We start from the raw sequence: 46,152 nt of genomic DNA, 5'->3' as shown, positions 1-46,152 counted from the left end.
ATGGTGCATCCGGGAGGATTCGAACCTCCGACCGCTCGGTTCGTAGCCGAGTACTCTATCCAGCTGAGCTACGGATGCAAATGGCGGTGAGGCGGGGATTCGAACCCCGGATGCAGCTTTTGACCGCATACTCCCTTAGCAGGGGAGCGCCTTCAGCCTCTCGGCCACCTCACCAACACGCCTCTTGCGAGTGCTTCGAAGAACTTGTTTCTGCTCATCGTCGCTGCGTGGCGCACATATTACTTTCTGGGACTTATAAGTCAAACAATTTTTCCAGCGCTTTTATCGTTTGCACATTTCACGCGCAATTAGTCTGCAAAAACGGCAAAAAGAGTGTTTTATCAACAGATAAATTGGCAATTTCTTGAGGCAATGAACAAACGGAAAAATCGCAGGGAAAGGCAATACGCGGATGAGAATCGAAAAAATGAGGAAGACGAAGAAGAAAAGAGAAGAAAAGGGATAATTCAATCAGGTTGCGCCTCACCAGAAAGGTGAGACGCGAAAACCTTAGTAACTGGACTGCTGGGATTTTTCAGCCTGGATACGCTGGTAGATCTCTTCACGATGGACAGAAACTTCTTTCGGGGCGTTTACGCCAATGCGCACCTGGTTGCCCTTCACCCCTAAAACTGTCACGGTGACCTCATCGCCTATCATGAGGGTCTCACCAACTCGACGAGTCAGAATCAGCATTCTTTGCTCCTTGAAAGATTAAAAGAGTCGGGTCTCTCTGTATCCCGGCATTATCCATCATATAACGCCAAAAAGTAAGCGATGACAAACACCTAAGTGTAAGCAGTCACGGCATCACATTCTGTTAAACCTAAGTTTAGCCGATATACACAACTTCAACCTGACTTTATCGTTGTCGATAGCGTTGATACAAACGCTGCGGATTGAAGTCCGCAGCGTCGACTTACGCTTATAATTATTACAGTTTTGCGCTGACCCAGCCTTTCACACTGGCTAACGCTGCTGGCAGAGCCGCAGCATCCGTACCACCGGCTTGCGCCATGTCCGGACGACCACCACCCTTACCGCCTACCTGCTGAGCGACCATTCCAACCAGTTCCCCTGCTTTCACGCGATCTGTCACATCCTTAGACACACCCGCAATCAGAGAAACCTTACCTTCCACTACCGTTGCCAGAACGATAACGGTAGACCCCAGTTGATTTTTCAGATCATCAACCATGGTACGCAACATTTTCGGCTCAACGTCCGCGAGTTCGCTGACCAGCAGCTTCACGCCATTGATATCAACCGCTTTGCTGGAGAGATTTGCACTCTCCTGCGCCGCAGCCTGTTCCTTCAATTGCTGCAATTCTTTTTCGAGTTGACGCGTACGCTCCAGCACGGAACGAACTTTGTCACCAATATTCTGGCTATCGCCTTTCAGCAGCTGCGCAATATCGCTTAAGCGATCGCTCTCAGCATGCACGGTTTGGATAGCGCCTTCACCGGTCACAGCTTCAATACGACGAACGCCCGCCGCAGTGCCTGACTCAGACACAATACGGAACAGACCAATATCCCCCGTACGGCTGGCATGAGTACCACCACACAGTTCGGTAGAGAAATCACCCATGCTCAGAACACGCACGTGGTCGTCATATTTCTCGCCAAACAGCGCCATTGCGCCTTTGGCTTTCGCCGCTTCGAGATCCATGATGTTCGTTTCAATCGGCAGATTGCGACGAATTTGCGCATTAACCAGATCTTCAACGGCACGGATTTCAGCAGGCTTCATAGCTTCAGTATGAGAGAAGTCGAAGCGCAGCACTTTATCGTTAACCAATGAGCCTTTCTGTGCCACATGCGTGCCCAGTACCTGGCGCAGCGCCGCGTGCATCAGGTGCGTTGCGGAGTGGTTCAAGCGAATGCGCGCACGACGAGCTTCATCAACATCAGCCTGTACTGCATCGCCAATTTTCAGAGAACCCGCAGACAGCTTACCAATGTGACCAATGGCCTGGCCATATTTCTGCGCGTCGCTCACGGCAAACGCGAAGCCTGCGCCTTTCAGTTCACCCTTGTCGCCAACCTGACCACCAGATTCCGCATAGAACGGAGTCTGATCCAGTACGACAACTGCGTCCTGACCTGCGTTAATTGCGTCTACCGCTTTACCATCAACAAACAGCGCGGTCACTTTGCCGTTAAGTTCCAGGTGTTCGTAGCCTTTAAATTCAGAGGCGCCATCAACACGAATCATCGCATTGTAGTCTGCGCCAAAGCCGCTGGCTTCACGTGCGCGACGGCGCTGTTCTTCCATTGCAGCTTCAAAGCCCGCTTCGTCAACCTTAATGTTGCGCTCGCGGCAAACGTCCGCCGTCAGGTCAACCGGGAAACCGTAGGTGTCATACAGACGGAATGCGGTTTCGCCATCCAGTGTATCACCGGACAGTTTTGCCAGTTCTTCATCCAGCAGCGCCAGACCACGCTCCAGTGTACGCGCAAACTGCTCTTCTTCGGTTTTCAGAACCTGCTCAACCATAGCTTGCTGACGCTTCAGTTCTTCACCTGCGGAGCCCATGACGTCCACCAGCGGACCAACCAGCTTGTAGAAGAAGGTATCCTTCGCGCCCAGCATGTTGCCATGACGTACCGCGCGACGAATGATACGACGCAGCACATAACCACGGTTTTCATTCGACGGGACAACGCCATCGGCAATCAGGAATGCACAGGAGCGGATATGGTCAGCGATAACGCGCAGCGACTTGTTACTCAGATCGGTCGCGCCGGTGACTTTCGCCACGGACTCAATCAGTGAACGGAACAGGTCGATTTCATAGTTGGAATTAACGTGTTGCAGCACGGCCGCAATACGCTCAAGGCCCATACCGGTATCCACGGACGGCTTCGGCAGCGGTTCCATGGTACCGTCAGCCTGACGGTTGAACTGCATGAAGACGATGTTCCAGATCTCAATGTAGCGATCGCCATCTTCTTCTGCGCTTCCCGGAGGGCCACCCCAAATATGGTCGCCGTGGTCGTAGAAAATTTCGGTGCACGGACCGCAAGGGCCGGTATCACCCATCTGCCAGAAGTTGTCGGAAGCATAAGCCGCGCCTTTGTTATCACCGATACGGATGATACGTTCGCGCGGAATGCCGACTTCTTTTTCCCAGATTTCATAGGCTTCATCGTCAGTTTCATAGACGGTGACCCACAGACGCTCTTTTGGCAGGGCAAACCAGTTTTCACCGGTCAGCAGTTCCCATGCGTATTGAATAGCATCATGTTTGAAATAATCGCCGAAGCTGAAGTTGCCCAGCATTTCGAAGAAAGTATGGTGACGTGCAGTGTAACCGACGTTTTCCAGGTCGTTGTGCTTACCGCCCGCACGCACGCAACGCTGCGAGGTGGTTGCGCGGGAATAATTACGCTTGTCGAGGCCAAGGAACACATCCTTGAACTGGTTCATCCCGGCGTTGGTAAACAACAAAGTAGGGTCATTGTTCGGTACCAGGGAGCTGCTGGCAACTACCTGATGTCCTTTACTATGGAAAAAATCGAGAAACGCCTGACGGATCTCAGCGGTGCTCTTGCTCATAATTATCCTGAAGAAATCAAGCTAACGAAATGTCATTACCAGCATCGGCACGTAAACTGCGCCTCTGGCAATCGAAAAGTGGGAATAAGATAAGTTTTCTTTACTGGGAAGTAAAATCCCGTATGCGCTCAATCGTCAAAATTTCGCCATATTGCCTGAATATCTTCCATCAGATAGCCACGGTAGAGCAAAAAGCGCTGGACCTTTACCTTATCTGAAAAATCTACAGGTAAAGGTTCTCCGTATTTACGAATGGCCTGCGCGCGCGCAAGTGCTGCCCAGTCAATTTCGCACTCGCGCATGGCTCGTTCAACGGCTTCACGCGAAATCCCTTTTTGGTTTAATTCCTGACGCACACGCGCGGGTCCATAACCTTTACGGCTACGGCTGGAGATAAACTGCTGAACAAAGCGGTCATCATCCAGATAACGACTTTCAATACACCAGGCGATGACCTTGTCGTAATCCTCCGGCGTTGCATCAATGTCTTCCGGTCCATTTTTTCCCATCACCGGAGCGGCCAGCTTACGCCGCAGTTCCTGCTCGCTGTGATCGCGCATCGCCAGTATACGTACAGCGCGGTCAAGAAGTCGGGAATAAGCGGAGCGGCGGGAAGTTGCTTCTGTCATAGTGAGCCTTCAGAAATGGAAAAGGGCTGCATCGTATGCAGCCCTTCTATGTGCGATAACGTCAGATTATCAGAAATCTTCGTTCGTTTCTTTTACATCTTCACCGCTGTCATCAACAGAGAAGTCTGGTTTTGAATCCGGGTTATTGAGCAGTAACTCGCGTACTTTCTTCTCAATTTCCTTCGCCGTTGCCGGGTTTTCCTTCAGCCAGTTAGTGGCATTCGCTTTACCCTGACCAATTTTCTCACCGTTGTAGCTGTACCATGCACCGGCTTTTTCAATCAGCTTCTCTTTCACGCCCAAATCAACCAGTTCGCCGTAGAAGTTGATACCTTCACCGTAAAGAATCTGGAATTCAGCCTGTTTGAACGGCGCGGCAATTTTGTTTTTCACGACCTTAACACGGGTTTCGCTACCAACCACGTTGTCGCCTTCTTTCACCGCGCCAATACGACGGATATCCAGGCGAACAGAAGCATAGAATTTCAGGGCGTTACCACCGGTGGTGGTTTCCGGGTTACCGAACATAACGCCAATCTTCATACGGATCTGGTTGATGAAAATCAGTAGCGTGTTGGACTGCTTCAGGTTACCGGCCAGCTTACGCATGGCCTGGCTCATCATACGTGCCGCAAGGCCCATGTGAGAGTCACCAATCTCGCCTTCGATTTCTGCCTTCGGCGTCAATGCGGCAACGGAGTCGACAACGATAACGTCAACCGCACCGGAGCGCGCCAGCGCATCACAGATTTCCAGCGCTTGTTCACCGGTATCCGGCTGAGAGCACAGCAGATTGTCGATATCAACGCCAAGCTTGCGCGCATAGACGGGATCCAGTGCGTGTTCCGCATCGATGAACGCACAGGTTTTACCTTCGCGCTGTGCGGCAGCAATAACCTGCAGGGTCAGCGTCGTTTTACCGGAAGATTCAGGCCCGTAGATTTCAACGATACGGCCCATTGGCAAACCGCCCGCGCCCAATGCGATATCCAGAGAAAGCGAACCAGTGGAGATGGTTTCCACATCCATGGAACGGTCTTCACCCAGGCGCATGATGGAGCCTTTACCGAATTGCTTTTCGATCTGACCCAGCGCTGCCGCCAACGCTTTCTGTTTGTTTTCGTCGATAGCCATTAATTACTCCTGTCATGCCGCTTTCGGGTTAAACCGCGAAACGTGATAGATAATGTTCTGTTGGGGCAATTATACTGTATGCTCATACAGTATCAAGTGTTTTGTAGAAATTGTTGCCACAGGGTTTGTAACGCGTAGGCGGTCGCCTGTCGACGTACCGCATCGCGATCGCCGCTGAAGCATTCCCGGCGAGTAATCCCCTCGCCGCTCGCGCTGGCAAAAGCGAACCATACCGTCCCCACGGGCTTTTCTTCACTGCCGCCATCTGGCCCCGCAATACCGCTAATCGAAACAGCGAAATGCGCGCGGGCCGCTTTTAGCGCGCCAATCGCCATCTCCACCACCACAGGTTCGCTCACCGCCCCATGCTGGACCAGCGTCTCTTCGCGCACGCCAATCATCTGCGCTTTGGCTTCATTGCTGTAGGTCACAAACCCGCGCTCAAACCAGGCGGAGCTGCCGGCAATATCCGTAATTGCTTTGGCTACCCAGCCGCCAGTGCAGGATTCCGCCGTCGTCACGGTTGCCCCGCGCGCTTTCAACGCCAGGCCAACCTGCTCGCTTAACTGCATCAGTTCACTGTCGGTCATTTCAGCCTCTGTCAGTTAAAAAAATATGCCGGACAAGATAGCACTTTCATAACCAAGATGGGGATGAGGAGACAATTTTACGAGGGGCATTCAGAAAATAGATAAACCGCATTCAAAAGAGTACCGGATAACGCACCAGGATAGCGTATTCGGTCTACAAGGAATTGCCCCTGTAGACCGATAACAAATGATTACTGCACGCGCGCCAGCGCGACCGCCTGACCCAATTGCCACACGGCCATTGCATAGTGGGTACTGTGGTTATAGCGGGTGATGGTGTAGAAGTTTGGCAGTCCATACCAATACTGATAACCGGTACCGATATCCAGTCGCAGCAGGCTGGCCTGCTGATGATTACCCAGAGACTGCTGCGGCGTCAGGCCTGCGGCGGCAAGCGGAGAAATGCTGTACTGGGTTTTAAAGCCGTTCGCCAGCCCAGGCGCCTGGCCATTCGCCGGAACCGCGACCGTATCGCCTTTCACCCAGCCGTGGCCTTTGAAATAGTTCGCCACGCTACCGATAGCATCAACCGGATCCCACAGGTTAATGTGACCATCGCCATTGAAATCAACGGCATATTGTTTATAGGAAGATGGCATAAATTGGCCGTAGCCCATCGCCCCTGCGAAAGAACCTTTCAAATCGAGCGGATCGTCGCTTTCATCTCGCGCCATCAGCAGAAAGGTTTCCAGTTCACCAGAGAAATATTCCGCACGACGAGGATAGTTAAACGACAACGTCGCCAGCGCATCCAGAATCCGCGTTTTACCCATCACACGGCCCCAGCGAGTCTCTACGCCAATAATGCCAACGATAATTTCCGGCGGTACGCCGTAGACCTGCCATGCACGGTTCAGCGCATCTTCATATTGGTTCCAGAAGGCCACACCGTTTTGTACGTTATCCGGAGTGATGAACTGTTTACGATACCGCAGCCATGCACCGTTAGGTCCGGCTGGCGGTTGAGTCGTCGGCGCCTGGCGGTCCATCAAACGCAATACCGAGTCCAGACGCTTGGCCTGCGACAGGATCTCCTGCAACTGCTGGCGGTCAAAGCCGTGCTTGTTCACCATTTTCTCGATGAACTGCTGCGCGTTCGGATTATTGGCAAAATCGCCGCCCGTTTGCATGACATTGTGCTGTGGCTCAAGCAGGAAGCCGCCGGATGGCGTACCCGTAGTCGTTTGAGTCTCTGAAGGTTTAGGTTTGCTGCTACAAGCAGCAAGCAATACGAAAAGGGGAAGTAACGCTACATAACGACGCTTGAACATGAGACATCCATTAAACAAATTCAGCCTGGGAGAAGTATGGTAAAGCATCCTCCGCCACACAAGGAAGCAGTAGTCGCTCTCCTTCACAGAATTTCCCCCCTCTTGCACTCCTGACCGGCACATTTGCGCGTTCTCACGCACAATCTTTCAAATTAAAATATTTATCTTTCATTTTGCGATCAAAATAACACTTTTAAATCTTTCGATCTGATTAAAATTAGTAACCGTTTGGCAAGATAACTAAAACCCCTACAGGAGAGAATAATGATCGACACCATCACACTCGGTGCTGAGTGGTTTATCGGACTGTTCCAGAAAGGCGGAGAGGTGTTTACCGGCATGGTGACCGGTATTCTGCCTCTGCTGATCAGTCTGCTGGTCATCATGAATGCGCTGATTAACTTTATCGGTCAGCAACGTATTGAACGTTTTGCCCAGCGCTGCGCCGGAAACCCGCTGTCCCGCTATCTACTGCTGCCGTGCATCGGCACATTTGTGTTTTGTAATCCTATGACGCTGAGCCTGGGCCGCTTTATGCCGGAAAAGTTCAAGCCCAGCTACTACGCAGCCGCCTCTTACAGCTGCCATTCAATGAACGGCTTATTTCCCCACATCAACCCCGGTGAGCTGTTCGTCTATCTGGGGATCGCCAGCGGACTGACCACGCTGGGTCTTCCGCTCGGCCCGCTGGCAGTGAGCTATTTGCTGGTCGGCCTGGTGACCAACTTCTTCCGCGGCTGGGTGACCGATTTCACCACCACCATCTTTGAGAAAAAAATGGGCATTCAACTTGAGCAGAAAGTACATCTGGCGGGAGCAGCATCATGACGCGTATTCGTATTGAAAAAGGCACCGGCGGCTGGGGCGGCCCGCTTGAACTGGATGCCGAGCCAGGCAAGAAAATTGTCTATATCACCGCCGGGACTCGCCCCGTAATAGTCGACAGGATAGCCAGCCTGACAGGTTGGCAGGCCGTTGATGGCTTCAAAGAAGGCGAGCCGCCAGAGAACGAAATTGGCGTGGCGATCATCGACTGCGGCGGCACGCTGCGCTGCGGGATCTATCCAAAACGCCGTATACCAACAGTGAATATTCACGCGACGGGTAAATCCGGTCCGCTGGCCCAATATATTATCGAAGATATCTATGTCTCTGGCGTGAAAGAAGAAAACATTACCGTTATCGGTGAAGCATCCGCTGCGCCAACGCCTGCAAACAGCACGATGGGTCGCGAGTACGACACCAGCAAGAAAATTACCGAACAAAGCGACGGTCTGTTGGCAAAAGTCGGCATGGGAATGGGTTCAGCCGTTGCGGTTCTGTTTCAGGCCGGGCGAGACACTATCGATACCGTCCTGAAAACCATTCTGCCGTTTATGGCGTTCGTCTCGGCGCTGATCGGCATCATTATGGCGTCTGGCCTGGGGGACTGGATTGCCCATGGACTCGCACCGCTGGCCAGCCATCCGCTGGGGCTGGTAACCCTGGCGCTGATCTGCTCTTTCCCGCTGCTGTCCCCTTTCCTCGGCCCTGGTGCGGTCATCGCCCAGGTTATCGGCGTCCTGATCGGCGTACAGATTGGTTTGGGGAACATTCCTCCGCATCTGGCGCTACCTGCGCTGTTCGCCATTAACGCTCAGGCGGCATGCGACTTTATTCCAGTCGGATTGTCGCTAGCCGAAGCGCGCCAGGACACGGTCCGCGTCGGTGTGCCATCCGTACTGGTGAGTCGTTTTCTGACCGGCGCACCGACCGTTCTCATCGCCTGGTTTGTTTCCGGCTTTATTTACCAATAAGAGGCACTCAAAAATGACCGTGATTTATGAAACCACCATCACCCGCATCGGCCAGAGCGCCCCGGATGCACTCTGCGACCAGATGCTAATTACCTTTCGTGAAGGCGCGCCTGCGGATATCGAAGAATTTTGCTTCATCCATTGCCATGGGGAGCTGAACGGCTCTTTGCAGGCTGGGATCCAATTTGAGCTAAGCCAGCATCGCTACCCGGTCACAGCCGTTGGCAGCGTGGCGGAACAAAACTTACGTGAACTGGGGCATATCACTCTGCGTTTTGACGGACTGAGTGAAGCGGAATTTCCCGGCACCGTACACGTTGCGGGCCCCGTACCGGACGGTATCGCACCGGGCTGTATTTTGAAGTTTATTGCTTAAGATTGAAGGAGATAAAGATGAATCAGGTTGCCGTTGTCATTGGTGGAGGCCAGACCCTGGGGGCATTCCTTTGCCGTGGGCTTGCGACAGAAGGGTACCGCGTCGCGGTGGTGGATATCCAAAGCGATAAAGCCGCCAACGTCGCGCAGGAAATTAACGCCGAGTTTGGCGAAGGCACCGCCTACGGTTTTGGCGCTGATGCCACCAGCGAACAAAGTGTGCTGGCGCTGTCGCGCGGAGTGGATGAAATATTTGGCCGCGTCGATCTGCTGGTTTACAGCGCGGGTATCGCAAAAGCCGCGTTTATCAGCGACTTTCAGCTTGGGGATTTCGATCGCTCGTTGCAGGTGAATCTGGTCGGCTACTTTCTCTGCGCACGGGAATTTTCACGCCTGATGATCCGCGATGGCGTCCAGGGACGCATTATCCAGATCAACTCCAAATCAGGGAAAGTGGGCAGTAAACACAACTCAGGCTATAGCGCGGCAAAATTTGGCGGCGTAGGTTTAACCCAGTCGCTGGCGCTGGATCTGGCAGAGTACGGGATCACCGTGCATTCACTGATGCTCGGCAATCTGCTGAAATCACCGATGTTTCAGTCATTATTACCGCAATATGCGACCAAGCTTGGCCTTAAGCCAGACGAAGTCGAGCAGTACTACATTGATAAGGTTCCGCTTAAGCGCGGCTGCGATTATCAGGACGTGCTGAACATGCTGCTGTTTTACGCCAGCCCGAAAGCCTCTTACTGCACCGGTCAGTCCATTAACGTGACCGGTGGTCAGGTGATGTTCTAAGAAACATGATTGCCCGGTGGCGCTGCGCTTACCGGGCCTACACACATCTGGTCGGATAAGGCACAGCCGCCATCCGGCAAAATCAAAGGAGCACATTATGGTTTCCGCACTGATTACCGTCGCCGCTATCGCCTGGTGCCTGCAACTGGCGCTCGGTGGCTGGCAAATATCCCGCTTTAACCGGGCGTTTGATCAACTCTGCCAGCGGGGTCGGGTTGGCGTAGGTCGTTCCGGTGGACGGTTTAAACCCCGCGTGGTGGTCGCCATCGCGCTGGATGAACAACAGCGGGTTACCGATTCGTTATTTATGAAAGGTCTTACTGTATTTGCCAGGCCCGGTAAAATTGCCACGATAATGGGCAAACATCTTGATGATTTACAGCCTGATGTGATCTTTCCCCATGATCCGTTAGCGCAGAATGCACTATCATTGGCGCTTAAACTGAAACATGGGTAATTTCGTTGTGAATGCTAATAGCTTGCGAAATTATCATTTTGCAACCTATTAAGTCAGGGTAATCACGCCTATGAAACCTCGTCAGCGACAGGCAGCCATACTGGAGCACCTGCAAAAGCAGGGGAAATGCTCGGTTGAAGAACTGGCCCACTACTTTGACACAACCGGCACGACCATTCGCAAAGACCTGGTCATTCTGGAGAATGCCGGAACCGTCATTCGTACCTATGGCGGCGTGGTATTAAATAAAGATGAATCCGACCCGCCAATCGATCACAAAACGCTAATCAATACGCATAAAAAAGAGCAGATTGCTGAAGCCGCCGTCCGTTTTATTCACGATGGCGACTCGATTATTCTGGATGCGGGCAGCACCGTATTGCAGATGGTGCCGATGCTCACCCGCTTTAGCAACATCACCGTCATGACCAACAGTCTGCACATTGTTAACGCCCTTTCAGAGCTGGACAACGAGCAAACTATCCTGATGCCCGGCGGGACCTTTCGCAAAAAATCTGCGTCATTTCACGGTCAGCTGGCAGAAAACGCCTTTGAGCAGTTCAGCTTTGATAAACTCTTCATGGGCACCGACGGCATTGACCTCAATGCCGGCGTGACCACCTTTAATGAGGTGTTTAGCGTCAGTAAAGCGATGTGCAATGCCGCTCGCGAAGTGATTCTGATGGCTGACTCGTCAAAATTTGGGCGCAAAAGCCCCAATGTTGTGTGCAGTCTGGAAAGCGTCGACAAGCTGATTACCGATGCGGGTATCGACCCTGCGTTTCGTCAGGCGCTGGAAGCAAAAGGGATTGAAGTGATCATAACCGGAGAAACCAATGAGTGATGCACTACTGAACGCGGGCCGTCAGACGTTAATGCTGGAGCTACAGGAAGCCAGCCGACTGCCTGAACGACTGGGCGATGATTTTGTCCGCGCCGCCAATACTATCATCCACTGCGAAGGCAAAGTGATTGTCTCCGGGATTGGCAAATCAGGCCATATTGGCAAAAAAATAGCCGCGACCCTCGCCAGTACCGGCACGCCCGCCTTTTTTGTGCATCCGGCTGAAGCGCTGCACGGCGACTTAGGGATGATTGAAAGCCGTGATGTCATGCTGTTTATTTCCTACTCCGGCGGCGCAAAAGAACTGGATCTCATCATTCCGCGCCTGGAAGATAAGTCCATCGCTCTGCTGGCTATGACCGGAAAACCGACCTCACCGCTGGGTCTGGCAGCCAAAGCCGTGCTGGATATTTCTGTTGAGCGCGAAGCCTGTCCGATGCGCCTGGCACCGACTTCCAGTACCGTGAACACTCTGATGATGGGCGACGCATTGGCAATCGCCGTGATGCAGGCGCGCGGCTTTAACGAAGAAGATTTTGCCCGCTCACATCCGGCGGGTGCGCTGGGCGCTCGTCTGCTAAATAAAGTGCATCATCTGATGCGCCGTGACGATGCCATTCCGCAGGTGACGCTCACCACCAGCGTCATGGACGCGATGCTGGAACTAAGCCGTACGGGTCTTGGCCTGGTGGCAGTCTGCGACGACGAGTCGCTGGTGAAAGGCGTCTTTACCGACGGCGACCTGCGCCGCTGGCTGGTTGGCGGCGGAGCGCTCACCACTCAGGTTAGCGAAGCAATGACCCATAATGGCATTACGCTGCAGGCGCAGAGCCGCGCCATTGACGCCAAAGAGATCCTGATGAAGCGCAAAATCACTGCCGCACCGGTGGTAGATGAAAACGGTAAACTCACCGGTGCTATCAACCTGCAGGATTTCTATCAGGCAGGTATTATCTAATCCTTCAGCCCCAGACGTTTCGCCAGCCGGTGCAGGTTGGCGACGTCTGTTTCCAGCGCCCGCGCACTTGCCGCCCAACTGTGATTATTTTGCGCCAACGCCCGGCGGATCATCTCCCGCTGGAATGACTCCGTTGCCTCACGCAGGTTGCGATGCAGCGGGATCTCCGCAACAACCTCCGCCTGCAGAGCCGGGGTTTCATCCTGCAGGGCAAAATGCTGCGCCTCAAGCACCACTTCATCCCCTGCCCTGGTGGCCCTTGCCAGAACAACCGCCCGGTGAATGGCATGTTCCAGCTCACGCACGTTCCCGGGCCAGCCGTAATTCAATAGATGACTACGCGCGCCGGGACTTAACACCACGCGGGAAAGTCCCAGCCGCAGCCGACATTGTTCGCAAAAATAACCGGCCAGCAGTACCACATCTTCGCCGCGTTCACGAAGGGGCGGTACGAAAAGAGGAAAGACGCTCAGACGGTGGAACAAATCCGCACGGAAATTCCCGGCCAGCACCTCTTCCCGTAAATCACGGTTCGTTGCCGCCAGCACCCGAACATCCACGCGCAGGCTGCGATCGTCACCCACACGCTGAATATCGCCGTACTGCAACACACGTAGCAGCTTAGCCTGTAACGCCAGCGAGAGTTCGCCAATCTCATCGAGAAACAGCGTCCCATTGTCAGCCATTTCAAACTTACCGCTACGATTGCTGATAGCCCCGGTAAAGGCGCCTTTTACGTGACCAAACAGCTCACTTTCCGCTACGGTTTCCGGCAACGCCGCGCAGTTCAGATACACCAGCGGATTCACCGCGCGCGGCGAACCTTCATGGATAGCCTTAGCTACCAGCTCCTTCCCGGTCCCCGTTTCGCCGCTAATCAGTACGTTGAGATCGGATCCCGCCACAATCTCAATCTCTTTTTTCAACTGCAGCATATTGGGCGACAGGCCAATCATTTGGGTTTCAGTCACCTGCTCGAAGGCCGTCGACGGGCCCGGCAACATATTCTGGCTTTCCAGTTGTTCAATCAGCAGCGCATTGCTCAGCGCGCCCGCCGCCAGCGCGGCAATCAGCCTAAGCTCTTCATCGCTGAAAACATCGAATTGATCGGGCTCCATGCCATCCAGCGTTAACGCGCCAATCAGATTTTGACCGGCGAACAGCGGTAAGCCAATGCAGGCGTGTACCTTCAGGCTCTCCTGGCCCGGAATCAGCCCATCGTAAGGGTCTGGCAAATCGCTGTCGGCAGGGAAACGAACCACGTCCCCGGCGCGGGCAATCGCCTCCAGACGAGGATGCCCTTCCAGGGTAAAGCGCCTGCCGAGAACATCCTGCGCCAGCCCATCGATCGCCAGCGGAATAAACTGTCGCGACTCATAGCGCAGCAATGCCGACGCGTCGCACTCCAACACCTGACGCAAGGTGGTTATCAGGCGTTGAAAACGGTCCTGATGTCCAATACCGCTTTGTAATTCAATGGCGATACCCGCCAGCACGTCTACGGAAAAACTCATGACGACCTCATTGTCATTTTGACAATTCATATTGTCATATTGACAATAAAATGAATAGTCATTTTGACTACCACCTTATAGGCATTAAAAAACAAACCCTTTAAAATCAACAAATAAAAAGTTGGCACGCAACCTGCAATAAGCAAAACATCTTTTTTAGAAAAACGCTGAATTAATTACTGAGGTTGCTATGTCTATTCTGGTTAAAAATAACATTCATTGGGTTGGCCAACGTGACTGGGAAGTTCGTGATTTCCACGGGACTGAATATAAAACGCTGCGCGGTAGCAGCTACAACAGCTATCTCATCCGTGAAGAAAAAAATGTCCTGATCGATACAGTAGACCACAAGTTTAGCCGTGAATTCGTGCAGAACCTGCGCAGTGAAATTGACCTGGCAGATATCGACTACATCATCATTAACCACGCGGAAGAGGACCATGCCGGTGCGCTGACTGAGCTGATGTCCTGCATCCCTGACACGCCAATTTACTGCACAGCCAACGCTATTGACTCTATCAACGGGCACCACCACCACCCGGAGTGGAACTTCAACGTGGTGAAAACCGGCGACTCGCTGGACATTGGCAACGGTAAGCAACTGATCTTCGTTGAAACACCGATGCTGCACTGGCCTGACAGCATGATGACCTACATGACCGGCGATGCGGTGCTGTTCAGTAACGACGCCTTCGGCCAGCACTACTGTGATGAACGTCTGTTTAACGACGAAGTTGACCAGACCGAACTGTTCGAACAGTGCCAGCGTTACTACGCCAACATCCTGACGCCGTTCAGCCGTCTGGTTACACCGAAAATCACTGAGATTCTCGGCTTCAACCTGCCGGTGGATATGATTGCCACTTCCCACGGCGTGGTATGGCGCGACAACCCGACACAAATCGTTGAAATGTATCTGAAATGGGCGGCTGACTATCAGGAAGACCGTATCACCATTTTCTACGACACCATGTCCAACAACACCCGCATGATGGCGGACGCCATTGCCCAGGGCATCAACGAAGTTGACCCGAACGTGGCGGTGAAAATCTTTAACGTCGCCCGTAGCGACAAAAACGAAGTCCTGACTAACGTCTTCCGCTCTAAAGGCGTGCTGGTTGGTACTTCAACGATGAACAACGTAATGATGCCAAAAATCGCCGGTCTGGTAGAAGAGATGACCGGCCTGCGTTTTCGTAACAAACGCGCCAGCGCCTTTGGTTCACACGGCTGGAGCGGCGGTGCGGTAGACCGTTTGTCCACACGCTTGCAGGATGCCGGTTTCGAGATGTCGCTGAGTCTGAAAGCGAAATGGCGTCCGGATCTGGACGCGCTGGAACTGTGTCGCCAGCATGGCCGTGAAATCGCACGTCAGTGGGCGCTTGCTCCGCTGCCGGAAACAATCGTCAAAACGGCAACCAAAGAGGAAGAGTGCCCCTGTGCCGCTGCGGCTGATCTTGGTCCAAGCATGCAGTGCAGCGTATGCCAGTGGATTTACGCCCCGGCAAAAGGTGAACCGCTGCAGGATGTCGCGCCGGGAACACCGTGGAGCGACGTGCCGGATAACTTCCTGTGCCCGGAATGTTCATTAGGTAAAGACGTCTTTGACGTACTGGCAACGGAGGCAAAATGAGCCGCGGAATTGTCATTATTGGTTCAGGCTTCGCCGCCCGCCAGTTAGTCAAAAATATCCGTAAGCAGGATGCAGATGTCCCGCTGACCCTGATTGCTGCAGACAGTATGGATGAGTACAACAAGCCCGATCTCAGCCATGTTATCAGTCAGTCGCAACGTGCAGACGACCTCACCCGCCAGTCGGCGGGGGAGTTTGCCGAACAGTTTAATTTGCGCCTCTTCCCGCACACCTGGGTAACCGACATCGATGCCGATGCTCACGTAGTGAAAAGCCAGGAGCAACAGTGGCCATACGACAAACTGGTGCTGGCGACGGGAGCATCTGCCTTCGTACCGCCGATTACCGGACGTGAGTTAATGCTCACACTGAACAGCCAACAAGAGTATCGCGCCTGTGAAACACAACTGCGTGACGCCCAACGGGTGCTGATTGTCGGCGGCGGCTTGATTGGCAGCGAACTGGCGATGGATTTTTGTCGTGCTGGTAAAGCGGTGACGCTTATCGACAACGCCGCCAGCATTCTGGCTTCGCTGATGCCGCCAGAAGTAAGCAGTCGCTTACAGCATCGTTTGACCGATATGGGCGTACACCTGCTGCTGAAATCGCAGCTTCAGGGGCTGGAGAAAACGGAGTCGGGGATTCGCGCCACGCTCGATCGTAGCCGCAGCGTAGAAGTCGATGCGGTGATCGCCGCTACGGGTCTGCGCCCTGAAACCGCGCTGGCGCGTCGCGCCGGATTGAACATCAATCGCGGCGTCTGCGTCGACAGCTACCTGCAAACCAGCCACCCGGACATTTATGCTCTCGGCGACTGTGCGGAAATTAACGGTCAGGTACTCCCGTTCCTGCAACCGATTCAGCTGAGCGCCATGTATCTGGCGAAAAACCTGCTCGGCGGCAATGCACCATTGAAGTTGCCTGCCATGCTGGTAAAAGTCAAAACGCCGGAATTACCCTTGCATCTGGCTGGGGAAACCCAGCGCCGCGATCTGAACTGGCATATTGCCGCCGAAGTGCAAGGGATGGTGGCCAGAGGGATGAACGATGCAGGCCAGCTATGTGCCTTTGTCGTCAGCGAAGACCGCATGAAAGAGGCCTTTGCGCTGCTGAAAACGCTGCCCGTGTAAGTACAGGATACCGTTGCTTGATTTATTAACCTCACGCACATGGATGTGCGTTGCCACTTGTCGGTATGCCCCGACCTGTTGTTCTTGCCCCGCCAGTCCCGGGGCTTTTTTTTATTTTTGCGCCAACGCCCGCGCCGCCGCAATCACGCCCTGCCCCAACGACAATCCGCCGTCGCCCGCCGGTAAACGCTGCGGGAACAGTAAGGTAAAATCATGCAGATAAAACGCCAGCCGGGCTGACAATAAGCGGTTATGCATCACACCTCCGCTGAATACCAGCGTCTTAATCCCCCGCTCTTCGGCCTGCAAACGCATCAGGGTAGCAAACCCACGCGCCAGCGCGTCGTGAAACGCCCACGCTCTTTCGGCAGGTTTGGCCTGCCAGGTCAGCCATTGCTGCCAAAAAACCGCTAAGTCCAGCTGATTGCCATCAAGCGGCACCGTGACAGGATGCTCAACGCCAGCACATTGCGATGCCATCGCCTCCAGCGCGCAGGCCGCCTCACCTTCATAACTCAGCGATTCCGGCGCACATTGAAGCACGGCGGCAACGGCATCAAACAGCCGTCCGCACGATGACGCCAGCGGCGCGTTAATCCCCCGCTCAATGGCGCGCGCCAGCACGTTCCAGTTTTGATGTTGCAGCACCGATGTTTCCGGGTAGCGCTGCCAGTCAGGAACAAAACGCAGGCACTGCGCGAGCAAATTGCGCCACGGCTGTTTTGCCGCCAGATCGCCCCCCGCCAGCGCTACCGCCGGTAAGCCGCCAAGGTGTTCGCATTCACGATAGTTGACCCGCAAACACTCTCCCCCCCACAGCGCGCCGTTTTCCCCCATGCCGATACCGTCTAACGTCAGGGCAATCACGTCGCCACCGTCGAGCGACCAGCCGTGCTCGGCCAGACACGCAGCGGCATGCGCATGGTGATGCAGCACCGTTTCGGTTGGCAGATTCATTTCGCTGGCCCACTGGCTGGAAACATAACCAGGGTGTGCATCATGCACGATACGCTGCGGCGTAAAGTCATAAATGTTCTGGATCAGGCGCAGCGCATCACGCCACTGCTGCTGAATGCCGTCATCGCTGAGATCGCCCAAATGCTGGCTGATAACCGCCTGTTCACCACGCACCAGGCAGAAGGTATTTTTCAGATCTGCGCCCAGGCAAAGCATCGGCGGCACGTCGTGAAATCCTGGCGGCAGCGCCACCGCATCCGGCACGTAACCCCGTGAACGACGCAGCATCTCGCCACTGTCGCGTACCACAGAGTCATCCATTCGCTGCACAATTTCGCGGTTATGCAGCAGGAAACCATCGGCAATTTCGTGTAAATCTTCCAGCGCCTGCGCGTTGGTAATAGCGGGCGGTCTGCCGCTGAGATTGCCGGAGGTCATTACCAACGGACAATTCATCTCTTGTAAGAGCAGATGCTGCAACGGATTCGCTGGCAGCATGACGCCCACTTCCGTTAACCCTGGCGCAATGCCCTCGCTCAATGCTGCGACATAGCGTTTCTGCACCAACACGATCGGCGCGGCTGGGGTTGTCAGCAAACGACGAGCGGGTTCAGGCAGTCCGTCATCACCGGGCAGCATCACTGCCAGAGGTTTTGCCGGACGGTGTTTGCGCAGCCTGAGCAGCGCTACGGCGTCATCATTTCGTGCATCGCACACCAGATGAAACCCACCAATCCCTTTAACAGCCACAATACCGCCCGCTTTCAGACGCGATACTGCCGCCTGCAACGCCTCTTCTTTCTCCGCCCGCTCACCCGCGCTAAACCATTCGAGGTGGGGACCGCATGCCGGACAGGCAACGGGCTGGGCATGGAAGCGACGGTCGTACGGATCACGATACTCTTTATCGCATTGCGCACAGAGTGGGAATGACGCCATCACGGTAAACGGGCGATCGTAGGGCATGGCGCGGATGATCGTAAAGCGCGGGCCACAGTGGGTGCAGTTGATAAAGGGATAACGATAGCGGCGTTCACCGGGGGTGTTCATTTCAACCAGACATTCGGGACAGGTCGCGGCATCCGGAACGATTTGCGTATTCATCGTGCCGCCAGCACTTTGCCGAATCGAGAAATCGGCAGGCGGCTGCGTCCAGGCGAACGGTTCGCTCTCAACGCTGTCAATGCGCGCCAGCGGCGGGCAGTGTTGATGCAACTGCGCAATAAACTCTGCCGGATCTTCCTGTATACGCACAACCACACCGTCACCGTCGTTACACACATCGCCATGTAGCTGTAACCGCTGCGCCAGTTGCCAGACGTAGGGGCGAAATCCGACGCCCTGTACCTTACCGCGAATACGCAGCTGTACGCCGGAGTGGTTGTTTATTGTCATGATGAATTCCCGCGGTATTGTATCCCTGAAATGTCCGTTTGCCGGATGGCGGCTTCGCCTTATCCGGCACGTATTTTACGCGGATTTTCAGATATCAGAACAGCAAAGATGCAGTGGAATCCAGCGCCGCGCGACGGCGTTTTTCAGCGCTCAGTTGCTCAAGCTTATTGCGATCCACATAAATCAGCGCGTGAGTCGGGCAGACTTCCATACAGGCAGGGCCGGCCTCACGATGGTGGCACAGGTCGCACTTATTGGCTTCGGCTTTTTCTGCCCGGACGTTCAGACCTGCCCCGCTGTTACGAACAACCGGACGCACGACCACTTCCATTGCGCCATAAGGGCAAGCCACAACGCAGGTTTTACACCCAATGCAGCGCTCCTGCATCACGTGGACAAAGCCTTTATCACGGCTGATTGCACCGTTCGGACAGACGTTAGCGCACGGCGCGTCTTCACACTGGCGGCACAGCGTCGCCGTGGAGACATTAACGCCTTTGATGACGTGAATGCGGGGTAAAAAGGTTTCAGGGGTCAGCGATGCGCAGTCCTGGTTATCCTGATGGGATACCACGCAGGCCACTTCACAGGTACGGCAACCAATGCATTTATTGGCGTCTGCAATGATGAAACGGTTCATCAATTTCTCCAGCAATGACAGATTATCTGCCGAAGCATTCATAAATCGTGCCAGAATTTAATTGACTGTTATTAAAGGTTTTTTATTTTGATGAATGCAGAGAAGCCGTGTCATCGTCACTAGTGACGATGACAAATGACAGCCGTCAGCGCAAAACGAGCGGCGCAACAGAGTCGCGTTGAATGAGTTCACCGGTGAAGGTTTTTGGCGGCGTAAACGCCCCGTCATCCAGCATAAAGATCAGGCGGCCTATCGTTTCCTGGATCATTTCCGTTACCGGGATTTTGACGCTGGAAAGCGCCGGAATAGTGTATGGCGCGATGGCGATATCGTCGAAGCCAATCACCGACACCTGAGCAGGGACGCTCACGCCATGCGCGTGCAACTGCTTTATCGCACCGATCGCCATATCATCATTGCTGGCCACCAGCGCGGTAAAATTGACCTTATGCGAAAGCAAAGTATCGACTCCCGCCGCGCCGCAGGCTGGCGTCCATTTCCCTTTAACAATCAAATCATTATTAAGCGGAATGCCATGATGTGCCAGCGCGTCTTTATAGCCTGAAAGTCGCTCCACGCCGGTAGGCGAATCCATCGAGCCAGTAATAAAACCAATCTCTTTGTGGCCGCTGGCAATGAGATGAGTAACGGCGTTAAAACTGGTTTGCTTTTGATCGCACCACACGCAGTGGCTGGTATTTTTTCGCAGCCGCCGATTAAGCACCATAATCGGCTGGGCGTGGGCGTCGATGATATCGTCTATCTCATCCACGCTAAGAAAACGCGGATAGATCATAATCGCGTCACAGCGCAGATCGAGCAGGTACTGGATCGCCTGACGCTCTTCCTCTGCGCTGTGCTTACCGTCAGCCAGCAACAACTGGCGTCCCTTATCTTCCGCCATCCGCGCGGTATGAAACAGCAGTTCGCTGAAATAGACGCCGTGATAAAGGGTGTTAGTTACCACCAGACCCAGCGTCTGCGTAGTTTTCGCTGCCAGACTGCGTGCCAGCAAGTTAGGGCGGTAACCACTCTCTTCAATGGCCTGAAACACGCGGTCTTTGGTTTCCTGGCTGACATAACCATTCCCGGAAAGCACCCGGGAAACCGTCGCTTTTGACACCCCGGCACGCTTCGCCACCTCCAGCATCGTGGTCATATTACTCATCCCTTTTCTCTCAATGTGACGCAGTGTACTGCACCGTTTCGCCGCTGTCCTTGCTGCTAAATTGCAAACGCTGACATCTGGTGATCGGAGTCACAATTATAAAAAACGATCAAAATTAAACCTTGCCCATTGAGTTTAATTTAAACATGATTTTGTGGAACCGGTTTCCTATCTGCGTTTCATCAACCCAGAAAAGCGACCAACGTAAACGGATAAAACATAACGTACTCTACTGATAAAACAGGATTAAATCCGATGTCCAAAAATTATGCAGCGCTGGCGCGCTCGGTTGTGACGGCTCTGGGAGGCGTGGACAACATCACAGCAGTGACCCACTGTATGACCCGTTTGCGTTTCGTTATCAAAGATGACTCGCAGGTCGACAGCACGACGCTGAAGACGCTCCCTGGCGTGCTCGGCGTGGTGCGCAGCGATAACCAGTGCCAGGTGATCATCGGCAACACCGTTTCGCAGGCGTATCGCGAGGTAGTCAGCCTGTTACCTGCCAATATGCAACCTGCAGAGCCGCAAACCAAACCTCGGCTGACGCTGAAGCGGATTGGCGCTGGGATCCTCGACGCGCTGATCGGCACAATGTCCCCGTTGATCCCGGCTATTATCGGCGGATCAATGCTCAAGCTGCTGGCAATGATCCTCGAAATGACCGGCGTGCTGGTGAAAGGATCGTCCACGCTCACTATTCTGACCGTAATCGGCGACGGTGCCTTCTTCTTCCTGCCACTGATGGTCGCCGCCTCAGCAGCCATAAAATTCAAAACCAACATGTCGCTGGCAATCGCCATCGCAGGCGTACTGGTGCATCCCAGCTTCATCGAACTGATGGCGAAGGCCGCGCAGGGTGAGCACGTTGAGTTTGCCCTGATCCCGGTGACAGCGGTGAAATACACCTACACGGTGATCCCGGCGCTGGTCATGACCTGGTGTCTGTCCTACATCGAACGCTGGGTCGATCGCATCACTCCGGCGGTAACCAAAAACTTCCTTAAACCGATGCTAATCGTGCTGATCGCCGCCCCACTCGCCATCGTCATCATTGGCCCTATCGGTATCTGGATCGGTAGTGCAATTTCAGCGCTGGTTTATACCATTCACGGCTATCTCGGCTGGCTGTCGGTGGCCATTATGGGCGCATTGTGGCCGTTGCTGGTGATGACCGGTATGCACCGCGTCTTCACGCCAACCATTATTCAGACCATTGCCGAAACCGGAAAAGAAGGCATGGTGATGCCGTCAGAAATTGGCGCCAATTTGTCGCTGGGCGGTTCATCGCTGGCAGTGGCATGGAAAACCAAAAACCCGGAACTGCGTCAGACGGCGTTAGCGGCAGCCGCCTCGGCCATCATGGCAGGCATTTCCGAACCCGCGCTGTATGGCGTGGCGATCCGCCTGAAACGCCCACTGATTGCGAGTCTTATCAGCGGCTTTATCTGCGGTGCCGTTGCCGGAATGGCCGGACTGGCGAGCCACTCCATGGCGGCTCCAGGCTTGTTCACCAGCGTACAGTTTTTCGATCCAGCCAATCCGATGACCATCGTTTGGGTGTTTGGCGTGATGGCGCTGGCGGTCGTGCTTTCCTTTGTATTAACACTGCTCCTCGGCTTTGAAGATATTCCTGTCGAAGATGCAGCCGCGCAGGCCAGAAAAAACCAGGCCGCGCAACCAGGCAATATCAATAGAGCCAGCATTTGACTGGTATGAACTGAGGTTAACTATGTCTGTTTTTCCGCAAGGATTTTTATGGGGCGGCGCACTGGCCGCCAACCAGTCTGAAGGGGCATACCGGGAAGGCGGCAAAGGGCTGACCACCGTCGATATGATCCCCCACGGCGCAAACCGCATGGCCGTCAAACTGGGTCAGGAAAAACGCTTTACGCTGCGGGATGACGAATTTTATCCCAGCCATCAGGCAATCGACTTTTATCATCGCTATAAAGAAGATATCGCGCTGATGGCGGAAATGGGGTTTACGGTTTTTCGTACTTCCATTGCCTGGAGCCGTCTCTACCCCAACGGCGACGAGCTGACGCCTAATGAAGAGGGTATCGCGTTTTACCGGGCCGTGTTTGCCGAGTGTAAACAATACGGTATTGAGCCGTTAGTTACGCTGTGTCACTTCGATGTGCCGATGCATCTGGTCAGCGAGTATGGCTCCTGGCGTAACCGCAAAATGGTGGAGTTCTTTACCCGCTATGCCCGTACCTGCTTCGAGGCCTTTGACGGTCTGGTGAAGTACTGGCTAACGTTCAACGAAATCAACATTATGCTGCACAGCCCTTTTTCTGGCGCCGGACTGGTGTTTGAAGAAGGAGAGAATCAGGATCAGGTGAAATATCAGTCCGCCCACCACGAACTGATTGCCAGCGCCCTGGCAACTAAAATTGCCCATGAAATTAATCCGCAAAACCAGGTCGGCTGTATGCTGGCGGGCGGTAATTTTTATCCTTATTCCTGTAAACCGGAAGATGTGTGGACCGCGCTGGAAAAAGACCGCGAAAACCTGTTCTTTATTGATGTGCAGGCGCGCGGGGCTTACCCCGCTTACTCTGCCCGTGTGTTTCGCGAAAAAGGCGTGGTGATAGAAAAAGCGGCGGAAGATGACGATATCCTGAAAAACACCGTCGATTTCGTCTCGTTTAGCTATTACGCATCGCGCTGCGCCTCCGCTGAAATGAATACTGGCAATACCAGCGCCGCTAACGTGGTGAAGTCGCTGCGTAATCCGTACATTGCCGCCAGCGAATGGGGCTGGGGCATCGACCCACTCGGTCTGCGCATCACCATGAATATGATGTATGACCGCTACCAGAAGCCGTTGTTTCTGGTGGAAAACGGGCTGGGGGCGAAAGATGAGATCGATGCTAACGGCGAAATCAATGACGACTATCGCATTAGCTATTTACGCGAGCACATTCGCGCCATGGCAGATGCTATTGAAGATGGCGTGCCGCTGCTGGGCTACACCACCTGGGGCTGTATCGATCTGGTTTCAGCCTCAACCGGTGAGATGAGCAAACGCTACGGTTTTGTGTATGTGGACCGCGATGACGTGGGCAACGGCACGTTAGCGCGTAAACGCAAAAAATCGTTCTGGTGGTATAAGAAAGTGATTGCGAGCAACGGGACCGATCTGGAATAACAATGTTGCCGGGTGACACTGCCATCCGGCAACACGTATTATTCAGAATATATATACCCGCTGTCTGTTATCATTTTTATTGTACAACTTTAGGATTTTGCAGCAGCGGCAAAGGCGCTTCGCCCAACGCGTGGACCTGACCAATAATTGTCGCGCTCCGGCCAATCTGTAATGACTCAACATTCGTACTATTATGGGAGCCAAACTGGAACTGAATCACGTTGTTCGTTTTATTATTTTCGTCTTTCAGGCTGACAAGATAAGAATAAGCATTGGAAATACCATTAACCTTACGAATATCAATGACCACGCCCCGCAGCTTCACCCATTCACCAAGATAGTCCTTATTGGCTTTAACAGGATTTAAGGTATAGGGCGCGACAAAATCAGCGACGGACAAGGTTGGCATTGACGCAGCTGATGACTCCCCCGGTTGAAATAATCGGTCTCCCGCAGAGAAGAACGCGTCAGCCGCCGTCTCGCACCCGCTAAGAAGAGAGGAAATAATAATTAAATTTACCAAACGAATACCTGAACGCATAAATAACTCCTGTATATTAATTTCCCATATATTCAAACTCTAAATAATTCGAGTATATAACCTCCCTGAACAACGCCGAAATATAATATAACTCCCGTATTAGTAAAAGAAGAGAATATTCCCCCCCAACTATTATCAACTTCTCATCTTTTTCATTATTTGCATTCTATTTTCTGGATCTGCCTTCCAGTTTCGGGTTTGCCCTCCCGCCTTTTTACTGGCATTTTATTCAGTAGTTTTCCATCTCTTTATTTGTAACAAGGGAGTGTTTATGTCTGGTAAAAATGGCAATGCCGAAGCGGTTATCAACAAGCCATTACGTCATTTTAAAGTCAGCTATGTCAGAGTACGGCATGAAGATCGCAAAACCGGTTTTACACGACGTATAAGCCGCCATGCTTCACTCACGATGAACGGAGACTGGCTGGAACAGGCGGGGTTCCCAACGGGCACGTCAGTAAAAGTATCGGTTACGCAGGGGAAATTAATTATTGAACAAGCAGGTGAATAGTCTGTTTCGAGGGTGTCGACGTTATCCGGATGGTGGTAATGCGACACACCATCCGGTATTCAGTGCCCTCAGGCTCAGGCTTCCGGTGCCTCTAATTCAGCGAACCCACCGTGTCCTTCCCACCCGGCTAATCGCTGATAGACGGTATCTACCGCATCTTTGATCGGCTGTGTCATCGGGTAGTAAAAACCGACAATATCCGGCTGAATGCCAAGGAAAATCACCTCGCCAACGTCGTCTTTCAGCTGATCGACCAGGTAGTTCAGCGGCATGTTGTGGGTGGTCATCATGAACATCTCGGCAATATCATCAGGATCGATAATGCGGATTTCACCAGGATTTAGCCCCATATCGGTGGCATCCACAATCAACAGACGCTGCGGGCGCAACTCGCGGATGGCGACGATGTCGTTTTCCGGCGCGCTACCGCCGTCGATGACAACCCATTGTCCTTGAGGATTTGCAGCACACATTTCGGCCAACAGCGGCCCCGCGCCGTCATCGCCCATCATGCTGTTACCCACACATAATAAAACGTCAGTCACGATGTCTCCTCACCATCAGATAGATGGCGCTTTCCTGGTGGATATCGTGAAGCATGCTAAGCATCAGCTTGCTCCACTCCTGCTGCTGCGGGGTCTGCACGGCACGCGCATCATCGAACGCGCGCGCCAGCATTTGCACATGGTTGAAATCGATGACGATCTCGCCGTACTTCGGCACGCCTTCCATTTTCCGGCGGGCTTCACTGCCTTCGGCAAGCGTGGCAATCCACGCCAGATATTCATCCCACGGACAGGTTAACGCCGCTTCCAGGCAATCGATGATCCCAAGGTGGTGACCAATCGCCAGGCTGTAATAGACAACCTGCTGCGCCTCAGCGGGCGTTGCATCGTTCTCATCAATAAACTTACGGCTCAGTTGACTGAACACCACCGTTTCACTCATCGGATACGCGCCTCTTCGACAACATGATTAAGATGCGTGACGATCTCGGTCAGACGCGGATCGTTTTCCGCTTCCAGCCAGCGCGCCACCTGATGCTCGCCCTGCCCTAACTGCGTCATATAGTCATCAGCAATCTGGCGACCGTAACGGTAGCCCGCCAGACGGCGTGCTTCACGATCCACCTTCACGCGCAGCGGCTGAACCATGTTCGGATGCAGAATTTCAGCCGGCTGTTCGTCCAGTTCACCTGGCGCACGCGCGTGAATTTTTTGTTCCAGCAGACCCAGCGCCATTGCAAAACCGTACAGCGTAGCCGCAGGCGTTGGCGGACAGCCAGGAATATACACATCCACCGGTACGATTTTATCCGTGCCGCCCCATACGCAGTATAAGTCGTGGAAGATACCGCCGCTGTTACCGCAGGCACCGTAAGAGATACAAATTTTCGGATCTGGCGCAGACTGCCAGGCGCGCAGCGCCGGAGAGCGCATGGCACGCGTTACCGCGCCGGTAAACAGCAGGATATCCGCATGGCGCGGTGATGGTACAACTTTGATACCAAAACGTTCGGCATCAAACAGCGGAGAAAGCGTAGCGAAGATTTCGATTTCACAGCCGTTGCAGCCGCCGCAGTCCACACGGTAAACGTACGCTGAACGCTTGATGCTTTTAAGCAGCGACGCTTTCATGCTGGCAATGGATTCATCCACCGTCATCGGTACCGGAATACCGTTGGCGTCACGTGGGCCTAATAAATTGCTCATCAGCTGGCCTCTTTCATATGGCGAGTCAGTTCAATACGGTCAGACGGCACCAGGCATTTCTGGCGCTTACAATCCGGGCAGGTCTCAAAGCTTTCACGGTGGTTTTCCGCACGGCTGTCGCCGTTGTGCTTAAGCAGCGCAATGGCGTAATCGATCTCTTTTTGTACCGCAAACGGGCGGTTACATTCGCGACAATTACACAGCGCAAAGCGGGACTGCTGCAGGAAATCCTCTTTCTTCCACACCGCCAGTTCATACTCCTGCGACAGCTTGATTGCCGCCGTCGGGCAGACTTCTTCGCAGCGGGCGCAGAAGATGCAACGACCGAGATTGAACTGCCACGCCAGCTCATGGGTAACCAGATCGGTTTCTACCGTCAGCGCGTTCGACGGGCACGCATTCACACAGGCCGCACAGCCAATGCACTGCTGCGGATTGTGTTCCGGTTTGCCACGGAAGTTTTTATCGACCGCAATCGGCTCCAGCGGATACGACGATGTCGGCGCCCCGGTTTTGATGACTTTTTTGATAAAGGTAAACATGGCGATTCCTTATTTCAGCGGCGAGTTTTTACGCTCGATGCTGTAGCGCTCAAGTTCTTTGTACGGCACGACTTTGCTCTTCTTCTTACGCACATCGACCACGGTCATACGGTCGGTACAGGAGTAGCAAGGATCGAGGCTACCGATAATCAGCGGGGCATCGGAAACGGTGTTGCCACGCAGCATGTAGCGCAGCGTCGGCCAGTTGGCGTAAGTCGCCGCGCGACAGCGCCAGCGATACAGTTTCTGGTTGTCGCCAGTCATACTCCAGTGGATGTCATCCCCGCGCGGCGCTTCAGCAAAGCCCAGCGCAAAGCGGTGTGGAATGTAGGTAAAACCTTCCACAACCAGCGGGCCGCCTGGCAGGTTGTCCAGACCAAAGTCGATCATATTCAGTGCGGTGTAGACTTCATTGATACGGACTTTCAGACGAGAAATAACGTCGCAACCCTGTTCACTGTGAACTTCCATCGGCAGCAGACCATAGCCCACAAACGGGTGATCGGCGCGGGTGTCACGCGCATGGCCGCTGGCGCGTACCATCGGGCCGACGTTACTGAAGTCACGGGCAATTTCCGGATCCAGACGACCAATACCTACGGTACGCTGTTCCATGTTCGGCGTGCTGAGCAGCATATCGACCAGTTCCTGCACGTCACGACGCATCTGCTGCGCCAGTTGACGGGTCTGGATCATATCCTCTTTCAACAGATCACGACGAATACCGCCGATCAGGTTCAGACCGTAAGTTTTACGTGCCCCGGTGAGGATCTCCGCCATCTTCATGGAGGTTTCACGCACGCGGAAGAACTGCATAAAGCCGGAGTCAAAACCGGTAAAGTGACAGGCCAGGCCGAGGTTCAGCAGGTGCGAGTGCAGGCGTTCAACTTCCAGCAGAATGGCGCGGATCATCTGCGCACGTTCCGGCACGACGATGCCCATCGCGTTCTCGACGGAGGTGGTATAGGCGGTGCTGTGCGCAAAGCCGCAAATGCCGCACACGCGGTCGGACAAGAAGGTCACTTCGTTGTAACCCATACGGGTTTCCGCCAGCTTCTCCATGCCGCGGTGGACATAGAACAGACGGTAGTCGGCGTCGATGATGTTCTCGCCGTCAACAAACAGACGGAAGTGACCGGGTTCATCAGAGGTGACGTGCAATGGGCCAATCGGCACCACGTTGTTTTTCTTGTCGCCCAGTTCGTTGATGAACTCGTAGGTTTCAGCATCGGTAGTCGGCGCGGGGCGCTGGCGATAATCCATGCTGTCTTTACGCAGCGGGTAGAGTTCGTCCGGCCAGTCATCCGGCAGTACCAGACGACGCTCATCGGGCAAACCAACCGGGATCAAACCGTACATATCGCGCACTTCGCGCTCGCCCCAGACCGCAGCAGGCACGCGCGGCGTGACGGACGGGAACTCCAGCTTATTAGCATCGACTTCAACGCGCACGGTAATCCAGCACTTGGTACCCTGCTCCATCGACAGCACGTAGTACACAGCATAATGACCGCACAGCTGACGTTCGTCGTTACCAAACAGCACGGACAACCAGCCACCCTGTTTGTAGTACAGGAACTCCACCACTTCCGGCAGGTAGTTCACCTTGACGGTGATCGTCAGCTGATCTTTGGTCTGCCAGGCTTCATCCAGCACGACGCCCGGGAAGGCCTGGTGCAGCGCCGCGAGATATTGTTGACCTAATTTTTCTTCAGACATGCTCAAACTCTCTTAAATCACGCCACCAGCAAGGAGACGAACGCTAAAAACGCAAACCCAAAACCGGCCCAGGTCACGCGTGAAGTGGCGCAAAAACGCAGACGCGCCATGCTGTTTTCGAACAGGGCGATGACCAGCACGCCGAGAACCAGTTTGACGACGGCAATCACCAGCGCCAGCAGCAGCCCACCCAAGGTGAAGGTTTCCATCTGTCCCCACGGCAGGAACACGCCAACGAACATTTGCAGAACGACCAGTTGCTTAAGGCTAATGCCCCATTTCAGCACCGCAAAACCGCTGCCGCTGTATTCGGTCAATGGACCTTCCTGCAGCTCCTGCTCTGCCTCTGCCAGATCGAACGGCAGTTTGCCCATTTCGATAAAGGTGGCGAAAGCACAGGCGCACAGCGCCAGAATCAACGGAATGCTGCGTGCAGCAGGCCAGTGATAAATGGTATCGGCGATATTGCTGATATGCGTTGAGCCAGCAACCTGCGCCGCTACCCACAGACCCAGCAGCAGGATAGGTTCAACCAGCACGCCGAGCATCGCTTCGCGGCTGGCGCCAATAGCGGTAAACGGGCTACCGGTATCCAGGCCCGCGATAGAGAAGAAGAAGCGGGCGATGGCGAACAGGTAAATTAAGGTGATCAGATCGCCCAGTTGCGGCAGTGGTGAGCCAACGGTCACTACCGGCAACGCGGTGGCGATAGTCAGCATCACACCCACCATCACAAACGGCGTCAGGCGGAAAACCCAACTGGAATCTGCAGGCGCAATGCTCTGACGGCCCAGCAGTTTGATAATGTCGCGGTATTCCTGCAAAACGCCCGGACCGCGACGATTGTGCAAACGCGCACGTGCCACGCGGGTAATACCGGACAGCAGCGGCGCAACGGCAAACAGCACCAGCGCCTGAATTAACGGATATAAAACACTCATTCTCAGGCTCCTCGTGAAACCACAATCACCACCAGTACCGCCAGCTCAATCAGCGCCAGGCGACGGAACAGCACCGGTGCAGCCGCATTCTGCCAGCCCGGAACCAGTGATACCGGATTCAGCCATTTGCGCAGTTTGAGTACCGGTGCAAAGGCTTCTTTCACCGGCATGGCAAAACCGTGTGCGGTAATGACCATTGACTGCTCGTGATCGTAACCACACACCCATGCCGCACCGCGTGAACGCGATGGCAGACGGTTGCCTTTGAAAATCGCCATGATGATGAACGGCAGCAGCGGACATGCGATCAGCAGCAGCGTGATCATTGGCTGAGAAACGGTGGTGTTCGCGGTTTCCAGCGGCAGCGGAACGGCAGCGGAGATCATCGGCAGCAGCCACGGCGCAGCAACGCCCCCAATCACGCAGCAGATAGCCAACGCAACTACGCTAACGCCCATCAGGATTGGCGCGCAGCAGGCATTTTCAGCTTCCTTCGTGCGCGGTGCGCCAAGGAACGTAACGCCATAGACTTTCGCCATACACATCACCGCCAGCGCGCCGGTAATCGCCAGTCCTACCGCCAGTAACGGTCCTAACAGACGACCGACAAACGCGCCGCTGTTGCCAAGCTTAAAGAAGGACTGGTAGATAACCCACTCACCGGCAAAACCGTTCAGCGGCGGCAGTGCGGCCATCGCCATCAGGCCAACCAGCATCGCCAGAGAGATAACCGGCATACGTTTACCGATACCGCCCAGTTTTTCGATATCACGATGACCGGTACGGAACCAGATGCTGCCTGCGCCCAGGAACAGAACGCTTTTGAACAGGCTGTGGTTTACCAGGTGGTACAGACCGCCGGTCAAACCCAGCGCAATCAGTGCAGGTTGATTCAGGGAAATTCCGGTTACGCCTGCGCCCAGACCCAGCAGAATAATGCCGATGTTTTCCAGCGTGTGGTATGCCAGCAGACGCTGAATGTTGTGTTCCATCAGCGCATACAGACCGCCGACAAACGCGGTGATCATTCCCAGCACCAGCAGCGTAATGCCCCACCACAGCGGCGCGTTACCACCCAGCAGCGACAGGGAGAGAATACCCAGCAGACCCACTTTCATGACGACGGTAGAGAACAGCGCCGCAGCCGGTGCGCTGGCGTTGGCGTGTGCCTGTGGCACCCATCCGTGCAGCGGAATAATCCCGGCCAGCAGGCCAAAACCCGCCACGCCCAGCAGCCAGATATCAGACCCGAGCGGCAGCTCCTGTGCGCGCAGGTCAAGCAGGCGCAGCTCCAGGGTGCCGTAGCGTTGCCACACCAGGTAGCAGGCAATAGCCAGCAGTAGCGTGCCGACGCGGCCCAGCGCAAACCACAGTTTGCCCTCTTTGCTGCAGCCGGTGAGGAACACGGCACACAGCGCCATGATTTCCGCCATCACCACCAGCGTTCCGAGGTTGCTGGCAACCACCGCACATACCGCCGCGGCCATCAGCAGATTCACCAGTAGCCCGTTGGCTTTTACCTGCGGATGGCGATGCCAGTCAATGTTGTACAGGCTGACAAACAGGCCGCACAGGCCCAGCGTAATCAGCCAGATAGCGTTCAACGGGGTAATTTGCACACTGTGACCAATAAACGGCATCACACCGCTTAAAGCCAGCGCATTAGTCAGTACGGTGAAACCCGCAGCCGCCGTACACAGGCTGCCAACCGCACCGCCAACCCCGGCAATCCAGCCGCTCAGCGGTTTATGAAATGAAAACAGAAATGCCAGAACCGCAGCCGCCGTAAACCAGGCTACGCCGCTGTTAATCAGTGAAATTGCGCTCATTTTGCATCCCCACTCTGAGCCTGCTGAAACAAGGTGAGATCGCCGAAGTCGGTATTGAAAGTCAGCTCACGCTTACGTTTGCTGGCGCGGGCAATATCCACGTTACTCACCAGGTGCAGGGCTTTGGTCGGGCACATGCGTACGCAGGCCGGACCAAGCTCGTCAAAACTGCACAGATCGCATTTCACCGCGATGGCACGAATACCCGGAACCCAGTCCAGCAACGTGCTCACGCGGGCAGGCGCTGGCGGAGCCGGAGGCGCTTTTGGCGTATTGGCGTTTGCCGGGATATGCAGCGGACGGCTACCGGAAAACTCAATCGCGCCAAACGGACAGGCAATCCCGCACAGTTTGCAGCTTACACACAGGCTTTCATTCAGCTGCACGGCACCATCAACGCGATTAATCGCATTAACCGGACAAACGGTGGCGCAAGGCGCATCTTCGCAATGGTGGCAAAGCTGCGGGGCGGATTCTTTTTCATTTAACATCACTTTCAGGCGCGGCATTGACTGCAGGCCATGCTGGCGATGTGTCTCTGAGCAGGCGGCTTCACAGGTGTGGCAGCCGATGCAAAGAGTGGAGTCAGCAATTACAAAACGATTCACCAGGCATTCCTCAGGTGATAGTCATTTTTGACGAAAACATGTCTGGAAAATGTCATTTCGACATTTTTCGACATGCCCATTCCCTAAACGTCGTGACGCAGTATGAAAGCGCATCATGACAAAAGTGGGCACACCCAAGGCTTAAGCCGGGCTATGTCCCTCAATCAGCTGGCTTAAATTCACCGGCATATTGTTTTCAACCGCGGTATAGAGGCTGTCGTAGACGGTGGCGATTTTTTCGAGATAGTGCTCCAGCACCTGCTCGCGATCGCGGTTGCTGATACGCTCATCAACCTTACCGTCGATGGTCAACTCAGCCTGTGCAATCAGTTGCTTATCATCACCGTCTTTCGTTTCAACGTAGTACTCGATGGTGTGGCTGTTAAAGCCGTCCGCCAGCGTGACGTAGATAGTGAAGTGTTCAAAAAGGACGAAGCAGAGATCCTTGTCCGGTGCGCAGCTCATTGCATGGTGCAAACGCGCTTTTGACAGGGTGATCCCCTGAACCAGCGAGTTGCAGTAAATACGCCACTGGTCCTGTAGGCGACGATGCCGTTCAGCGATGTAATCGGCTTTTTCGCTTATTTCCCAAATAGTCATGTCAGGTTACCCGTTTAGCAGAGATGAACAGCTTTAAGCACATTTCATGCCAAAATTAAAAACCTTAATTTTCATACAGATAAAAAATCAAAGAGCGGTGACGACATGTCATTTCGTCATCGTCGTCATTGTCACGATAGAAAAAATTCAAGCTGGCATGTTTATTGCTTTTAATACGGCAACTTCATAGGAGGCGGTATGCACGAAATAACCCTCTGCCAACGGGCACTGGAATTGATTGAACAACAGGCCACGCAATACGGTGCTCAACGAGTAACTGGGGTCTGGCTCAAAATTGGCGCATTTTCTTGCGTAGAAACCAGCGCTCTCGCCTTTTGTTTTGATCTGGTATGCCGCGGGACCCTTGCAGAAGGTTGTAAACTCCACCTCGAAGAACAAGAAGCCGAATGTTGGTGCGAATCTTGTCAGCAATACGTCACCTTACTGACGCAACGCGTGCGCAGATGTCCGCAATGCAACAGCGATATGCTGAGAATTGTGGCCGATGACGGCTTACAGATTCGACGTATTGAAATAGATGAAACTCCAGCGTCGGATGCCGACGCCTAAGCGTCATCATCCGGCAACTGAAGTATCGCAAGTAATAAATCAGGAGTGAGCGATGTGTACGACATGTGGTTGCGCTGAAGGCAACCTTTATATAGAGGGTGATGAGCATAATCCCCACTCGGCGTTTCGCAGCGCGCCATTTGCCCCGGCAGCTCGTCCGGCGCTGAATATTACCGGGGTGAAGACCTCCAGTTTCACACCGAGCCAGACCGAAGAAGGCGATTTGCATTACGGTCACGGTGAAGCAGGCACCCACGCGCCTGGCATGAGTCAGCGCCGAATGCTGGAAGTGGAAATTGACGTGCTGGATAAAAACAACCGTCTGGCCGAGCGCAACCGCGCCCGCTTTGCTGCCCGTCAACATCTGGTATTAAACCTTGTCTCAAGCCCAGGCTCCGGTAAAACCACGCTGCTGACCGAAACGCTGATGAAGCTCAAAGACAGCGTGCCTTGCGCCGTCATTGAAGGCGACCAGCAGACGGTTAACGATGCCGCCCGTATTCGCGCCACAGGTACGCCCGCCATCCAGGTCAACACCGGTAAAGGTTGCCACCTTGACGCACAAATGATTGCTGACGCCGCGCCACGTTTGCCGCTTGAAGACAACGGCATCCTGTTCATTGAAAACGTCGGGAACCTGGTTTGCCCGGCTAGCTTCGACCTCGGCGAACGCCATAAAGTGGCGGTGCTTTCCGTCACCGAAGGCGAAGACAAGCCGCTGAAATACCCGCATATGTTTGCCGCCGCGTCGCTGATGCTGCTCAACAAAGTAGACCTACTGCCGTACCTCAATTTTGACGTAGAAAAGTGCATCGCCAGCGCCCGGGAAGTGAACCCGGAAATTGAGATTATCCTGATTTCCGCCACCAGTGGCGAAGGCATGGACCAATGGCTCTCCTGGCTGGAGACGCAGCGATGTGCATAGGTGTTCCGGGTCAAATCCGCACCATTGATGGCAACCAGGCCAAAGTCGACGTTTGCGGTATTCAGCGCGACGTCGACCTGACGCTGGTCGGAAGCTGCGATGAACACGGTCAACCCCGTCTGGGCCAGTGGGTACTGGTCCACGTCGGCTTTGCCATGAGCATCATTAATGAAGCTGAAGCGCGCGACACGCTCGACGCGCTGCAAAACATGTTTGACGTTGAGCCGGATGTCGGCGCGTTGTTGTATGGCGAGGAAAAATAATGCGTTTTGTTGACGAATACCGCGCACCAGAACAGGTGATGCAGTTGATAGAGCACCTGTGTGAACGTGCCGCACACCTCCCCTACACTGCTGAACGTCCGCTGCGCATCATGGAAGTGTGTGGTGGTCATACCCACGCTATCTTCAAGTTCGGTCTCGACCAATTGTTGCCCGACAACGTCGAGTTTATTCATGGCCCGGGCTGCCCGGTTTGCGTTCTGCCGATGGGCAGAATCGACAGTTGTGTGGAAATCGCCAGCCATCCGGAAGTGATTTTTTGCACCTTTGGCGATGCGATGCGCGTTCCGGGTAAACAAGGTTCTTTGCTACAAGCCAAAGCGCGCGGCGCGGATATCCGCATCGTCTATTCACCGATGGATGCGCTGAAGCTGGCGCAGGAAAACCCAACGCGTAAGGTTGTGTTCTTTGGCCTGGGTTTTGAAACCACAATGCCAACCACCGCCATCACCCTTCAGCAGGCAAAACAGCGTGACGTGCAGAACTTTTACTTTTTCTGCCAGCACATCACGCTTATCCCTACGCTGCGCAGCCTGCTGGAACAGCCGGACAACGGCATCGACGCCTTCTTAGCGCCGGGCCATGTCAGCATGGTGATTGGCACCGATGCCTATAATTTCATTGCTTCAGATTTCCATCGTCCGTTGGTGGTCGCCGGTTTCGAACCGCTCGATCTACTGCAGGGCGTGGTGATGTTGATTGAACAGAAGATTGCCGCGCATAGCCAGGTTGAAAACCAGTATCGCCGCGTGGTGCCGGACGCCGGTAACCTGTTAGCGCAACAGGCCATCGCCGAAGTGTTCTGCGTCAATGGCGATAGCGAATGGCGCGGTCTGGGCGTCATTGAATCCTCTGGCGTTCACCTGACGCCAGACTATCAGCGCTTTGATGCCGAAGCGCATTTCCAGCCAGCGCCGCAGCAGGTGTATGACGATCCGCGCGCGCGTTGCGGCGAGGTATTGACCGGCAGATGCAAACCGCATCAGTGCCCGCTATTTGGCAAAACCTGTAACCCAGAGACCGCGTTTGGCGCCCTGATGGTCTCCTCAGAAGGCGCATGTGCCGCCTGGTATCAGTATCGTCAGCAGGAGTGTGAAGCATGAACAGCGTACAACTCGCCCACGGTAGCGGCGGTCAGGCTATGCAGCAGTTGATCAACAGTCTGTTTATGGAGGCTTTTGCTAATCCGTGGCTGGCGGAACAAGAAGATCAGGCCCGTCTGGACCTGGCGCAACTGGTTGCAGAAGGCGATCGTCTGGCGTTTTCAACCGACAGCTATGTTATCGATCCGTTGTTCTTCCCGGGTGGCAATATCGGCAAGCTGGCCATCTGCGGTACGGCTAACGACGTGGCGGTCAGCGGCGCGATCCCTCGCTACCTCTCCTGCGGTTTTATCCTCGAAGAGGGTTTGCCGATGGAGACGTTGAAAACCGTCGTCAACAGTATGGCGGCGACCGCGCGTGAAGCAGGCATCGCCATCGTTACCGGCGATACCAAAGTCGTGCAGCGCGGCGCTGCAGACAAGCTGTTCATCAACACGGCCGGAATGGGGGCGATCCCCGCTAACATTCACTGGGGCGCACAGACGCTCGGCCCTGGCGATGTGCTGCTGGTCAGCGGTACACTTGGCGATCACGGCGCAACTATCCTTAACCTGCGCGAACAGCTGGGTCTTGATGGCGAACTGGTCAGCGACTGCGCGGTATTGACACCGCTTATCCAGACGCTGCGTGATATTCCCGGCGTGAAGGCGCTACGTGACGCGACCCGTGGCGGCGTGAATGCGGTAACGCATGAGTTTGCCGCCTCATGCGGGTTTGGTATTGAGCTGTCTGAAGCGGCCCTGCCCGTGAAGCCCGCGGTGCGTGGCGTTTGCGAACTGCTGGGTCTGGATGCGCTTAACTTTGCTAACGAAGGCAAGCTGGTGATTGCCGTTGAGCGTCAGGCTGCTGAAACGGTGCTTGCCGCGCTGCGCGCACATCCGTTAGGACGCGATGCCGCAATGATTGGTGAAGTGGTAGAACGCAAAGGTGTGCGTCTTGCCGGACTCTACGGCGTGAAACGCACTCTCGATTTACCACACGCCGAACCATTACCTCGTATATGCTAACAGCCGGTTGGCAGCAAGCTGTAGGCCGGGTAAGACGCATTTGCGTCGACATCCGGCCTTAACGCTGCAATATCACCTGATGGCGTTTTGCCGATCGGGTCTACGGTTCGTGTAGCAGGACCAGTCCGGCAATAATTTACGACTTATACCTATAATTCATTTACCGTTTTCGCACCGTTCTGCGGTGCTTTTCCTGGAAAAGCAATATGTCGTATACACCGATGAGTGACCTCGGACAGCAAGGCCTGTTCGATATTACTCGTACATTATTACAGCAGCCCGACCTGCCGTCTCTCAGCGAGGCGCTTTCGCAACTGGTCAAGCGTTCAGCGCTGGCCGACTGCGCGGCTATTGTCTTATGGCAGGCACAAACGCAGCGTGCGCGTTATTTTGCGACGCGTGAAAATGGTAACCCCATCGATTATGAAGACGAAACGGTGCTGGCGCATGGCCCGGTACGCCGTATTTTGTCTCGCCCCGATGCGCTGCACTGCAACTATCACGAGTTTAACGAAACCTGGCCACAGCTGGCCTCTGGCGGGCTGTATTCTAAATTTGGTCACTACTGCCTGCTGCCGCTGGCGGCAGATGGACGAATCTTTGGCGGTTGCGAATTTATCCGTAACGAAGACCAACCGTGGAGTGAAAAAGAGTACAACCGGCTGCAGACCTTCACCCAAATAGTCGGCGTCGTTGCTGAACAAATTCAAAGCCGGGTCAGCAACAATGTCGATTACGATCTCCTGTGCCGTGAGCGTGATAACTTTCGCATCCTGGTCGCCATCACCAATGCTGTGCTCTCCCGCCTGGATATTGATGAGCTGGTCAGCGAAGTCGCTAAAGAGATCCATCACTACTTCGACATTGATGCCATCAGCATCGTGTTACGCAGCGATCGCAAAAACAAGCTCAGCATTTATTCCACTCACTATCTGGATGAACATCATCCGGCACACGAACAAAGTGAAGTGGACGAAGCTGGCACGCTCTCTGAACGGGTCTTCAAAAGTAAAGAGATGCTGCTGATTAACCTGAGCGAACGCGATACCCTGGCCCCTTACGAAAGAATGTTGTTCGAAACCTGGGGCAACCAGCTACAGACTCTGTGCCTGCTGCCGCTGATGTCCGGCAATAATATGCTCGGCGTACTTAAGCTGGCGCAATGTGAAGAGAAAGTATTCACCACCGCCAATCTCAAACTGCTGCGCCAAATCGCAGAACGCGTGGCGATCGCCGTGGATAACGCCCTCGCCTACCAGGAGATCCACCGCCTGAAGGAGCGGCTGGTCGATGAAAACCTGGCGCTGACTGAACAACTCAACAACGTGGAAAGTGAGTTCGGAGAAATCATTGGCCGCAGCGAAGCGATGTACAGCGTACTCAAACAGGTCGAAATGGTGGCGCAAAGCGACAGCACTGTCCTGATTCTTGGTGAAACCGGGACGGGTAAGGAGCTGATTGCACGAGCAATTCACAACCTGAGCGGACGTAACGCCCGTCGGATGGTGAAAATGAACTGCGCGGCAATGCCTGCCGGATTGCTGGAAAGCGATCTGTTTGGCCATGAGCGTGGCGCATTTACCGGGGCCAGCACACAGCGGATTGGACGCTTTGAACTGGCGGACAAAAGTTCGTTATTTCTCGATGAAGTTGGCGACATGCCGCTGGAGCTTCAGCCCAAGCTGCTGCGCGTTCTGCAGGAGCAGGAGTTTGAACGTCTGGGCAGCAATAAGCTGATCCAGACCGACGTTCGCTTGATCGCTGCCACTAACCGCGATCTGAAAAAGATGGTCGCCGATCGCGAGTTTCGTAACGATCTCTACTATCGACTGAACGTCTTCCCGATCCATCTACCGCCGCTGCGCGAGCGCCCGGAAGATATTCCGCTGCTGGTGAAAGCCTTCACCTTCAAAATTGCCCGCCGGATGGGGCGCAATATCGACAGCATTCCCGCCGAAGCCCTGCGTACGCTGAGCAACATGGAATGGCCGGGTAACGTGCGCGAGCTGGAAAACGTCGTAGAACGCGCGGTTCTGCTCACCCGGGGCAACGTGCTGCAACTGTCCTTGCCGGATGTAATCGCTATGGCGCCGTCTACGCCGCCGGTGGCGACCGAAGTCGCGCAGGATGGCGAAGATGAATACCAGCTGATAATGCGCGTTCTGAAAGAAACCAATGGCGTTGTCGCCGGTCCTAAAGGCGCGGCACAAAGACTGGGGTTGAAACGCACAACGTTACTCTCGCGCATGAAGCGCCTGGGCATTGATAAGGACGCACTGGTTTAACGGATTATTGCCCGATAGCGCTACGCTTATCGGGCCTACGCCACTGGTGCGTTTGTCTTTGTCGGCCGGATAAGGCGCAGCCGCCATCCGGCATAGAATTGCTAAATCACTTCTTCCGCTGGTATTTCTCGGGTAACTCCGGCACCGGACGTTTGTCATCAATCAGATGACGCACGGTCAGGATCGGATGACGCCAGAGCATTCTGGGTCCAGCCCAACGCATAATTTGCTTCATCTCTTCGCGTTTAGCGGGCTGGTAACAGTGCACCGGACACTGTTTGCAGGCCGGTTTTTCCTCACCAAATACGCATTTATCCAGGCGCTTTTGCGCATAGGCAAACAACGCATCGTAATGCCCCGGTTCATCTGAAGCCTGCGGACACTGGCTCTCATACAGCGAGATCATTCTCTGGATCGTCATTTTCTCACGTGCAATACGTTTGCCGGACATGATGCCTCCATAATTAAGTTGCATAAATAATACACCTTAACTAAGCGCAGGACTATTACCTGGCGGTGATACATTCCTTAGCACCCTACGCAAATAAGAATTATTTTCATTTGTTTATGCCATGTGCTATATAACATAGCAAAGGCTATATTCGATGATAAATTAACCACTTTGTTGTGAGGGATACTATGCCGCATCTGCCCCATCTGAAGTCATTTCTCCTTGCCAGCGTGTTCACGGCGCTTACGCTGTCACCTGCCTGGGCGAAAGAAAAGTTCAAAGTGATAACCACCTTTACGGTGATTGCCGATATGGCAAGCAACGTGGCAGGTGACGCGGCGGACGTCAGTTCCATCACCAAACCCGGGGCAGAAATTCACGAATATCAACCCACACCGGGGGATATTAAACGGGCGCAAGGCGCACAGCTTATTCTCTCCAACGGCCTTAACCTCGAACTATGGTTTGCCCGCTTCTACCAAAATTTGTCCGGCGTACCGGAGGTCATGGTCTCAAATGGCGTGCAGCCAATGGGTATCAGCGAAGGGCCATACAACGGCAAACCGAATCCGCATGCCTGGATGTCAGCGGAGAACGCGCTTATCTACGTGGATAACATTCGCGATGCGCTGATGAAATACGATCCCGACCATGCCGCAACCTACCAGAAAAATGCGGAGAATTATAAAGCGAAAATCCAGCAAACTCTGGCGCCACTGCATGCAGAACTGGCGAAGCTCCCTGCAGATAAACGCTGGCTGGTCACCAGCGAAGGCGCATTCTCTTACCTCGCGCGTGATAACGGCCTGAAAGAGCTGTATCTATGGCCGATCAATGCCGATCAGCAAGGCACGCCCAAGCAGGTACGCAAAGTGATCGATGCGATCAGAAAACATCAAATCCCTACCGTATTTAGCGAAAGCACCGTGTCCGACAAACCTGCGCGTCAGGTCGCCCGCGAGTCTGGCGCGTATTACGGCGGCGTGCTGTATGTCGATTCGCTCAGCGCTGCCGATGGTCCGGTACCGACCTATCTGGATTTACTGCGCGTGACGACAGAAACCATCGTCAGCGGCATCAACGACGGGTTAAGGAGCCAAAAATGAGTCAATCTGCGATTACCGTGAATCAGGTTACGGTGACGTATCGCAACGGCCACACCGCGCTGCGGGATGCCACTTTTCAGGTTCCGGGCGGCTCAATTGCCGCTCTGGTCGGCGTAAACGGTTCGGGAAAATCAACGCTTTTTAAAGCGCTGATGGGTTTTGTCCGGTTGGCGAAAGGGGAAATATCGATTCTGCAACAACCGGTTAATAAGGCGCTCAAACAGAATCTTATCGCCTATGTCCCCCAGTCAGAAGAGGTGGACTGGTCGTTTCCGGTACTGGTGGAAGATGTAGTGATGATGGGCCGCTTTGGCCATATGGGGTGGCTGCGTCGACCAAAACAAATCGACCACGACTGCGTGGATGCGGCGCTGGCGCGGGTAGATATGCTGGACTATCGCCATCGCCAGATAGGTGAACTGTCCGGCGGGCAGAAAAAACGCGTTTTTCTGGCAAGAGCCATCGCACAGGACGGGCAGGTTATTTTACTGGATGAACCCTTCACCGGCGTGGATGTGAAAACCGAGGCCCGGATCATCGATCTGCTGCGTGAACTGCGTGATGAAGGCCGGACCATGCTGGTCTCTACCCATAATCTGGGATCCGTCACCGAATTTTGCGATTACACGGTGATGATTAAGGGCACGGTGCTGGCAAGTGGGCCAACCGAAACCACCTTTACCCACGAGAATCTCGAGCTGGCATTCAGCGGCGTTCTGCGTCACGTCGCGCTGAGCGGCGGTGAACAACACGTGATTACCGATGATGAACGTCCGTTTATTTCGCGACGCGCGGCAAGCGAGGGGGAGTAATCATGAACTGGCTGACGGAGCCGTTTGGCTACCAGTACATGCTCAACGCCATGTGGGTTTCGGCGATGGTCGGCGGCCTGTGCGCATTTCTCTCCTGCTATCTAATGCTCAAAGGCTGGTCGCTGATTGGCGATGCGCTGTCGCACTCGATCGTTCCAGGCGTAGCCGGAGCCTATATGTTAGGGCTTCCCTTCGCGCTGGGCGCATTTCTTTCCGGTGGACTGGCGGCGGGCAGCATGCTGTTTCTCAATCAGCGTTCACGCCTGAAGGAAGATGCCATTATCGGGCTGATTTTTTCGTCCTTTTTCGGTATCGGGCTATTTATGGTGTCGCTTAATCCGATGTCGGTGAACATTCAGACCATTATTCTGGGTAACATCCTGGCGATTGCGCCGGAAGATATTCTGCAACTGGCGATCATCGGCGTGGTTTCGCTGACCATTTTGTTTTTGAAGTGGAAAGATCTGATGGTGGTCTTTTTTGATGAAAACCACGCGCGGTCTATCGGTCTGAATCCGGGTCGGCTGAAGCTGTTGTTTTTTACGTTGCTCTCCGTTTCCACGATCGCCGCACTGCAAACCGTCGGCGCCTTTCTGGTGATTTGCCTGGTGGTTACGCCCGGTGCGACGGCCTGGCTGCTGACCGATCGTTTTCCTCGCCTGCTCACCATCGCCGTGGCGCTCGGCAGCCTGACCAGCTTTTTCGGCGCCTGGCTAAGCTACTGGCTGGACGGTGCAACCGGCGGAATTATCGTCGTTCTGCAAACGCTGCTGTTCCTGCTGGCATTTGTCTTCGCACCAAAACACGGTCTGCTGGCAAATCGCCGCCGCGCCCGTCTGGTGAACAAGGAGCAAGTATGATCTTAACAACGCTGCTGGAACCTTTTCAGTTTAGCTTTATGGTTAATGCGCTGGTCATCTCTACCATCGTCGCTGTGCCCTGCGCGCTGTTGTCGGTATTTTTAGTACTCAAAGGCTGGGCGTTGATGGGCGATGCCATGAGTCATGCCGTTTTCCCAGGGATTGTACTGGCGTGGATTGCGGGCATTCCGCTGGCAATTGGCGCGTTTATCGCCGGTCTGTTCTGCGCGGTGGCGACCGGATACCTCGACGATAACAGCCGCATTAAGCGCGACACCATCATGGGTATTGTTTTCTCCGGGATGTTTGGTGCGGGTCTGGTGCTGTACGTCTCTATCCAGTCAGAAGTCCATCTCGATCATATTCTGTTCGGCGACATGCTGGGCGTATCTTTAAGCGATATCATGCAAACCGCGGTTATTACTCTGGGGATCGCGCTTATCATCGGACTTAAATGGAAAGATTTGCTACTGCATGCGTTCGACCCACATCAGGCAAAGGCCAGTGGGCTTAACACCGCACTGCTGCATTACGGCCTGTTGTGCATGATCGCCCTGACGATTGTCGCCACGCTAAAATCGGTAGGGATTATTTTGTCAATTTCATTACTGATTGCACCTGGCGCCATCGCGATTTTAATGACGAGGAAATTTTCCCACGCCTTATGGCTGGCGGTGGCGATGTCGGTCATTACGTCATTTATGGGCGTGTACCTGTCATTTTTCATCGACAGCGCACCGGCTCCCACCATAGTCGTACTATTTTCTCTGCTGTTTGTGATTACCTTTATTTATGCAACCCTGCGCGATCGGCGTTTAGAGAATCAGCTTCAGCTGCAGGATCCGTAAATTATGGGTCAGCTAATGTTCTTGATATTAATATAGCCTCCGCCAGGAGGTTATATTATCGGCAGATTACAGCATCGTGATGATACGTTTAAATAAACGGATTATAGATTACTCTAACGTGAACAACGGTTGTGGCTTGCCAATGTGGTATCCCTGTAACCACCCGACATTCATATGTTCCAGGTGCATCTGGATTTCGGCACTTTCAACAAACTCGGCGACAACCTGCATACCTTTCATTGCCGCAACCCGGCAGAAAGATTCGATGATATAGCGACTAACCTCACATTTTATAATCCTACGAACGAAAGACCCATCAATCTTCAAAATATCTGCTTCAATGTTCATCAGGCGTTCATAGCTTGCAAACCCGGCACCGAAGTCGTCAATCGCGATCCGACATCCCAATTGACGTAGTAAGCGTAGTGTATCTGCCGTGTGTTCTTTATCTGACAGGGTATCAGCCTCGGTTATCTCAAAAATAATCCGTTGCGGTATCACCACATATTCCTGCAACAACGCAGTTATCTTTGCAACGATACCTGAACGACATAGCGTCACTGGCGCCAGGTTAATGGAAAAACAACTCAGCGGATGGTAGCGCATGTACTTCAGGGTGTTCTCAATAACCCAAAGATCGATATCGGGTGCTAACCCTGTGTCGCGTGCAACCGACAGAAAATGGTCAGGGGAAAGAAATTCCCCGTGCTCATTGAGCATGCGGATCAATATCTCATGATAGGATTCATCACCACGAGTACTGACGATAGGCTGGGCCAGCAGGACAAAGGTATTGTGATCCAACGCGTTTTGCAGTGCAGCGCGAACATCCGTTGTATCGGTAGTAGGGTTGCCAAACAGTCGGCTATGCTGTGCCTCAAGGTTTTCCGGCCTGCCGTTGGTCATTGGCGATATGACTTTTGTTATTATTGGAGGGAACATCATATTCATATCAAATTAATAAATAAATACTAATTTATAGATAAAAATGGACATTCCGCGTAGCTGGCATCAGCGGTGAAGAAAAAGACAAAAACCAACATACTGATAATTAACAAAAATCACAAACCCAGTTTTTGCATTATCATTCCAGCTGAGTGCAAAAAAACACGTCAGATGCTTTTAATGTTAACTTTAACATACAAAAAAAGAGAGTTTCCCTCGCTTCATAATTATTTTTCCGTCACTCACTAACTCCTGCAATACTTTGTGGATAGCACTGCGTGAGATATGATTTCGAGCGAGAATGAATGTATACACAGATGTGTTTTCACGCATCTCAGGCTCCATCGACCAAATATATTTCAGGTGTTCAATAATCAATTCACGGATAGTGCGATGCGATTGCAATTTTTCTCGCTGAAAATAGCGTTGCAGATGTAGCGTTAAAATATCAAATGCATGTTTCCAAAGATTCTTTGCAGTGAACAAAAGTTCGGCATTGGGTGCACTCATCGCCCACATTTCACAATCGGTATCACAACGTAAATAGTGTCCGGCAACTTCCGTACGCATTTGTGGCAAGCCGAGGATAGCCGGTGCAGATATACTTACCATCACTAAATCATTTTCCACACGATGAACAGAGACGGCCCCTTTCTCCAGAAACAAGATATTTCCATCACTCTTCAGATCAATACGCTGGCGTTTTTTGCGTAAGGACAGCCAGGCATTATCTGACTTTTTCATTTCATCACCAACAAGCACTACAGCATTTTCAATATCTTTCTGGAACATGGGACTCTCTACCGCAAATTATGGCTTTGTCAAAACGAGGGTGGAATTTTACTCAACACGAAAAATAAATGTCAGCTCACCAACAAGCTGACATTTATTCCCATCTACATCTACCACCGGCATTCCCTGGTGACGTTGACGCGTTCAGACTCATGCTGTTTTCGCGTGGTGGCGCCAGGCAGTATATGACGCTGTCCATAAAGAATTAATGGCAATCATCTTTGTCGTTGTTATTTCATCTTTCTGTTCTTTGCAATGTAGCCAAAAAGATACAATGCATTGATTTATATATAGTTTATTTTCATTAAAAAGTTATCATTGTTGTTATATTATGATACGAAATTGAAACACTTCGCGGTTCTCGCTGCAGGGTCGGGTCCATACTGGTGGTCTTTATGGACTAAGTGGTATCATGACTCGCCAACCGCCTGGCGCACCAGCAAGAGTAGAAACATCATGTCTGAGACTGGCAATGTCAGTTATCTGATTGAAAAAATAATAATATTTACGCCAGCTACACAATCTCTGGCGCGGATAGATCAACCCAATCAGCGGATAAAACTCAAACACTCGGCGTCATTATGTCTTTTATTACTTATTCAACATCGCGGGCAAGTGGTTTCCCAAAACGAACTACTGGAATTCGGCTGGGGTAAAAATCACCGCCAGGTGAGCTTCAACGCCTTTTATCAAAGCATTCTCTCTTTGCGCAAAAGTTTGCTGCAGCTGGAACTGGAGCAACCGCTTATCACCACGATCCCCCGCAAAGGGCTGATCATCCAGGAAGAATTCAATATTCAGGTGATTGAAACTCCGGAGGAGAGCGTATCTTTTACAGCAGAACCTTTAGTGCCGGATGTCGCCATCGAAGAACTGTCAGATGACACAGCGCGCCAACCTTTGATAACCACTGCTGAAATGGTAATACTCACCATTACCCTGATAATTTGTGTGCTTATAATGTATCCGTGGCAAACCAGTGATAACTATTTCTCCGGCTATATCACCGCAGACAACGCCCCCACTGACTGTCAGTATTATTTTAATAATGATGCCAGTAATTTCTCCCGACATACGGCATTTATCAACAAAAATCCTGGGCTGTGTCAGAGCCATAAATTTATCTATATCACCACCTACCCTGAATCCAAGAAAT

46 protein-coding genes and 2 tRNA genes (1 of these 48 only partly in view) are annotated in these 46,152 nt (G+C 53.5%); 23 read left to right on the top strand and 25 right to left on the bottom strand.

Features of this window, described 5'->3' with window-relative positions; genetic code table 11:
• Position 1 precedes the first annotated feature (1 nt).
• The 8 genes from OGV75_RS09085 to mltB all read right to left on the bottom strand — a co-directional run bounded on the left by OGV75_RS09085 (position 2) and on the right by mltB (position 7,186).
• Positions 2-78 (bottom strand) — tRNA-Arg (locus OGV75_RS09085).
• 3 nt (positions 79-81) lie between these two features.
• Positions 82-174: transfer RNA gene (locus OGV75_RS09080), tRNA-Ser, on the bottom strand.
• Between the two features lie 336 nt (positions 175-510).
• On the bottom strand, positions 511-696 hold the full coding sequence (csrA, locus tag OGV75_RS09075) for a carbon storage regulator CsrA (RefSeq protein ID WP_000906486.1): 186 nt from the start codon (positions 694-696) through the stop codon (positions 511-513).
• A gap of 238 nt (positions 697-934) precedes the next feature.
• Positions 935-3,562, bottom strand: a complete 2,628-nt coding sequence (gene alaS, locus OGV75_RS09070) for an alanine--tRNA ligase (RefSeq protein ID WP_016154164.1) — start codon at positions 3,560-3,562, stop codon at positions 935-937.
• Between the two features lie 128 nt (positions 3,563-3,690).
• Positions 3,691-4,191, bottom strand: coding sequence for a recombination regulator RecX (recX, locus tag OGV75_RS09065; protein WP_016154165.1), 501 nt, complete (start codon positions 4,189-4,191; stop codon positions 3,691-3,693).
• 69 nt (positions 4,192-4,260) lie between these two features.
• On the bottom strand, positions 4,261-5,325 hold the full coding sequence (gene recA / locus OGV75_RS09060; RefSeq protein ID WP_016154166.1) for a recombinase RecA: 1,065 nt from the start codon (positions 5,323-5,325) through the stop codon (positions 4,261-4,263).
• A gap of 92 nt (positions 5,326-5,417) precedes the next feature.
• Positions 5,418-5,915 carry a nicotinamide-nucleotide amidase gene (gene pncC / locus OGV75_RS09055; protein ID WP_016154167.1) on the bottom strand — a complete coding sequence of 166 codons (498 nt, stop codon included), beginning with the start codon at positions 5,913-5,915 and terminating at the stop codon, positions 5,418-5,420.
• Between the two features lie 191 nt (positions 5,916-6,106).
• Positions 6,107-7,186 carry a lytic murein transglycosylase B gene (gene mltB / locus OGV75_RS09050; protein ID WP_286480573.1) on the bottom strand — a complete coding sequence of 360 codons (1,080 nt, stop codon included), beginning with the start codon at positions 7,184-7,186 and terminating at the stop codon, positions 6,107-6,109.
• Positions 7,187-7,450: 264 nt separating this feature from the next.
• Between mltB and srlA the strand changes: the two genes are divergently transcribed.
• The 7 genes from srlA (at position 7,451) to gutQ (ending at position 12,414) form a co-directional block, all read left to right on the top strand.
• Positions 7,451-8,014 (top strand): PTS glucitol/sorbitol transporter subunit IIC, encoded by a 564-nt coding sequence (gene srlA, locus OGV75_RS09045; protein ID WP_016154169.1) that lies wholly within the window; start codon positions 7,451-7,453, stop codon positions 8,012-8,014.
• A complete protein-coding gene (gene srlE, locus OGV75_RS09040; RefSeq protein WP_286480571.1) occupies positions 8,011-8,982 on the top strand; it encodes a PTS glucitol/sorbitol transporter subunit IIB in 972 nt (323 codons plus the stop codon). Before srlA ends, srlE begins: the two co-directional genes overlap by 4 nt.
• 13 nt (positions 8,983-8,995) lie before the next feature.
• A complete protein-coding gene (gene srlB, locus OGV75_RS09035) occupies positions 8,996-9,358 on the top strand; it encodes a PTS glucitol/sorbitol transporter subunit IIA (protein ID WP_053389534.1) in 363 nt (120 codons plus the stop codon).
• Between the two features lie 17 nt (positions 9,359-9,375).
• Positions 9,376-10,155, top strand: coding sequence for a sorbitol-6-phosphate dehydrogenase (gene srlD, locus OGV75_RS09030; protein WP_003037345.1), 780 nt, complete (start codon positions 9,376-9,378; stop codon positions 10,153-10,155).
• 97 nt (positions 10,156-10,252) lie between these two features.
• Complete coding sequence (gene gutM / locus OGV75_RS09025; protein ID WP_016154172.1) at positions 10,253-10,612, top strand: transcriptional regulator GutM; 360 nt, start codon at positions 10,253-10,255, stop codon at positions 10,610-10,612.
• A gap of 70 nt (positions 10,613-10,682) precedes the next feature.
• A complete protein-coding gene (gene srlR / locus OGV75_RS09020) occupies positions 10,683-11,456 on the top strand; it encodes a glucitol operon DNA-binding transcriptional repressor SrlR (RefSeq protein WP_003037350.1) in 774 nt (257 codons plus the stop codon).
• Positions 11,449-12,414, top strand: coding sequence for an arabinose-5-phosphate isomerase GutQ (gene gutQ, locus OGV75_RS09015; RefSeq protein ID WP_131379923.1), 966 nt, complete (start codon positions 11,449-11,451; stop codon positions 12,412-12,414). The genes srlR and gutQ overlap by 8 nt, the downstream gene beginning before the upstream one ends.
• Here the strand turns inward: gutQ and norR are convergent.
• Positions 12,411-13,928: a nitric oxide reductase transcriptional regulator NorR gene (gene norR / locus OGV75_RS09010; protein WP_104651277.1), complete on the bottom strand. Its 1,518-nt coding sequence runs from the start codon at positions 13,926-13,928 to the stop codon at positions 12,411-12,413. The genes gutQ and norR overlap by 4 nt on opposite strands.
• Positions 13,929-14,118: 190 nt before the next feature.
• On the opposite strand from norR, the gene norV reads away from it, so the two are divergent.
• Positions 14,119-15,561 (top strand): anaerobic nitric oxide reductase flavorubredoxin, encoded by a 1,443-nt coding sequence (norV, locus tag OGV75_RS09005; protein ID WP_222186343.1) that lies wholly within the window; start codon positions 14,119-14,121, stop codon positions 15,559-15,561.
• Positions 15,558-16,691, top strand: a complete 1,134-nt coding sequence (gene norW / locus OGV75_RS09000) for an NADH:flavorubredoxin reductase NorW (protein WP_286480570.1) — start codon at positions 15,558-15,560, stop codon at positions 16,689-16,691. Before norV ends, norW begins: the two co-directional genes overlap by 4 nt.
• 111 nt (positions 16,692-16,802) lie before the next feature.
• On the opposite strand, the gene hypF is transcribed toward norW, so the two are convergent.
• From hypF to OGV75_RS08985, 3 genes are all read right to left on the bottom strand, one after another.
• Positions 16,803-19,043 (bottom strand): carbamoyltransferase HypF, encoded by a 2,241-nt coding sequence (gene hypF / locus OGV75_RS08995; protein WP_286480569.1) that lies wholly within the window; start codon positions 19,041-19,043, stop codon positions 16,803-16,805.
• A 94-nt stretch (positions 19,044-19,137) separates the two neighbouring features.
• The gene (gene hydN, locus OGV75_RS08990; protein WP_003037366.1) at positions 19,138-19,683 is read right to left on the bottom strand and encodes an electron transport protein HydN; all 546 of its coding nucleotides are present in this window, start codon (positions 19,681-19,683) and stop codon (positions 19,138-19,140) included.
• Positions 19,684-19,828: 145 nt separating this feature from the next.
• Positions 19,829-20,842 carry a LacI family DNA-binding transcriptional regulator gene (locus tag OGV75_RS08985; RefSeq protein WP_279272902.1) on the bottom strand — a complete coding sequence of 338 codons (1,014 nt, stop codon included), beginning with the start codon at positions 20,840-20,842 and terminating at the stop codon, positions 19,829-19,831.
• A gap of 264 nt (positions 20,843-21,106) precedes the next feature.
• On the opposite strand from OGV75_RS08985, the gene ascF reads away from it, so the two are divergent.
• Together ascF and OGV75_RS08975 are read left to right on the top strand one after the other, a co-directional pair.
• A complete protein-coding gene (gene ascF, locus OGV75_RS08980) occupies positions 21,107-22,561 on the top strand; it encodes a PTS cellobiose/arbutin/salicin transporter subunit IIBC (RefSeq protein ID WP_046274835.1) in 1,455 nt (484 codons plus the stop codon).
• 22 nt (positions 22,562-22,583) lie between these two features.
• A complete protein-coding gene (locus OGV75_RS08975; protein ID WP_286480568.1) occupies positions 22,584-24,008 on the top strand; it encodes a 6-phospho-beta-glucosidase in 1,425 nt (474 codons plus the stop codon).
• 76 nt (positions 24,009-24,084) lie between these two features.
• Here the strand turns inward: OGV75_RS08975 and OGV75_RS08970 are convergent, their stop codons facing one another.
• Positions 24,085-24,549, bottom strand: coding sequence for an OB-fold putative lipoprotein (locus OGV75_RS08970; RefSeq protein WP_016157319.1), 465 nt, complete (start codon positions 24,547-24,549; stop codon positions 24,085-24,087).
• Positions 24,550-24,820: 271 nt separating this feature from the next.
• Here OGV75_RS08970 and OGV75_RS08965 point away from each other — a divergent pair, with 271 nt between their 5' ends.
• Complete coding sequence (locus OGV75_RS08965; RefSeq protein WP_016154182.1) at positions 24,821-25,060, top strand: SymE family type I addiction module toxin; 240 nt, start codon at positions 24,821-24,823, stop codon at positions 25,058-25,060.
• A gap of 74 nt (positions 25,061-25,134) precedes the next feature.
• Here OGV75_RS08965 and hycI read toward each other — a convergent pair whose 3' ends face one another.
• The 9 genes from hycI to hycA all read right to left on the bottom strand — a co-directional run bounded on the left by hycI (position 25,135) and on the right by hycA (position 33,011).
• Positions 25,135-25,605 (bottom strand): hydrogenase maturation peptidase HycI, encoded by a 471-nt coding sequence (gene hycI / locus OGV75_RS08960; RefSeq protein WP_016154183.1) that lies wholly within the window; start codon positions 25,603-25,605, stop codon positions 25,135-25,137.
• Positions 25,598-26,008, bottom strand: coding sequence for a formate hydrogenlyase maturation HycH family protein (locus OGV75_RS08955; protein WP_003037385.1), 411 nt, complete (start codon positions 26,006-26,008; stop codon positions 25,598-25,600). The genes hycI and OGV75_RS08955 overlap by 8 nt, the downstream gene beginning before the upstream one ends.
• Complete coding sequence (gene hycG, locus OGV75_RS08950; RefSeq protein WP_049040387.1) at positions 26,005-26,772, bottom strand: formate hydrogenlyase subunit HycG; 768 nt, start codon at positions 26,770-26,772, stop codon at positions 26,005-26,007. Before hycG ends, OGV75_RS08955 begins: the two co-directional genes overlap by 4 nt.
• A complete protein-coding gene (hycF, locus tag OGV75_RS08945) occupies positions 26,772-27,314 on the bottom strand; it encodes a formate hydrogenlyase subunit HycF (RefSeq protein ID WP_080859131.1) in 543 nt (180 codons plus the stop codon). Before hycF ends, hycG begins: the two co-directional genes overlap by 1 nt.
• Before the next feature lie 9 nt (positions 27,315-27,323).
• Positions 27,324-29,033 (bottom strand): formate hydrogenlyase subunit HycE, encoded by a 1,710-nt coding sequence (hycE, locus tag OGV75_RS08940; RefSeq protein WP_286480567.1) that lies wholly within the window; start codon positions 29,031-29,033, stop codon positions 27,324-27,326.
• Positions 29,034-29,050: 17 nt separating this feature from the next.
• A complete protein-coding gene (locus tag OGV75_RS08935) occupies positions 29,051-29,974 on the bottom strand; it encodes a respiratory chain complex I subunit 1 family protein (RefSeq protein WP_016157320.1) in 924 nt (307 codons plus the stop codon).
• Between the two features lie 2 nt (positions 29,975-29,976).
• Positions 29,977-31,803 carry a formate hydrogenlyase subunit 3 gene (gene hycC, locus OGV75_RS08930; RefSeq protein WP_016154188.1) on the bottom strand — a complete coding sequence of 609 codons (1,827 nt, stop codon included), beginning with the start codon at positions 31,801-31,803 and terminating at the stop codon, positions 29,977-29,979.
• Positions 31,800-32,411, bottom strand: a complete 612-nt coding sequence (gene hycB / locus OGV75_RS08925) for a formate hydrogenlyase subunit HycB (protein ID WP_016154189.1) — start codon at positions 32,409-32,411, stop codon at positions 31,800-31,802. The genes hycC and hycB overlap by 4 nt, the downstream gene beginning before the upstream one ends.
• 141 nt (positions 32,412-32,552) lie before the next feature.
• Complete coding sequence (gene hycA, locus OGV75_RS08920; RefSeq protein ID WP_016154190.1) at positions 32,553-33,011, bottom strand: formate hydrogenlyase regulator HycA; 459 nt, start codon at positions 33,009-33,011, stop codon at positions 32,553-32,555.
• Between the two features lie 198 nt (positions 33,012-33,209).
• Here hycA and hypA point away from each other — a divergent pair, with 198 nt between their 5' ends.
• From hypA to flhA, 6 genes are all read left to right on the top strand, one after another.
• A complete protein-coding gene (hypA, locus tag OGV75_RS08915; RefSeq protein WP_019077546.1) occupies positions 33,210-33,581 on the top strand; it encodes a hydrogenase maturation nickel metallochaperone HypA in 372 nt (123 codons plus the stop codon).
• Between the two features lie 52 nt (positions 33,582-33,633).
• A complete protein-coding gene (hypB, locus tag OGV75_RS08910; RefSeq protein ID WP_016154192.1) occupies positions 33,634-34,506 on the top strand; it encodes a hydrogenase nickel incorporation protein HypB in 873 nt (290 codons plus the stop codon).
• Positions 34,497-34,769, top strand: a complete 273-nt coding sequence (hypC, locus tag OGV75_RS08905; protein WP_003037411.1) for a hydrogenase 3 maturation protein HypC — start codon at positions 34,497-34,499, stop codon at positions 34,767-34,769. The genes hypB and hypC overlap by 10 nt, the downstream gene beginning before the upstream one ends.
• The gene (gene hypD, locus OGV75_RS08900) at positions 34,769-35,890 is read left to right on the top strand and encodes a hydrogenase formation protein HypD (protein ID WP_019077547.1); all 1,122 of its coding nucleotides are present in this window, start codon (positions 34,769-34,771) and stop codon (positions 35,888-35,890) included. Before hypC ends, hypD begins: the two co-directional genes overlap by 1 nt.
• On the top strand, positions 35,887-36,897 hold the full coding sequence (gene hypE, locus OGV75_RS08895; RefSeq protein ID WP_016157324.1) for a hydrogenase maturation carbamoyl dehydratase HypE: 1,011 nt from the start codon (positions 35,887-35,889) through the stop codon (positions 36,895-36,897). The genes hypD and hypE overlap by 4 nt, the downstream gene beginning before the upstream one ends.
• Positions 36,898-37,103: 206 nt before the next feature.
• On the top strand, positions 37,104-39,182 hold the full coding sequence (gene flhA / locus OGV75_RS08890) for a formate hydrogenlyase transcriptional activator FlhA (protein ID WP_016157325.1): 2,079 nt from the start codon (positions 37,104-37,106) through the stop codon (positions 39,180-39,182).
• A gap of 106 nt (positions 39,183-39,288) precedes the next feature.
• On the opposite strand, the gene OGV75_RS08885 is transcribed toward flhA, so the two are convergent.
• Positions 39,289-39,633 carry a nitrous oxide-stimulated promoter family protein gene (locus tag OGV75_RS08885; RefSeq protein ID WP_003825888.1) on the bottom strand — a complete coding sequence of 115 codons (345 nt, stop codon included), beginning with the start codon at positions 39,631-39,633 and terminating at the stop codon, positions 39,289-39,291.
• 188 nt (positions 39,634-39,821) lie between these two features.
• Here OGV75_RS08885 and OGV75_RS08880 point away from each other — a divergent pair, with 188 nt between their 5' ends.
• Genes OGV75_RS08880 through sitD form a run of 4 tightly spaced genes read left to right on the top strand, consistent with a single transcriptional unit; the run spans position 39,822 to position 43,259 of the window.
• Positions 39,822-40,739, top strand: coding sequence for a metal ABC transporter substrate-binding protein (locus OGV75_RS08880; protein ID WP_047414265.1), 918 nt, complete (start codon positions 39,822-39,824; stop codon positions 40,737-40,739).
• Positions 40,736-41,551 carry an iron/manganese ABC transporter ATP-binding protein SitB gene (gene sitB, locus OGV75_RS08875; RefSeq protein ID WP_019077551.1) on the top strand — a complete coding sequence of 272 codons (816 nt, stop codon included), beginning with the start codon at positions 40,736-40,738 and terminating at the stop codon, positions 41,549-41,551. Before OGV75_RS08880 ends, sitB begins: the two co-directional genes overlap by 4 nt.
• Before the next feature lie 2 nt (positions 41,552-41,553).
• Complete coding sequence (sitC, locus tag OGV75_RS08870) at positions 41,554-42,411, top strand: iron/manganese ABC transporter permease subunit SitC (RefSeq protein WP_016154199.1); 858 nt, start codon at positions 41,554-41,556, stop codon at positions 42,409-42,411.
• Positions 42,408-43,259: an iron/manganese ABC transporter permease subunit SitD gene (gene sitD / locus OGV75_RS08865; protein WP_016154200.1), complete on the top strand. Its 852-nt coding sequence runs from the start codon at positions 42,408-42,410 to the stop codon at positions 43,257-43,259. The genes sitC and sitD overlap by 4 nt, the downstream gene beginning before the upstream one ends.
• A 108-nt stretch (positions 43,260-43,367) precedes the next feature.
• Here sitD and OGV75_RS08860 read toward each other — a convergent pair whose 3' ends face one another.
• Positions 43,368-44,165 carry an EAL domain-containing protein gene (locus OGV75_RS08860; RefSeq protein WP_103766749.1) on the bottom strand — a complete coding sequence of 266 codons (798 nt, stop codon included), beginning with the start codon at positions 44,163-44,165 and terminating at the stop codon, positions 43,368-43,370.
• Positions 44,166-44,393: 228 nt separating this feature from the next.
• Entirely contained in the window at positions 44,394-44,996 is a 603-nt protein-coding gene (locus OGV75_RS08855; protein WP_016154202.1) for a helix-turn-helix domain-containing protein, read from the bottom strand.
• Between the two features lie 456 nt (positions 44,997-45,452).
• Here OGV75_RS08855 and OGV75_RS08850 point away from each other — a divergent pair, with 456 nt between their 5' ends.
• On the top strand, positions 45,453-46,152 hold the 5' portion of the coding sequence (locus OGV75_RS08850) for a winged helix-turn-helix domain-containing protein (protein WP_286480566.1). Its footprint extends 86 nt past the window's final position; the window shows 700 of its 786 coding nt (coding positions 1-700); its start codon is at positions 45,453-45,455; its stop codon lies beyond the right edge, outside the window.

The organism is Citrobacter sp. Cb028 (assembly GCF_030336705.1).
GTDB lineage: Bacteria > Pseudomonadota > Gammaproteobacteria > Enterobacterales > Enterobacteriaceae > Citrobacter > Citrobacter braakii.
Note: the sequence above shows the minus strand (reverse complement) of the source record. Positions and strands in the feature narration are given on the sequence as shown.

Coding starts and splice junctions, on each gene's coding strand:
- csrA (WP_000906486.1), bottom strand. CDS start 696: ATGCTGATTCTGACTCGTCGAGTTGGTGAGACCCTCATGATAGGCGAT.
- alaS (WP_016154164.1), bottom strand. CDS start 3,562: ATGAGCAAGAGCACCGCTGAGATCCGTCAGGCGTTTCTCGATTTTTTC.
- recX (WP_016154165.1), bottom strand. CDS start 4,191: ATGACAGAAGCAACTTCCCGCCGCTCCGCTTATTCCCGACTTCTTGAC.
- recA (WP_016154166.1), bottom strand. CDS start 5,325: ATGGCTATCGACGAAAACAAACAGAAAGCGTTGGCGGCAGCGCTGGGT.
- pncC (WP_016154167.1), bottom strand. CDS start 5,915: ATGACCGACAGTGAACTGATGCAGTTAAGCGAGCAGGTTGGCCTGGCG.
- mltB (WP_286480573.1), bottom strand. CDS start 7,186: ATGTTCAAGCGTCGTTATGTAGCGTTACTTCCCCTTTTCGTATTGCTT.
- srlA (WP_016154169.1), top strand. CDS start 7,451: ATGATCGACACCATCACACTCGGTGCTGAGTGGTTTATCGGACTGTTC.
- srlE (WP_286480571.1), top strand. CDS start 8,011: ATGACGCGTATTCGTATTGAAAAAGGCACCGGCGGCTGGGGCGGCCCG.
- srlB (WP_053389534.1), top strand. CDS start 8,996: ATGACCGTGATTTATGAAACCACCATCACCCGCATCGGCCAGAGCGCC.
- srlD (WP_003037345.1), top strand. CDS start 9,376: ATGAATCAGGTTGCCGTTGTCATTGGTGGAGGCCAGACCCTGGGGGCA.
- gutM (WP_016154172.1), top strand. CDS start 10,253: ATGGTTTCCGCACTGATTACCGTCGCCGCTATCGCCTGGTGCCTGCAA.
- srlR (WP_003037350.1), top strand. CDS start 10,683: ATGAAACCTCGTCAGCGACAGGCAGCCATACTGGAGCACCTGCAAAAG.
- gutQ (WP_131379923.1), top strand. CDS start 11,449: ATGAGTGATGCACTACTGAACGCGGGCCGTCAGACGTTAATGCTGGAG.
- norR (WP_104651277.1), bottom strand. CDS start 13,928: ATGAGTTTTTCCGTAGACGTGCTGGCGGGTATCGCCATTGAATTACAA.
- norV (WP_222186343.1), top strand. CDS start 14,119: ATGTCTATTCTGGTTAAAAATAACATTCATTGGGTTGGCCAACGTGAC.
- norW (WP_286480570.1), top strand. CDS start 15,558: ATGAGCCGCGGAATTGTCATTATTGGTTCAGGCTTCGCCGCCCGCCAG.
- hypF (WP_286480569.1), bottom strand. CDS start 19,043: ATGACAATAAACAACCACTCCGGCGTACAGCTGCGTATTCGCGGTAAG.
- hydN (WP_003037366.1), bottom strand. CDS start 19,683: ATGAACCGTTTCATCATTGCAGACGCCAATAAATGCATTGGTTGCCGT.
- OGV75_RS08985 (WP_279272902.1), bottom strand. CDS start 20,842: ATGACCACGATGCTGGAGGTGGCGAAGCGTGCCGGGGTGTCAAAAGCG.
- ascF (WP_046274835.1), top strand. CDS start 21,107: ATGTCCAAAAATTATGCAGCGCTGGCGCGCTCGGTTGTGACGGCTCTG.
- OGV75_RS08975 (WP_286480568.1), top strand. CDS start 22,584: ATGTCTGTTTTTCCGCAAGGATTTTTATGGGGCGGCGCACTGGCCGCC.
- OGV75_RS08970 (WP_016157319.1), bottom strand. CDS start 24,549: ATGCGTTCAGGTATTCGTTTGGTAAATTTAATTATTATTTCCTCTCTT.
- OGV75_RS08965 (WP_016154182.1), top strand. CDS start 24,821: ATGTCTGGTAAAAATGGCAATGCCGAAGCGGTTATCAACAAGCCATTA.
- OGV75_RS08955 (WP_003037385.1), bottom strand. CDS start 26,008: ATGAGTGAAACGGTGGTGTTCAGTCAACTGAGCCGTAAGTTTATTGAT.
- hycG (WP_049040387.1), bottom strand. CDS start 26,772: ATGAGCAATTTATTAGGCCCACGTGACGCCAACGGTATTCCGGTACCG.
- hycF (WP_080859131.1), bottom strand. CDS start 27,314: ATGTTTACCTTTATCAAAAAAGTCATCAAAACCGGGGCGCCGACATCG.
- hycE (WP_286480567.1), bottom strand. CDS start 29,033: ATGTCTGAAGAAAAATTAGGTCAACAATATCTCGCGGCGCTGCACCAG.
- OGV75_RS08935 (WP_016157320.1), bottom strand. CDS start 29,974: ATGAGTGTTTTATATCCGTTAATTCAGGCGCTGGTGCTGTTTGCCGTT.
- hycC (WP_016154188.1), bottom strand. CDS start 31,803: ATGAGCGCAATTTCACTGATTAACAGCGGCGTAGCCTGGTTTACGGCG.
- hycA (WP_016154190.1), bottom strand. CDS start 33,011: ATGACTATTTGGGAAATAAGCGAAAAAGCCGATTACATCGCTGAACGG.
- hypA (WP_019077546.1), top strand. CDS start 33,210: ATGCACGAAATAACCCTCTGCCAACGGGCACTGGAATTGATTGAACAA.
- hypB (WP_016154192.1), top strand. CDS start 33,634: ATGTGTACGACATGTGGTTGCGCTGAAGGCAACCTTTATATAGAGGGT.
- hypC (WP_003037411.1), top strand. CDS start 34,497: ATGTGCATAGGTGTTCCGGGTCAAATCCGCACCATTGATGGCAACCAG.
- hypD (WP_019077547.1), top strand. CDS start 34,769: ATGCGTTTTGTTGACGAATACCGCGCACCAGAACAGGTGATGCAGTTG.
- hypE (WP_016157324.1), top strand. CDS start 35,887: ATGAACAGCGTACAACTCGCCCACGGTAGCGGCGGTCAGGCTATGCAG.
- flhA (WP_016157325.1), top strand. CDS start 37,104: ATGTCGTATACACCGATGAGTGACCTCGGACAGCAAGGCCTGTTCGAT.
- OGV75_RS08885 (WP_003825888.1), bottom strand. CDS start 39,633: ATGTCCGGCAAACGTATTGCACGTGAGAAAATGACGATCCAGAGAATG.
- OGV75_RS08880 (WP_047414265.1), top strand. CDS start 39,822: ATGCCGCATCTGCCCCATCTGAAGTCATTTCTCCTTGCCAGCGTGTTC.
- sitB (WP_019077551.1), top strand. CDS start 40,736: ATGAGTCAATCTGCGATTACCGTGAATCAGGTTACGGTGACGTATCGC.
- sitC (WP_016154199.1), top strand. CDS start 41,554: ATGAACTGGCTGACGGAGCCGTTTGGCTACCAGTACATGCTCAACGCC.
- sitD (WP_016154200.1), top strand. CDS start 42,408: ATGATCTTAACAACGCTGCTGGAACCTTTTCAGTTTAGCTTTATGGTT.
- OGV75_RS08860 (WP_103766749.1), bottom strand. CDS start 44,165: ATGACCAACGGCAGGCCGGAAAACCTTGAGGCACAGCATAGCCGACTG.
- OGV75_RS08855 (WP_016154202.1), bottom strand. CDS start 44,996: ATGTTCCAGAAAGATATTGAAAATGCTGTAGTGCTTGTTGGTGATGAA.